Genomic DNA, 43,090 nt, shown 5'->3' on the forward strand with positions numbered 1-43,090 from the left:
GCCTCGTGTCGGCGGTGCACGTCGCCGAGTGCCGCCATCAGCGCGCGCAGGTCCAGCTCACCCTCGATCCACCAGGTCACCGGGACGACGACCTCCAGCGGCGACATCAGGCACTTCGCCACCTGCTGCGCGAGCGGAACCGGGCCGGGGCGCTGACGGGCCTGCCCGGCGGTCGAGCCGGTCTGCGTACGGCGGGGCGCGGTGGTCAGCCAGTGGGCCAGCCCCTGCGGCGTCGGCGTGCGGTGGATCTGCGAGACGGGCACGACGACGTCCGCGGCCTCGTCGATGCCCACGGCCACCGCCGCCGACTGCAGCGATGTGCCGCCCAGGTCGAAGAAGCTGTCCCGCGTGCCGACCCGGTCGATGCCGAGGACGGTCGCGAACACACCGGCCACCAGGCGTTCCTCGTTCGTCGCCGGCTCGACGAACTCGACGCCGAGGTCGGGGCGCTGCGAGCCGGGTGCGGGCAGGGCGTTCCGGTCGATCTTGCCGGTGCCGCCGACGGGGAAGCGGTCGAGGGTGACGATGACGGCGGGGACCATGTAGGAGGGAAGTACGGCGGCGGCGTGTGCGCGCAGGTCACCGGTGGCGGGGGTGCGGCCGTTGCGTCCGGTGACGTAGGCGACGAGGCGGGCGGTGCCGTGGTCTTCGCGGCGGGTGACGACGGCGGCGCCGACGTCGGGGTGCTGGGCGAGGACGGTCTCGATCTCGCCGAGTTCGATGCGGATGCCGTTGACCTTGACCTGGTGGTCCATGCGGCCGAGGATCTCGAGTGCCCCCGCGGTGTTCCAGCGTCCGAGGTCGCCGCTGCGGTAGGCGAGGCCGCCGCCGTACGGGTCGGTGACGAACCGTTCGGCGGTCAGTTCGGGGCGGTTGAGGTAGCCGTCGGCGACTCCGAAGCCGGTGATGAGGATCTCCCCGGGCACGCCCATGGGCACGAGGTCGAGGTTGGCGTCGACGACGCGGAGCTGCCGGTTCGGCATGGGCCATCCGATGGGCACGTACGCGCCGCCCCAGCCCGCCGACGCGTCGAACCACGTGCACGCCACGGCGATCTCCGCCGGCCCGTACGCGTTCACCACCCGCGTACCCGCCGTCAACCACCGCTGGGCCAGCTGCGGCGGGACGGCCTCGCCGCCGAAGATGATGCAGCGCAGGCCGGGGCAGGCGGCCGGGTCGAGCGGGGCGACGTTGGTGGCCGGTCCGAACGTGTGCGTGACGTCGTGGGTGTTGATGAGCTCGGTGAGCCGGCGCGCGTCGAGCAGGTCGTCGCGGGAGCAGACGACGACGCGACCGCCAGCGGTGAGCGTGGCGAAGACCTCCCCGAACGCGGCGTCGAAGACCGGTGCCGCGGAGTGCAGCATGCGGCTGTCGGGGCCGATGGCGCACTCGTCGGTCATCCACGCCAGGAAGTTCGTCAGCTTCTCGTGCGTCAGCACGACGCCCTTCGGCGTACCCGTCGAACCCGACGTGTAGATCACGAACGCCGGCGCGGACGCCTCGACGGCCGGCAGGTCCACCGGCTCGCACGCCTGCACCACCGGCCAGTCGTCATCCAACGCCACCACCGACACCCCGTCCCCACCGGGAACCCGGGGCGCCACCGCACCGACGGTCAACACGACCCGCGCGCCATGGTCGGCCAACAACACCCGCATCCGCTCCGCCGGCCACGACACATCCATCGGCGTGTACGCCGCACCCGTCCGCAACACACCCAGCGTCGCGACCAACGACCACAATCCGCGCTCCAACGCCAGCGACACCACGTCACCGGCGCCCACACCCGCCGAGCGCAGGTACGCCGCCAGCGCCGCCGACCGGCGATCCAACTCGCCGTACGTCAACACCTCACCGCCCGCGACACCCGCCACCGCCTCCGGTGACCGCCGCGCCCACCCCAGCACCAACTCGTGGATCGGCTCGCCCGGCACCTCGCGCGGCGCACCCCGGCCCCACTCCAACAACCGTTCCCGCTCCGCGGCCGTGAGCAACGGCAGTCCCGACAGAGCCGCACCCGGCTCCGCCGACCCGGCGCGGACCAGCGTCTCGACCTGATCCACCAGGCTCCGCACCCACTGCGCGGAGAATCCCTCCACCGCGTAGTCCACCCGCACCGCCGACCCGTCCGACGCCACACTGACGACCAGGTCGACGTCCACCGCGTCCGGCCCCACGTCGGCCACCGGAGCGCCCACCAACCCCACCGACACCGGACCCACCGGGCCCCGGCCCTCCACCACCACCGGCGCCGCCAGTGCCGAGCCCACCCGCGCCGTCAACTCCCCGAAACCCGGATCACCCGCCACGTCCACCCGCAGCACCGACGCGCCGCCACCCGAGGACAGGCCCAGCACCACCTGCTCCTGGGCCGTCCACCGGGCCAGCACCGCCACGAGGCCCGCCACCACGACGGTGCCGGCCGGCCCGTCGCCCGGCTGCCGGAAGGGCAGCACCCGGTGCACCGAGGCCGCCCGCGCCGGCCACACCGTCGGCCGCCGCAGGTCCCCCACCAGGTCCGGAGTCCCGGCGTCGACCGCACCGTCCACGGTCCGCGCACCATCGAACCCGACAGACATCAGCTCAACCTCCGATCGAAAGGGGATGACCGGAGGGCGCGGGGCCGCAGCGGCCGGTCAGCCGGAGTGCCGTACGCCGGACGGCACGGGGGGACGCGAGGCGCGGTGACGGCGTGGCACGACGCCGACCCCGCCCACGAGGAGAATGGACCGACGCGTCGCCGAAGCGGACCCGTCGCGCCGCGCACGATCCGTGGGCCGTGCTGGTGGTGGACGGCGGTTCCGGGGGCCGCGGTGCCCGATCCGGTCACCGGCACCTCCCGTCCATCCGGGGCGTTGCGCACCCACATTCGTCCCAGAACCGGTGCAGCGAAAAGGGAACGACGAACCGATGGGGCCCGACCCTACGAAGCGCCGTCCAGTGGCGTACACCCCTAGAGATACGCACGTCGACCCCTAGCGCGACGGCCGGGGATCCCGACCGGAGCTTGCCGGGGGAGACGCCCGGGGCAATGACCGGACCAGGGCCGGATCCGCCGTCGCCGCCGCCCGACGGGGCAATTTGTGCTGGTCGAAGTGGCATCGGCGCCGGAATGGCCGGTCGGGATCCCGGTCGGCTGCCGTAACCTTTCGGCGAAAGCACATGCCACTATATGTTTTCTATAGTGGATGGTTGGTGCCCTCCGGCAGGGTCGGTGCGCGATTGTCCGGGTTCGACGGTGAATGGTCCCGTGACCTTCTTTAGAAAGCATCTTTTCGGTCAGCCCGAGTTGAGGGGCCGAGTTGGAGAATCGGCGATTCCGATCGCGAAAAGGGCCGCCGGTGTTCGGCTGACCGGCCCATCCCCGGGCAATGAGGACTGACTATGCTTTCCCGATCATGACCCAGTCGGTGGCTGGCAGACCAGACACCGACTGTTGGTGTGCACCTCGCCGATCGCGGCGCTGACCACAAGCCAGCCCGCTACCTGGCCGGTCTGGCCCGAGACCGTCCGGTGGGTGCACGCGGTACGCCCGACTCTCGTGGCCGAGCGGCCTCATAAGACCCCGGGTGCGCACGCATCCGTCCACGTTCTCCGCTGTTCGTGGTCGTCGCGCACCCGGACTTCGTGCCACCCCGAGGCCCCCTGTGGGCCGGCATGTCAGGAGATCCAATGCATGGACCTATCCAGGTGCAGGTGTTCGCTCACGATGGGGTGGTCCTGGCCCGGCCACCCGACCCGGTGACGACCGCAGGCAGCCGCTATCTCGCCGGTGCGGGCGCCGCCCTGTACAACGGGCTGGACATGATCACCGGACTTCACCTGACCCTTCCGCACCAGGCGTCGGCCATCTGCAGCACCGGATCCAGCGCCGACAAGTCGCTGCGTCTGCTCAGTCGGTGTGGTCTCAAGACGCCGAGCGACCTGCGCGAGTTCCGCTCCGGCGCGCAGGCGGTGCAGTTGGCCCGGGACGCCGCCGAGCGGGGTGAGACGCTGGAGTTCCAGTTCCCCCCGCACGATCCGCGACTGCGGGCGGCGCGCGCCCGGGTCTCCCCGGACCTGCTGGCCCGCCTCAACGACAAGACGATGCTGGAGACACTGGTCGCACCCGAATACCTGCCCCGTCGGCGGGTCGCCACCCCCGCCGAGGTACGCCGGATCGTGCAGCAGGACCGTCGGCCGGCGGTGGTCAAACCGGCCGGCGTCGAGGTGTACAGCGGGATCGCGATCTTCACCAGGCGGCTGCAGGACCGGCGTCACCGGGCCCTGTTCAACCAGCTGGAGCAGGTGAGCGAGCGGTGGATCGTCGAGGAGGAGGTGCCCTTCCGGACGATCTGGGGGATCCAGTTCGGCGTGACCGAGAGCGGAGCGGTGCAGTACTTCGGTGCGTCCGTACACCTGCCGCAGCCCACGTCGACGTGGGTCGGTTGCGTGCTGGACGACGACCAGCCGCCGGCGGAGCTGGTCGAAGCGCTGACCGTAGGGGTCCGAAAGGCCAGTGCCCTCGGCTACCGGGGGTACTGCTCCTTCGACGCCGGGATCGGTCGGGACGGCGAACTGCGGGTCATCGACCCGAACTTCCGGGTCAGTGGAGCCACCACGTCGGTGCTGCACCGCAGCTCGCTGCTCGGTCGGCATCCTTGCGCCATGACCACGTTCTTCTCGCTGGCCCCCGGCGTCGACGCCGAGCCGATCCTCGCTCCGTTCATCGACCGAGGGCAGTTCGTCGCGTTCATGCACCACGACCCCGCGGAGACGGACAACGGCCCGCTGCCGGCGACCATCGTCGGCATGGTCGGCGCCTCGGACCGGTACGCCTGCGGCGTGCTGGTCGCACAGATCCAGCGGGCGCTGGGCAGTTGACGTCTCGTCCCCCGGGCCGTGCGGCCCGGGGGACGACGCGGCGACGGGCGACCGCCCCGGGCCGGTGAAAACGCGGTGCGCGGTGGCCGGCCCCGCGACCATGATGAGGATCATGAGTGTGCGCGTGGACGACCCGGTCCGGCTCGGGGAGAGCCGACTGCCCGACGGACGGGTGCTCGGCTGGGCCGAGTGGGGGCCACCGGACGGCGTCGCGGTGCTGCTGTGCCCCGGAGCGGCCACGAGCCGGCGGCTCGGCTTCGGCGCGGACGTCGTCGACGCGCTCGGTGTGCGGCTCGTCTCCGTGGACCGCCCGGGGCTCGGCAGCTCGACCCCCGCGCCCGGCCGGACGTACGCCGACTTCGCCGAGGACGTCCGCCAGCTCGTCGGGCTGCGGGGACTGGCGTCCCCGGCGGTGGTCGGCAACTCGCAGGGCGCGCCGTTCGCGCTCGCCTGCGCCGTGGCGGGTGTCGTCACGGCGGTGGCCGTCGTGTCCGGCGCGGACGAGGTCGCCGCGCCGGAGTTCGCCGAGGCGCTGCCGGCGCGGCTGCGCGGGCTCGTGGACGGGGCGGCCGCCGATCCCGCCGCGGCGGAGCAGTTCTTCGCGCGCTTCGACGCGGACGCGATGTGGGACATGGTGACGAGGGGGAGTCCCGAGGCCGATCTGGCGGTCTACCGGGACCCGGGCTTCGAGGCCGCCTACCGCCGCGCCCTGCGCGAGGGGTTCGCCCAGGGCCCGGCGGGCTACGCCCGGGACACCGTCCTGGCCATGCGGCGATGGTCCTTCGACCTCGCGCAGATCACGGTTCCGGTCGACCTCTGGTACGGCGAGCAGGACACCAGCCACTCACCCGACAACGGAGCGACGCTGGCCGCCCGGATCCCCGGTGCCGTCCGGCACCTCGTGCCGGAGATCGGTGGCGCGGTGCTGTGGACCCGCGCCGAGCCGATCCTCCGCTGCCTGGTCGGGCGACGACCCGCCTGAGCCGGGCCGCCGACCGCGGCCGGGGTGCCGCCCGCTACATGCCGGCGAGGGCGGCCCGGACGGCGGACTCGGGGACGTCGGCGACCAGTTCGGGCCCGGCCGGGCCGTCCAGGACGAAGGACAGGCCCGAGGTGGCCTTCTTGTCCCGCCGCATCAGGGCGACCAACTCGTCGGGGTCGACGCCGTCGGGCAGCGCGGTGTCGAGGCCGTAGCCCGCCACCACGTCGTGGTGCTCGGCCACCCGGTCGGCCGGGACGCGGCCGAGGGCGCCGGCCAGCCGGCCCGCGAAGACCGTGCCGACGCCGACCGCCTCGCCGTGCCGCAGGCCGAAGTCGGTGGCCCGCTCCAACGCGTGCCCCAGCGTGTGGCCGTAGTTGAGGATGTGCCGCAGGCCGGAGTCCCGCTCGTCGGCGGCCACCACCCGCGCCTTGAGCGCCACGCAGGCGGCGATCTGCTCCGCCACCGGACGGTCGCGCAGCTCGCCCGCGCCGATGAAGTGCGCCCGGGCGATCTCGCCGTACCCGTTGCGCCACTCCCGCTCCGGCAGCGTGCCCAGGTGCTCGGTGTCGCAGAGCACCGCGCGGGGCTGCCAGTACACCCCGACGAGGTTCTTGCCCTCCGGCAGGTTGACCGCGGTCTTGCCACCGACGCTCGCGTCCACCTGGGCGAGCAGCGAGGTCGGCAGGTGGATCACCGCGACGCCCCGGTGGTAGAGGCCGGCGGCCAGCCCGACCACGTCCGTGGTGGTGCCGCCGCCGCAGGAGACGACCGCGTCGGCGCGGGTCAGCCCGAACTCGGCGAACGTCCGGCAGAGCTGCTCCACCGTGGCCAGGTTCTTGTCGTGCTCGCCGTCGCGGGCCGGCACCACCCGGTGCGGCACGCCCGGGTCGGGCGTCCACTCCGGCGGCCGGGCCGAGACCACCACGACCCGCCGCGCGCCGATCCGCGCCACCTCCGCCGCCAGCCGGTGGCGCACCCCGGGGCCGATCAGCACCGGGTACGTGCGCTCCCCGAGCGCCACCTCGATCCGGGCCGGCTCGGCGGGGGCGTGCGGGTCAGGTGCGGACGCGTGCATGTGGCTGCTGCCTCCTCTGCGGGACGACGACCGGCGCGGCGACGACCGGGCGGTCCCGGACCATCGACAGGCGCAGCGCCAGCGCGGCCAGCGAGTCGACGTCCGGCCCGATGCCCCACCGGTCGTGGGTGAGCTGGGCGTGGTGCGCCAGCAGGAAGCCCGCCGGCGTCGCCGGATGGTCGCGGCCGACCACGTCGGCCACCCGGTCCAGGTAGCGCTGCCAGGCCACGGCGACCTCCCCGCCCAGCGGCAGGTCGCCGGCCGCCAGGACGATCTTCTCCGCGCCGGCGTCCGCCTGCGCGGCGAGGTCCCGCCGCTGCGCGACGGTGAGCCGCTGACCGCGCTCCTGCCAGTGCAGGAAGAGGAACGCCAGCCGGTCGGCCGCCGGCACCAGCCCCGTCAGGTACCGCAGGTGCGCCACGGCCAGCGGCAGCTCGACGCCGGCCAGCCAGGGGGCGTCGCCGCCGAGCAGGGTCAGGGCCAGGTCGCTGCCCGCGGACGCGAGCGGGCCGCCCCGGGCGGCGTCCCGCACCACGCACCGGTCGGCGGCGAAGGACACCCCCGGGTCGTACGCGAGCAGCCGCGCCCGTACCGCGTCGAGCGCGGCCGGGGCGGCGTGGAAGCCGAGGCTCACGCGCGGCCCGGGAGGGGAGCCCTCCGGGTCGAAGAACCACTCCATGCCCGGATCGGCCCGGCGGGCGGCGGCGACCAGACCGGTGAGGACGGTTCCGACCAGCTCGGTCATCCGCGTGTCCGGGCCTCCGCCGGCCGGCACGGCCGAGCGGGCGAACAACCAGCAGCGTTCCAACGACGGCACCTCGGCTGACGGGCGGGTGGAGCATGGGGACTCGACGGTCTGCGGGGGTCGCCCCATCATCGGCCTGCGGCCCGTCCCACCACCGGATCAGCGGTCCGAACTGGGGACGACTTAGGGGGTGACAGGGGTAGGACACCGGCAGGGTGCTCGGAAGACTTGGGCCGCTACGGCGAGCGGGGTCTACGCCGCGGATGAGAAGTCTCGCCGACGGACGGATGTGGTGACATGCTTCGGAGCGACCTGATCCAGCCGTTGTCCGATCTGATCGAGGCGCACGCCGCCAGGTTGGGGAACAAGGTCGCGTTCCGCGACGACCGCCGGGCGGTCGGATACGCCGACCTGGCGGCGCGCACCCGACGGCTGGCCGGTCACCTGGCGCTGTCGGGGGTCGGGCGGGGCGACCGGGTGGCCTTCTGCCTCGGCAACCGGGTGGAGACGGTGGAGACCTGGCTGGCCGTGACGCGGGCCGCCGCGGTCGGCGTACCGGTGAACCCGCACAGCACCGACGCGGAACTGGCCTACCTGCTGGACGACTCCGGCGCGGCGCTGGTGGTCACCGACCCGCGGCACCTCGACCAGCTGCTGCGGCTGCGCGCCGACCGGCCGGCCCTGCGGGTCGTGGTCACCGGGGACGGCCCGGTGCCCGCCGGGGTCACCGCGTGGCGCGACCTGGTCGACACCGAGCCGGGTGTGGCCGCCCGTGACGACCTGGGCCTCGACGAGGTCGCCTGGATGCTCTACACCTCCGGCACCACGGGCCGGCCCAAGGGCGTGCTCTCCACCCAGCGCACCTGCCTCTGGTCCGTCGCCGCCTGCTACGTGCCGATCCCCGGGCTCACCGCCGCCGACCGGGTGGTCTGGCCGCTGCCGTTGTTCCACAGCCTCTCCCACATCGGCTGCGTGCTGAGCGTGACCGCGGTGGGCGCCACGGCCCGGCTCATCGACGGCTTCTCCGCCGACGACGTGCTGCGCGCGGTCGACGAGGACGAGGCCACCGTGCTGGCCGGGGTGCCGGCCATGTACCACCACCTGGTCACCGCCGCCCGGGAGAGCGGCTTCCGCGCCCCGGCCCTGCGGGTCTGCCTGGTCGGCGGGGCGATCACCACCGGCGCGCTGCGTCGGGCGTTCGACGAGGTCTTCGACGCGCCGCTGCTCGACGCGTACGGCAGCACGGAGACCTGCGGCTCGATCGCCGTCACCCGGCCGGACCAGCCCCGCGTCGAGGGCTCCTGCGGGCGGGCGGTGCCCGGCGTCGAGGTGCGCCTGGTCAGCCCGCAGACGGGCCTGGACGTGCCGACCGGCGCCGAGGGCGAGGTCTGGGTCAGCGGGCCGAGCGTCATGCTCGGCTACCACGGCCTGCCGGAGGTCACCGCCGCCGCCCTGCGCGACGGCTGGTACCGCACCGGAGACCTGGCCCGCCGCGACGCCGACGGCAACATCTTCGTCACCGGCCGGCACCAGGAACTGATCATCCGGGGCGGCGAGAAGATCCACCCGGCCGAGGTGGAGGAGGCGCTGCGCGCCGTGCCCGGCGTCGCCGACGTGGCGGTGACCGGCCGCCCGCACGACGTGCTCGGCGAGGTGCCGGTGGCGTTCGTGGTGCCGGGGCCGGCGGGCTTCGACCCCCGGGCCGGGTACGCGGCCTGCCGGGAGAAGCTCTCCTACCACAAGGTTCCGGAAGCGCTGTACGAGATCGGGCAGGTGCCCCGCACCGCCTCCGGCAAGGTCACCCGCCGGCTCCTGCTCGACCGGCCGGCGCGGCTGCGGGCCGTCAACGGCAGCCACCACGAGGCGCTGAGCCTGTTCGCCTGGCAGCCGCTGGACCTGACCGCCGTACCGCCGGTCGAAGCGCCCGTCCCGACGGCCGCCCAGGCCGCCGCCGCCCCGGCCCGCCGCTGGGCGGTCGTCGGCGCCGGGAGCGAGGCGCTGCTGGAACCCCTGCGCGCGGCGTCGCCGGGGGACCGGTTCCGGTCCCACCCGGACCTGGCCGCCCTGCGCGAGGCCCCCGACGTGCCCGACGTGACGGTGCTGCTGGTCGAGCCGGCCGACGCCGTCGCGGCGGACCTCGCCGACCGGCTGCGTGGCTGGCTCGACGACGACCGGTTCGCCGGCACCCGGCTGGTGCTGCTGACCGGCCCGGCCGGCGACGCCGCCGCCGCGAGCGACCCGGCCACCGGGCCCGGCGGGGCCGACGCCGCCACCGGGCCCGGCGGGGCCGACGCCGCCATCGCGCCGGGCGGGGCCGGCGAGCGGTTCGAGCCCGATCCGGGGGCCGGCGCGGCCCAGGCGGTCGGCCGCAGCCTGCAGGCCGCGTACCCGGACCGGATCGTGCTGGTCGACCGCGACGCCGGACACCGCTCTGCCGCCCTGCTCCCCGCCGTCGTGGAAGCCGGCGCCGCGCAGGTCGCGCTGCGGGCCGGAGCCGCCCTGCACGCGGTCCTCGTGCCCGCCCCCGCGACCATGCCGGCACGGCCGGTCACCGTGGCCGACCCGGACCGCCCGGTCCTGGTCACCGGCGCCGAGGGGCCGACCGGCGCGGCGCTGGCCCGACACCTCGTCGCCGCCCACCGCGTCCGCCGGCTGCGGCTGCTCCACGTCGACGCCACGGCCGGGGCCGCCCTGGCGGAGCTGGTCGCCGAACTCACCGCCGCCGGTGCCGACGCCGCCGCGCTGCCCGTCGACCAGGCGGGGGACGAGCCGCTCGGCGGGGCCTTCCTCTGCCCGTCCGACGACGACCTGACCGACGACGAGTCCGTGGCCCGGCTGCTCGGCCTCGCCGGGACGCTGGACGACGCGACCCGGCTCCCGGCCGCCGCGTTCACCGTCCTGGCCCCGTCCGCCCTGCTGCTGGGCGCCGCCGGGCAGGAGCGGGCCGCCTCGGCCGTCGGCGCCCTGCACGCCCTGGCCGCCCGCCGCCGGGCCGCCGGTCTGCCGGCCCGGCTCGTCGGCACGACCGCCGCGCCGACCGCGCGCGCCGACCGGGAGTCGTCGCCCACCACCACCGGGCCGGCCGGCCCCCACCCGGGGGAGCGGACCGGCGACGCGCCGGCGGCCGTACGCGCCGACCTCGCCGCGTTCGACGTGGCCCACGACGGCGACGACCTGGTCCTGCTCGCCCGTCCGGCGGGCCACGCCGACGCCGCGCACCCCGCCTGGCGTACGCCCGTCGCGGCGGCCCGCGACGCCTCCGACGACCGGGACGCCGCCGAGCTGCGCCGCCGGCTGGCCGGGCTGACCACCGCCGAGGGGGACCGGCTCCTGCTCGACCTGGTCCGCGCCGCCACCGCCGAGGTGGCCGGCCTGTCCGGCCCGGCCGCGGTCCGCCCCGGCCGGGCCTTCAAGGAACTCGGCTTCACCTCGGTCAGCGCGGTCGCCCTGCGCGACCGGCTGGCCCGCGCCACCGGGGTACGGCTCTCCGCGACGGCCGCGTTCGACCGGCCCAGCCCGGAGGCGCTCGCCCGACACCTCGCCGCCCGGCTGCGCGGCAGCACCGGGCAGGCCGGTCCCGTGGCGGACGGGCCGACGGCCCCCTCCACCGTGGACGACCCGGTGGTCGTCGTCGCCATGGCCTGCCGGCTCCCCGGCGGTGTCGGCTCCCCCGAGGAGCTGTGGGACCTCGTCGACCAGGGCCGCGAAGGGCTCACGGAGTTCCCCACCGATCGGGGCTGGGACCTGGCGCGCCTGTTCTCCGACGACGCCGACCGTCCCGGCACCTCGTACGTCCGGGTGGGCGGCTTCCTGACCGACGCCGCCGACTTCGACGCCGCCCTGTTCGCGATCAGCCCGCGCGAGGCGCTGGCCATGGACCCGCAGCAGCGGCTGCTGCTGGAGACGTCCTGGGAGCTGTTCGAGCGGGCCGGCATCGACCCCACCTCGCTGCGCGGCAGCGCCACCGGGGTCTTCACCGGCGTCATGCACCACGACTACGCCGCGAACCTGCGCCAGGCGCCGCCCGGCACCGAGGGCTACCTCGGCGTCGGCACCGCCGGCAGCGTCGTCTCCGGCCGCGTCGCCTACGCGCTGGGGCTCGAGGGACCGGCGGTCACGGTCGACACGGCGTGCTCGTCGTCGCTGGTGGCGCTGCACCTGGCCGCCCAGGCGCTGCGTGCCGGCGACTGCTCCCTCGCCGTGGCCGGCGGCGTGGCGGTGATGGGCACCCCGCAGGCGTTCGTGGAGTTCAGCCGGCAGCGCGGGCTCGCCCCGGACGGGCGGTGCAAGGCGTTCGCCGAGGGCGCCGACGGCACCGGCTGGTCCGAGGGCGTCGCCGTGCTGCTGCTGGAACGGCTCTCCGACGCCCGCCGGCGCGGACACCCCGTCCTCGCCGTGCTGCGCGGCTCGGCAGTCAATCAGGATGGCGCGTCCAACGGGCTCACCGCCCCCAACGGGCCCGCCCAGGAGCGGGTCATCCGCCGGGCGCTGGCCGTGGCCGGACTCTCCCCCGCCGACGTGGACGTCGTCGAGGCGCACGGCACCGGCACCCGGCTGGGCGACCCGATCGAGGCGCAGGCGCTGCTCGCCACGTACGGAACGGGACGCGGCGACGCCGAGCCGCTGCGGCTGGGCTCGCTGAAGTCCAACCTCGGCCACACCCAGGCCGCGGCCGGGGCCGCCGGGGTCATCAAGATGGTGCTCGCGATGCGGCACGGGACGCTGCCCCGCACCCTGCACGTGGACGCCCCGACGTCGGAGGTGGACTGGAGCGCCGGCGCGGTCGAGGTGCTCACCGAGGCCCGCCCGTGGCCCGAGGTGCGACGGCCCCGGCGGGCCGGCGTCTCGTCGTTCGGCATCAGCGGCACCAACGCCCACGTCATCGTCGAGGCGCCCGCCGCCGACCCGCCGTCCGGGCCCGGGGTCGCGGACCGGCAGGCGTCGTCCGGGGCCGCGGACTTGCAGCCGTCGTCCGGGGCCGCGACCCGGCGACCGCCCGTACCGTGGCTGCTCGCCGCGGCCTCCGGCGAGGCGCTGCGGGACCAGGCGGCCCGCCTGCTGACCTGGCTCGACGGGCCCGGGGCGGACGCCGACCCGGCCGACGTCGGGCACGCGCTCGCCACCACCCGCGCCGCCCTCGAACACCGGGCCGTGGTGCTGGCCGGCGACCCGGCCACCGCCCGCGCGGGCCTGACCGCGCTGACCCGGGGCGAGCCGGACCCGGACGTGCCGACCGTGCTGACCGGCCGGGTCGTCGACGGCCGGCTCGGCCTGCTCTTCGGCGGGCAGGGTGGCCAGCGCGCCGGCATGGGCCGCGCACTGCACGCGGCGTACCCCGTCTTCGCCGACGCCTTCGACGCCGCCTGCGCCGAACTCGACCGCTGCCTCGCCGGCCACGCCCCGCACCCCGTCGCCGACGTCGTCTTCGCCGCCGAGGGCGGCGAACTGGCCGACCTGCTCGACCACACGCTGTACACCCAGCCGGGGCTGTTCGCCTTCGAGGTCGCGCTGTACCGCCTCCTGGAGTCCTGGGGCGTGCACCCCGACGCGGTGCTCGGCCACTCCGTCGGCGAGCTGGCCGCCGCGCATGTGGCCGGGGTGTTCGCCCTCGCCGACGCGGCGGCGCTCGTCGCCGCCCGGGCCCGGCTGATGCAGCAGCTCCCCGCCGGGGGCGCGATGGTCGCCATCGAGGCCGACGAGGCCGAGGTCGCCGCGCACCTGACCGACCGGGTGGGCCTCGCCGCCGTCAACGGCCCGACCAGCGTCGTCGTCTCCGGCGACACCGACGCGGTGCTGGCCGTCGCGGCCACCCTGCGCGCCGCCGGGCGTCGGACCAGCCGGCTGCGGGTGTCGCACGCGTTCCACTCGCCGCGCATGGAGCCGATGCTCGACGAGTTCCGCGCGGTGGCGGCCCGCCTCACCTACCGCACCCCGCACCTGCCGGTGGTGTCCAACCTGACCGGTCACCCCGTGGATCCGGCCCGGCTCTGCTCGCCCGACTACTGGGTGGCGCACGTCCGGGGCACCGTCCGCTTCCAGGACGGCGTGCGGGCCCTGCACGGGCAGGGCGTCACCACCTTCCTGGAGGTCGGTCCGGCCGGCGTGCTCACCGCGATGGCCCAGGACTGCCTCGTCGCCGAGGCCGACGAGCTGGCCTTCGTCCCCGCCGTGCGGGGCGTCGCCGACGAGCCGGAGGCGCTGCTCGCCGCCGTGGCGCGGCTGCACGTGCGGGGCGTCCCGGTGGACCGCGCCGCCCTCGCCGGCCCCGGGCCGCACCGCCGCGTCGACCTGCCCACGTACGCCTTCCAGCGCCGGCACTACTGGCTGCCCGCCTCCACCGCCGCCGGCGGCCCCGTCGGCGTCGGACTGGACGACGCCGGGCACCCGCTGCTCGGCGGCGTGCTGCCGGTCGTCGGCACCGGGCAGGTGGTCTGCACCGGCCGGGTCTCCGCGGCCACCCAGCCGTGGCTGGCCGCCCCCGCCGACGGCACCGCCGCGCTCCTGCCCGCCACCGCCCTGCTGGACATGCTCACCCACCTCGGCGCACGGCTCGGCACCCCGACCGTGGAGCGGCTGCGCGTCCCCGAGCCGGTGCCGCTGCCCGCCGAGGCGACCGTCGAGGTGCAGGTCGGCCTCTCCGCGCCGGACGAGCGCCAGCGCCGGGTGGCGCACTGCCACGTCCGGGCCGGCGACGGGCAGCCCTGGCGGGAGGTCGCCGAGGCCGTGCTCGGCCCGGTCGACCCGGAGAGCGGCCGGGGCGCCCTCGCCCCGACCTGGCCGCCCACCGGGGCCCGGCCGGTGGACCTGACCACCCCGCAGCGCCGGGCCATGGTCGGGGAACTCGCCCGGGCCGCGTGGGTCGCCGCCGACCGGCTCTTCGTCGACGTACGCCTGCCCGAGGACGCCCGGGACCCGGACGCCGAGCGGTACGGCGTGCACCCGCTGGTGCTGGAGGCGGCCCTGCGCCTGCTCCCGCTCGCCGACTTCGCGCCCGGCGACGACACCGACGCCGGGCCCGCCGCCCGGCTGCTGCCCACCGAGTGGGCGGGGGTGCGCCTGCACGCCACCGGGGCGCACGCGCTGCGCGTCTGCCTGGCCCCCGCCGGGGCGGACGCGGTCACGCTGAGCGCCGTCGACGACGCGGGTGTGCCCGTGCTCGACGTGGACCGGGTGGTGCTGCGGGCCCTGGACCTGCCGCCCGCCGACGCGCCGGCGCCGGCGCCCGCGCCCGCCGGCCTGTACGCCGTCGACTGGCTGCCCGCGGCGTTCCCGGCGACGCCGGCGCCCTCCTGGACGCTCGCCGACGGCACGCCCCCGGACGGACCGCTGCCGCCGCTGCTGGTGCTGCGGGTCGGCGACGGCGAGCCGGGCCGGTCGGTGCCCGACCGGGCGCACGCCGTCGGCCTCGCCGTGCTCGGGGTGCTCCAGAGCTGGCTGGCCGACCCCCGCGCGGAGACCACCCGCCTGGCCCTCGCCGTCCGCGACGGCGACCCCGTGCACGCCCCGGTGGCCGGGCTGGTCCGGGTCGCCCAGGCCGAGCAACCCGACCGCTTCCTCCTGCTCAGCCTCGACGCCACCGACGACGCCACCGTCCGTTCGGCGCTGGCCGTCGCCACGGACGAGCCCGAGGTCGCCGTCCGCGACGGCCGGGTCCTGCTGCCCCGGCTCCGCCCGGTCGACCAGCCCCCGGCCGGCACGCCGCTCGCGGCGCTGGCCGGCGGCACCGTGCTGGTCACCGGCGGCACCGGCGGGATCGGCCGGCACGTCGCCACCCACCTCGCCACCGTGCACGGCGTCGCCGAGCTGGTCCTGGTCAGCCGCACCGGCCAGGCCGGCGACTGGACGGCCGCGCTGACCGACGCCGGCGTCACCGTCCGGGTGGTCGCGGCCGACGTCGCCGACCGGACGGCGCTCGCCGAGGTCGTCGCCCCGCTGGCCGACCGGCTGGTCGCCGTCGTGCACGCCGCCGGGGCCACCGACGACGCCCTGCTCACCGACCTCGACCAGGACCGCTGGCGGCGGGCCCTGCGGTCGAAGGTGCACGGCGCGTGGCACCTGCACGAGCTCACCGCCGGCCTCGACCTGGCCGCGTTCGTGCTCTTCTCCTCGGCCGCCGCCACCTTCGGCAGCCCCGGGCAGGGCAACTACGCGGCCGGCAACGCGTTCCTCGACGCGCTCGCCGCCCACCGGCGCGCCCAGGGTCTCCCGGCGACCGCCCTGGCCTGGGGGCTCTGGGCCGCGCAGGACGGGATGGCCGGCCGACTCACCGCGGCGGACCTGGCCCGGCTCGCCCGGGGCGGCACCCGTCCCCTCGACACGGCCGCCGGCCTGGCGCTGTTCGACGCCGCCCTGCATGTCGACCGGCCCACGCTGGTGCCGATCGGGCTCGACCTGGCCGCCGTGCGGGGCTCCGGCGAGGTGCCCGCCCTGCTGCGGGCCCTGCTGCCCCCGCCGCCCCGGCGGGCCGTCAACGCCGACTCCGCGCCCGCCTCCGCCAAGGGCTTCGCCGACCGGCTGGCCGAGCTGGCCGAACCCGACCGCGCCGCCCTGCTGCTGGACCTCGTACGCACCCGGTGCGCCACCGTGGTCGGGCACACCGGACCCGACGACGTCGAGCCGCGCCGCCCGTTCAAGGAGCTCGGCTTCGACTCGCTGATGGCCGTCGAACTGAGCAACCGGCTCACCGCCGTCACCGGCGTCCGGCTCGCTTCGCACGCCGTGTTCAACCACCCCACCCCGGAGCTGCTCGCCGCGCACCTGCACGCCCGGCTGCTCGGCACCGCCGCCACCGAGGTCGCCGACGCGAGCACCGTCGCCCTGGACGAGCCGGTCGCCATCGTCGCGATGGCCTGCCGGTTCCCCGGCGGCATCGGCTCCCCCGAGGAGCTGTGGCGGCTGCTCGACGCGGGCGGGGACGTCATCGGCGACCTGCCCGACGACCGGGGCTGGCCGCTGGCCGACCTCTACGACCCGGTGCCCGGCACGCCCGGCCGGACGTACGTGCGGGCCGGCGGGTTCCTGACCGGGATCGCCGACTTCGACGCCGCGTTCTTCGGCATCAGCCCCCGCGAGGCCCTCGCGATGGACCCGCAGCACCGGCTGCTGCTGGAGACCTCCTGGGAGGCGCTGGAGCGCGGCGGCATCGACCCGGCCACCCTGCGGGGCAGCCGCACCGGCGTCTTCGCCGGCACCCACGGGCAGGACTACGGCGACCGGATCGCCCCCGGCGTCGTCTCCGACGACGGCGAGGTCGTCGCCGACGAGGGGCACCTGCTGACCGGCACGGCCGGCAGCGTCCTCTCCGGCCGGGTCGCGTACGCGCTCGGGCTGGAGGGGCCGGCCGTCACCGTGGACACCGCCTGCTCGGCGTCCCTGGTGGCGCTGCACCTGGCCGTCCAGGCGCTGCGTCAGGGCGACTGCGACCTGGCCCTGGCCGGCGGCGTGTCGGTGCTGTCCACCCCGGCCGGGCTGACCGGGTTCAGCCGCCAGCGCGGTCTCGCCGCCGACGGGCGGTGCAAGGCGTTCGCCGAGGACGCCGACGGCTTCGGCATGTCCGAGGGCGTCGGGATGCTGGTGGTGGAACGCCTCTCCGACGCCCGCCGCCGGGGTCACCCGGTCCTCGCCGTGGTCCGCGGCTCGGCGGTCAACCAGGACGGCGCGTCCAACGGGCTGACCGCCCCGAACGGGCCATCACAGGAACGGGTCATCCGGGCCGCCTTGGGCGCCGCCGGGCTGAGCGCCGCCGAGGTGGACGTGGTGGAGGCGCACGGCACCGGCACGTCGCTCGGCGACCCCATCGAGGCGGAGGCGATCCTCGCCACCTACGGGCAGCGCCCGGCCGACGCCCCGCCGGTGCTGCTCGGCTCGGTCAAGTCCAACCTCGGGCACACCCAGGCCGCGGCCGGCGTGGCCGGGGTGCTGAAGATGGTCCTCGCCATGCGACACGGCCGGCTGCCCCGCACCCTGCACGCCGAGCGCCGCAGCTCGCGCGTCGACTGGGACTCGGGATCGCTGGAACTGCTCACCGAGGCCCGCCCGTGGCCCCCGGCGGACCGGCCGGCGCGGGCCGGTGTCTCGTCGTTCGGCATCAGCGGCACCAACGCCCATGTGATCGTCGAGGCGGTCGCCGGGGAGGCGACCCCGGAGCCCGTCGCCGAAGCCACGCCGCCGGAGGCGCACGCGCTGCCGTGGCTGCTCTCGGCGCGTACCCCGGAGGCGCTCGTCGGTCAGGCCCGCCGGCTGCGTGAGCACCTCGCCCAGCGGCCCGAGCAGCGGCCCCTCGACGTGGCCTGGTCGCTGGCCACCAGCCGGAGCACCTTCGACTCGCGGGCGGTGCTGGTCGGCGCGTCGCCGGAGCGGGTCGCCGCCGCCCTCGACGCGCTCGCCGAGGGCCGGCCCGACCCGGCGGTGACGCGCGGCGAGGCCCGGCCCGCCGGCCGGTGCGTCTTCGTCTTCCCGGGACAGGGCTCCCAGTGGCTCGGCATGGGACTCGACCTGCTCGACCAGGCCCCGGTGTTCGCCGAGCGGATGGCGGCCTGCGACGCGGCGCTGCGGCCGCACCTGGACTGGTCGCTGCTGGACGTGCTGCGCCGGGTGCCCGGCGCGCCCGGCCTCGACGAGGTCGACGTGGTGCAGCCCGCCCTGTTCGCGATGATGGTGTCGCTGGCCGAGCTGTGGCGCTCCTACGGGGTGCAGCCGGCCGCCGTGGTCGGCCACTCGCAGGGCGAGATCGCCGCCGCCTGCGTCGCCGGGGTGCTCTCCCTGCCCGACGCCGCCCGGGTGGTGGCGCTGCGCAGCCGGGCGCTGCGGGCCCTGGCCGGGCACGGGGCGATGGCCTCCGTCGCGCTCCCCGGCGACACGGTCCGCGACCGGATCGCCCGGTTCGGCGACCGGATCTCGATCGCCGCCGTGAACGGCCCGGCCGCCGTGGTGGTGTCCGGCGAGCCGGCGGCGGTGGAGGAACTCCTCGCCGAACTGGCCGGCGAGCAGGCCCGGGTCCGGCGGATCGCCGTCGACTACGCCTCCCACTCCGCCCAGGTGGAACGCATCCGCGACGAACTGGCCGAGGTGCTGGCGGGCATCGCCCCCGGCCCGGCGGCCGTGCCGCTCTTCTCCACCACCGACCTGCGCTGGCTCGACGGGGAGGAGATGGGGCCGGACTACTGGTACCGCAACCTGCGGCAGCCGGTCGAGCTGGAACAAGCGATCCGCTCACTGGCCGCCCAGGGCCACGACACGTACGTCGAGTGCAGCCCGCACCCGGTGCTCACCGTGGGCATCGAGGAGACCCTCGCCGACCACGACGGCGAGACCGTGGTGGTCGGCTCGGTCCAACGCGACCAGGGCGACCGCGAGCGGTTCCTGCTCTCCCTGGCCCAGCTGCACGTGTGCGGGGTCGAGGTGGACTGGCGGCCCGCGCTGGCCGGCGGCCGGCGGGTCGACCTGCCCACGTACGCCTTCGCCCACCGCCGCTACTGGCCCCGGCCCGTCTCCGGCCCCGGCGATGTCGGCGCCGCCGGCCTGGACGCCGCCGGGCATCCGCTGCTCGGGGCGTCGGTCGCGCTGGCCGAGGCGCGGGGCCACCTGTTCACGGGGCGGCTGTCGACCGACGCGCAGCCGTGGCTGGCCGACCACCGGGTCACCGAGAGCGTGCTGGTGCCCGGCACCGGCCTGGTGGAGCTCTGCCTGCGCGCCGGCGACGAGATCGGCCACCCGGTCCTCGACGAGCTGGTCATCGAGGCCCCGCTGACCCTGCCCGCCGCCGGCGCGACCCAGGTGCAGGTGGTGGTCGGCGCGGGCGGCGACGACGGACGCCGCCCGGTGACCGTGCACTCCCGGCCCGCCGACGGCCCGGCCGGGGCGCCGTGGACCCGGCACGCCAGCGCCACCCTCTCCGCCGACCAGCCCGTCGCGTCGCCGCAGCTCACCGCGTGGCCGCCGCGCGACGCCCGCCCCGTCGACCTGGCCGGCTTCTACGCCGACCTGGCCGCCGACGGCTACGCGTACGGGCCGGCGTTCCAGGGGCTGCGCCAGGTGTGGACGAGCGGCGACGAGGTCTACGCCGAGGTGGAGCTGCCGGCGGCCCAGCGGGTCGACGCCGACCGCTACGGCCTGCACCCGGCCCTGTTCGACGCCGCCCTGCACGCCGCGCACTTCGGCGGTCTCGCCGAGGCCGGGGCCGGCCGGCTGCTGCTGCCGTTCGCCTGGAACGGCGTCACCCTGTACGCCACCGGCGCGACCGCCCTGCGGGTGCGGCTCACCCAGGTCGGGCCGCACGCCATCGCGCTGACCGCCGCCGATCCGACCGGCGCCCCGGTCGCCGAGGTGACCGCCCTGACGATGCGGCCGATCTCCGCCGCGGAGTTGGCCGTCACCGACGACCGCGCCACCCGCGACGCCCTGTTCCGCATGGACTGGACGCCGCTGCCGCCGGTCGACGCGGCCACCCCGGTCGACGCCGTGGCCATCGCCCCCGGCCTGGGCGGGTACCCGCTGCACGCCGGGCTGGACGCGCTCGCGGACGCCGTCGACGCGGGACTGGCCCTGCCCGGGGCCGTGCTCGTGCCGCTCGACGCGGACCCCGCACAGCCCACCCCCCGCGCGGCGCGCCACGCCGCCGTCCGCGCCCTCGACCTCGTCAGGCGCTGGCTCACCGAGCCCCGCTGGGCGGGGTCGCGGCTGCTGCTCGTGACCCGGGGCGCGGTGGCCGTGCACCATGCCGGCGAGGTGACCGACCCGGCCGCCGCGGCGGCGTGGGGGCTGGTCCGCTCCGCCCAGTCGGAGAACCCGGACCAGCTGGTCGTCGTCGACGTCGACGGCGACGGGATCGGCCCGGACCAGGTCGCCGCCCTGCTGGCGGCGGCCGAGCCGCAGGCCGCGGTCCGGGGCGGCGCGGCGTACGTGCCGCGGCTCGCGCGGGCCGGGTCGGCGGGCGAGCTGACCGCCCCGCCCGCCGCCGCGTGGCGGCTGGACGCGCCGGTGCGGGGCAGCCTGGAGAACCTCACCCTGAGCCCGACCGACGCGGCCGACGCCGCTCTCGGCCCCCGCGAGGTCCGGGTACGCGTCCGCGCCGCCGGCCTGAACTTCCGCGACGTGCTCAACGCGCTCGGCCTCTACCCGGGCGACGCGGGGCCGCTCGGCGGCGAGGGCGCCGGCGAGGTCGTCGAGGTGGGCGCCGAGGTGACCGACCTGCGCCCCGGCGACCGGGTGTTCGGGGTCTTCGTGGGCTGCTTCGGCCCCGTCGCGGTCACCGACCGCCGGTTGCTGGCCCCGATGCCCGCCGGCTGGTCGTTCGTCGAGGCCGCCTCCGTGCCGGTGGTCTTCCTGACCGCGTACCACGGCCTGGTCAACCTGGCCGGGCTCACCCGGGGCGAGTCGGTGCTGGTGCACGCGGCGGCCGGCGGCGTCGGCATGGCCGCCGTCCAGCTCGCCCGGCACCTCGGCGCCGAGGTGTACGCCACCGCCAGCCCCGCCAAGTGGGACGCCCTGCGGTCGATGGGCCTCGACGAGGACCACCTCGCCTCGTCGCGGACCCTCGACTTCGAGACCCGGTTCGCCGAGGCGACCGGCGGACGGGGCGTCGACGTGGTGCTGGACTCGCTGGCCCGCGAGTTCGTCGACGCCTCGCTGCGGCTGCTGCCGCGCGGCGGACGGTTCATCGAGATGGGCAAGACCGACATCCGCGACGCCGCCCGGGTCGCCGCCGACCACCCGGGGGTGGCCTACACCGCCTTCGACCTGACCCTGGAGGACCCCGACGAGGTGCAGCGCATGCTCGTCGTGCTGCTGGGGCTCTTCGAACGGGGAACGCTCACCCCGCTGCCCACCCAGGTATGGGACGTCCGCCAGGCGCCGGAGGCGTTCCGGCACGTCAGCCAGGCCCGGCACGTCGGCAAGGTGGTGCTCACCATGCCCCGCGCGTGGGACCCCGACGGCACCGTGCTGCTGACCGGCGGAACCGGGACCCTGGGCAGGCTGGTCGCCCGGCGACTGGTCGAGACGCACGGCGTACGGCGGCTGCTGCTGGTCAGCCGCCGCGGCGAGCGGGCGCCCGGCGCGGCCGAGGCGGTCGCCGAGCTGCGCGCCCTGGGGGCCGAGGCCACGGTGGTGGCGGCCGACGTGGCCGACCGGGACACCCTGGCCCGGGTCCTGGACGCGGTGCCGGCACGGCACCCGCTGACCGCGGTCGTGCACCTGGCCGGGGCGCTCGACGACGGGGTGGTCACCGCCCTCACCCCGCAGCGCGTCGACACGGTGTTCGCGCCGAAGCTCGACGCCGCGTGGCACCTGCACGAACTCACCCGCCACCTCGACCTGGCCGGATTCGTGCTGTTCTCCTCCGGCGCGGGCGTCTTCGGCGTACCCGGCCAGGCGAACTACGCGGCGGCCAACGCGTTCCTCGACGCGCTCGCCCTGGCGCGCCGGGCCGAGGGCCTGGCGGGCCGGTCGTTCGCCTGGGGACTGTGGGAGCAGGCCAGCGAGATGACCGCCAAGCTGGACCGCGCCGATCCCCGGATCACCGCCCGGGACGGGCAGCTGGCGATCCCGTCCGACCTGGGGATGGCCCTGTTCGACGCGGGCCTGCGGCTGGCCGAACCGGTCCTGGTGCCGACCCGGATCGACGTCGCCGCGCTCGGCGAGCGGGTCGAGCGGCCCCCGGCCCTGCTGCGTGGGCTGATGCGACGGGAACGGCCGAGCGCCCGGTCCACCGCCCCGGTCGGCGGTGGGCGCAGCCTCGCCGACGAGCTGGCGGCCCTGGCCGGACCGGACCGCCACGGCCTGGTGGTCGACCTGGTCCGCGAGCAGGCGGCCAGCGTGCTCGGGCACGGCAGCCGCGCGGCGGTCGCCCCCGGCCGGGCGTTCAGCCAGATCGGCTTCGACTCGCTGACCGCCGTCGAGCTGCGCAACCGGCTGACCACGGCGACCGGTCTGCGCCTGCCGGCCACGCTGATCTTCGACTACCCGGACCCGAACGAGCTGGCCACCTTCCTGGTCTCCCAGCTGGCGCCGGACACCGAGCCGACGGTTCCACCCGTCCTCACGGACCTGGAGAACCTGGAACGCTCGCTGACCGAGGCCAGTGTCGAACCGGAGCTGCACGCCCAGATCGGGTCCCGGTTGGAGGTGCTCATCGCCAAGTGGCGCACGATGCGCGCCGGCTCGGGCGGCGATCCCGACCTCGACCTCGAACAGGCCAGCGACGACGACCTCTTCGACCTCATCGACTCCGAACTCGGTCTCTGATGGCCGCCCGGCCGCGCCGCACGGCGCGAGTCGTCCCTGTCGACACCGTGTCCGACCGACCCGCGAGGAACCGATACCGATGCTGATGACCGACGTCCTGATCGTGGGGTACGGCCCCGTCGGTGAGATGCTCACGATCCTGCTGGCGCAGCGAGGACTCACCGTCACGGCGGTCGAGCGGTGGGCCACCCCGTACAACTTCCCGCGTGCCGTGTCGTACGACGGGGAGGCGAGCCGCATCCTGGCCGCCGCCGGCGTCGCCGACCGGCTCGGCCCCGTGGTCGAGTCGTCGGGCGAGTACACCTTCAAGAACGGCTTCGGCCGGACCCTGCTGCACGTCAAGGTGACCGGCGACGGCCCGATGGGCTGGCCCGATTCGGTCTCCTTCTACCAGCCCGGGCTGGAGGCGCTGCTCGCCGAGCGGGGAGCGGAACTGCCGGGCGTCACGGTGCTGCGCCCGTACCAGGTGACCGGCCTGGTCGAGCACGACGACCGGGTCGAGGTCACCATCGCCGGGCCGCAGGGCGAGGAGGTCCGCGCGGCCCGCTGGGTCGTCGGCTGCGACGGGGCCAACAGCTTCGTGCGGGAGCACCTGGGCAGCGGCGTCACCGACCTCGGCTTCACGTACGACTGGCTGGTCTGCGACGTGGTGCCGCACGAGGCCCGCGAGTTCAAGCCGAACAATCTCCAGGTCTGCGACCCGGCACGCCCCCGCACGGCGGTGTCGGCGGGCCCCGGGCACCGGCGGTGGGAGTTCATGCGGGTGCCGGGGGAGAGCCGGGAGGAGTTCGAGAGCGTCGAGAGCGTGTGGCGGCTGCTCGGCCTCTTCGACATCACACCGGAGAACGCCACCCTGGAGCGGTACGGCGTCTACACCACCCAGGCGTGCTCGGCCGACCGCTGGCGCTCCGGCCGGATCCTGATCGCCGGTGACGCGGCGCACGTGATGCCGCCGTTCATGGGGCAGGGGATGAGCTCGGGTTTCCGGGACGCCCTCAACCTCGCCTGGAAGCTCGACCTGGTGCACCGCGGCCTCGCCGACGAGGCGCTGCTGGACACCTACCAGGAGGAGCGCTGCGCGCACGTGCAGCACGCCATCCGGATGTCGATGGACTCGGGCACGGTGATCTGCGAGACCGACCGCACCGCCGCGGCCGGCCGGGACGCCGTCATGCTCGCCGAACTGCGCCGGCGCACCTCCCGGCCGCGCACCCGTTCCCTGCTGGAACCCCTGGTCGGCGGGGTCCTGCACGGCCGTACGGCCGAGGCCCCCGCGGCCGGCGCCGGCGTGCCGATGCCGCAGGGGCGCGTCGAGGTCGACGGTCGCGCCGGGCTCTTCGACGAGGTCGTCGGCACCGGCTTCGTCCTGCTCTGCGCCGAGGACCCCGACGGCCTGCTCGACGCGGACGCCCGGACCTTCCTGGACTCGCTCGACGCCCGGGTGGTCCGGGTCGTCCCCGCCGGCGCGCCCGCCCCCGCGCCCGGCGCCGTGCCGATCGCCTTCGACCTCGACGACGTGTACCTGTCCCACCTCAAGCGGTACGACGCCGTCGCGGTGCTCGTCCGGCCCGACTTCTACGTCTTCGGCACAGCCGCTGACCCGGCCGGTGTGCCCGCGCTCGTCGAGGACCTGCGCGAGCAGGTCCGGCGCGGCTGATCGGCATCCACCCACCGGAAGGAACCCACATGTTCGAGAACCTGAAGATCGCCGGCCGGGCGATCCGCACTGTCTTCACCGCCGACCCCATCACCCGGGTCCGGCGCTTCTACGAGATCCAGTCGCCCGACGTGGAGTTCGCGGCCCGCCGTACCCACTACATGAACGTCGGCTACTGGGAGGACGGGGTCACCGACCTCGACACGGCGGCCGAGGCGCTGGCCGACAAGCTGGCCGACGCCGCCGGGCTCAAGCCCGACGACACCGTCCTCGACGTGGGCTTCGGCTACGCCGACCAGGACTTCAAGTGGCTGCGCGAGCGCCGGGTCGCCAAGGTGTACGGGCTGAACATCACCCCGCACCACGTCGAGGCGGCGCAGCGGCGGGCCCGCGAGGAGGGCCTCGCGGACCGGACCGACTTCCGGCTGGGCAGCGCCACCGAACTGCCCTTCGAGGACAACACCTTCGACCGGGTCGTCGCCCTGGAGTCGGCCTTCCACTTCTACCCGCGCAGCGCGTTCTTCGCCGAGGCGCTGCGGGTGCTCCGCCCGGGTGGCGTGCTGGCCACGGCCGACATCATCCCGGTCAGCGGCGACGTCGTGCGGGCGGCCATCCAGTCCGGCCCGCTGAGCTTCGTCAAGTTCAGCATCCCGAAGGAGAACTGGCACGACCGGGACACGTACCGGCAGGAGCTCGTCGAGGCCGGCTTCGCCAACCCGGAGGTGCACTCCATCAAGGACCGCACCTGGGAGGGCTGGCGGGCGTACATGGCCGAACGGACCAACGACCCCGAGTTCCGCGCCGCCGTCAAGCCCGCCGTGCGCAAGAGCATGGCCGCGCACTGGAAGAACCAGAACCTCATGAAGCGCGAGCTGGCGCAGCTCGACTACGTGATCGCGGTCGGCCACAAGCGGTGACGTCCCGCACGTACGAGGGGCCCGCCGACCGGTCGTGACACCGGTGGACGGGCCCCTCGGCCGGTGGAGATCAGATGGCCGGCGTCGCGGTCAGGGCCGTCGAGATGGCCCGCAGGACCGCCGGCTGGTGCTCGGCCAGGAAGAAGTGCCCGCCGGGGTAGACCTTGAGATCGAACGGCCCGGTGGTGTGGGTCGACCAGGCCCGGGCCTCCTCGACCGTCGTCTTCGGGTCGTCGTCGCCGGTGAAGACGGTGATCGGGCAGCTCAGCGGCGGACCCGGCCGGTAGGTGTAGGTCTCCGCGGCGCGGTAGTCGCTGCGGATCGCCGGCAACGCGGCCCGCAGCATCTCCGGGTCGCCGAGGATGGCGGAGTTGGTGCCGCTCAGCTTCCGGACGTCGGCCAGCAGGCCCTCGTCGTCGAGCAGGTGCACCGTCTCGTGCCGCGCCTGGGACGGCGCCCGGCGGCCGGACGCGAACAGGTGCGCGGCGGTACCCCCGTCCTGCTCGATCAGCCGGGCGAGCTCGAACCCGACGCTGGCCCCCATGCTGTGCCCGAAGATGGCCACCGGCTCGTCCAGCCACGGCCGCAGCACGGTGTGGACCTCCCGCGCGAGCTGGTGGATGTCACCGATGCACTTTTCGTGGCGCCGGTCCTGCCGGCCCGGGTACTGGATCGACAGCACCTCGACGCCGGGGGAGAGGCTGCGGGAGACGGGGAAGTAGAAGCTGGCCGACCCGCCGGCGTGGGGCAGGCACACCAATCGCCTCGCGCCACCCGGAGCCGGGTGGAAGCGTCGCACCCACAAGCCGTTGTCGGTATCTGGCGTGGTCATCCTTGGCGGTCCTTCCGGCGACTGCGATTCCCGGCCGGATCGAGACAGACCCGGTCGAGGCGACGCTAGTGCGACGGGTGGGGACCGGACACCCCTAGCTGGTCGGTTGCCTGGTTAGGGGTTGTCCGCGCTCGCGCACACCCAATAACTTCTCCCCGCAGATGGGGATCTGCGTGGCTCTCGGCCGAGCGAGCCGAACGACAGATACAGGTGTCGCCTGAGACTTCTGCGCATTCGTACCGTCGCTTACGTCGAGTCTCCGCCGTGAATCGCGATGGGCTGGGTTGATGGACACCGAAGAGAAGCTCCGGGAGTACCTGAAGAGAGTCACCGCGGACCTGCGGCGGACCCGGCAACGGCTGCGTGACGTCGAGGCCGAGGCTCAGCAGCCGATCGCGATCGTCGGTACGGGCTGCCGGTTCCCGGGCGGGGTGCGGACGGCCGAGGAGCTGTGGGACCTCGTCGCGGCCGGCGGCGACGCCATCGCCTCCTTCCCCACCGACCGTGGCTGGGACCTGGACACGCTCTACGACCCCGAGCGCTCCCGGCCGGGCACCTCGTCGGTCCGCGAGGGCGGCTTCGTGCCCGACGCCGCCGAGTTCGACCCCCGGCTGTTCGGGGTCTCGCCGCGCGAGGCCCTCGCCATGGACCCGCAGCAGCGGCTGCTGCTGGAGACGTCCTGGGAGGCCGTCGAGTCGGCGGGCATCGACCCCACCAGCCTGAAGGGCGCCCGGGTCGGGGTCTTCGCCGGCATGACCCACAGCGGGTACGCCCACCCGCCGGAGACCCCGCCGGCAGGCGTGCAGGACTACCTGGGTCTCGGAAACGCGGGCAGCATCGCCTCGGGTCGGGTGGCGTACTCGTTCGGCTTCGAGGGGCCGGCGGTCACGGTCGACACGGCGTGCTCGTCGTCGCTGGTGGCGTTGCACCTGGCGGTGCAGGCGCTGCGGTCCGGGGAGTGTGACCTCGCTCTGGCCGGTGGTGTGACGGTGATGCCCACCCCGGCGGTGTTCGTCGACTTCACCCGGCAGGGCAACCTGTCGCCGGTGGCCCGGTGCCGGGCGTTCGCCGACGCGGCGGACGGCACGGCGCTCGCCGAGGGCGTGGGCGTGCTGCTGGTGCAGCGCCTGTCGGACGCGCAACGCGACGGGCGCCCGATCCTGGCCGTGGTGCGCGGCACGGCGGTGAACCAGGACGGTGCGTCGAACGGTTTGACGGCGCCGAACGGTCCGTCGCAGCAGCGGGTGATCCGGCAGGCCCTTGCGAGTGCGGGTCTGTCGGCGGCTGACGTGGACGTGGTGGAGGCGCACGGCACGGGCACGACGTTGGGTGACCCGATCGAGGCGCAGGCCCTGCTGGCCACGTACGGGCAGGGTCGGGACGTGCCGTTGCTGCTGGGGTCGGTCAAGTCGAACATCGGTCACACGCAGGCGGCTGCCGGGGTGGCGGGCGTCATCAAGATGATTTTGGCGATGCGGCATGGGGTGGTGCCGGCGACGTTGCACGTGGACGCGCCGTCGTCGCATGTGGACTGGTCGTCGGGTGCGGTGGAGTTGGTGACGCGGTCGCGGGCGTGGCCGGGGGTGGGTCGTCCGCGTCGGGCGGGTGTGTCGTCGTTCGGCATCTCAGGCACCAACGCGCACGTGATCCTGGAGCGGCCGGAGCCGGAGCCCGATCCCGAGGTCGAGGCGGAGCCCGTCGGGTTGCCGGTGCCGTGGGTGGTGTCGGGGCGCTCCGAGGCGGCTCTGGCGGGTCAGGCGGCGCGGTTGGCGTCGTTCGTGCGTGATCGTTCGGGTCTGTCGTCGGTGGATGTGTCGTGGTCGTTGGCGACGACGCGGGCGGCGTTGGAGCACCGTGCGGTGGTGTGGGGCGCGGACGTCGACGAGCTGGCCGCCGGTCTGGCGGCGGTGGCTGAGGGTCGGCCGGCGGTGTCGGGTGTGGTGTCGGCGGGTCGTCGGGCGGTGTTGTTCACGGGTCAGGGTTCGCAGCGCGTCGGGATGGGCCGCGAGCTGTACGAGGCGTTCCCCGTGTTCGCTTCGGCCTTCGACGAGGTGTGTGCCGAGATCGATGCGCATCTGCCGCGTGGGTTGCGGGAGGTGGTGTTCGCCGAGGCGGGTTCCGCCGAGGCGGCGCTGCTGGATCAGACCGTCTTCGCGCAGGCGGGGTTGTTCGCGGTGGAGGTGGCGTTGTGGGAGCTGCTTGCGTCGTGGGGTGTGCGGGCGGACTTCCTGGCGGGTCATTCGATTGGTGAGGTGACGGCGGCGTACGTGGCGGGGATGGTGTCCCTGGCGGATGCGTGTGTCCTGGTTTCGGCGCGGGGTCGGTTGATGCAGGCGTTGCCGTCCGGTGGGGTGATGGCGGCGATCGGTGCGTCCGAGGCGGCAGTGCGGGAGGTCATGGACGCTGCGGCTGCGGGCGTGGACATCGCGGCGGTGAACGGTCCGGCGTCGGTGGTGGTGTCGGGTGCCGCCGACGACGTCGCGTCGGTGGTGTCGGCCGCCCGTGAGCGGGGGTGGCGGGTCAAGGAACTGTCGGTCAGTCACGCGTTCCATTCGCGGTTGATGGAGCCGATGTTGGACGAGTTCGCCTCGGTGGTGGCGGGGCTGTCGTGGCAGCCGCCGAGGATTCCGATCGTGTCGAACGTGACCGGGGCGGTCGCGGACGCGCAGGAGATCACCGATCCGGGCTACTGGGTGCGGCACGTGCGGCAGCCGGTGCGCTTCGCCGACGCGGTGCGTACCCTGCACCAGCAGGACGTGACGCAGTTCCTGGAGCTGGGCCCCGACGCCGTGCTGACCGCGATGGCACAGGACTGCGTCGAGGAGGCCGGCGACGTCCGGTTCACCGCCACGCTGCGTGCCGGCCACTCCGAGGCCGCCACGCTGCGCACCGCCCTGGCCGAGTGGTACGTCACCGGCGGCCACGTCGACTGGGCCGGATACCTCACCGGCGCCGGAGCCCGCCCCCGCACGGTCGCCCTGCCCACGTACGCCTTCGACCACCAGCGCTACTGGCTCAACGCCACCACCACGGGCGGCGTGGGGGCGCCCGGACTCGGCGTCCGACCCGTCGACCACGCGCTGCTCGGCGCCGCCGTACGGGTGGCCGACGACGACGTACGGGTCTTCGGCACCGAACTCTCCGCGCGGACCCACCCGTGGCTCGCCGAACACGTCGTCTGGGACTCGGTGGTGGTGCCCGGCGCCGCCCTGGTCGAGATGGTCCTGCACGCGGGGGCGCAGGTCGGCTGCGACGCGCTGGACGAGCTAACCCTCCAGGCGCCGCTGGCGCTCGCCGGGCAGGACGCCCGGGCGGTGCAGGTCAAGCTCGGCACGGCGGACGAGGAGGGACGCCGGCCGGTCACCATCCACTCCCGGGCCGCCGCCGACCCGGACGGGGAGTGGGACCGCCACGCGACGGGCGTCCTCTCACCCGCCGCGCCGCGGCCCGACGGGCCCGAGCCGTCGCCCTGGCCGCCCACGGCCGCCGCCGTCGTCGGGGTCGACGCGATCTACACCGAGCTGTCCCGGCTGGGCGTCGAGTACGGCCCGCTCTTCCGTGGCCTGCGCGCCGTCTGGCGTACCGACGACGAGGTCTGCGCCGAGGTGGCGGTGCCCGACGGCACCGAGGTCGCCGGCTTCGGCATCCACCCCGCGCTGCTGGACGCGGCGCTGCACGTCGTCGGCCTGGTCGACGAGGACGGGGAGGCGTCCGGCGTACGCCTGCCCTTCGCCTGGACCGGCGTCACCCTCTCGGCGGTCGGCGCGACCGCGCTGCGGGTCCGTGCCCGGCGCAGCGGCGGCGGGGTCACCCTGACCCTGGCCGACCCGGCCGGCGCCCCCGTCGCCCGGATCGCCTCGCTGATCTCCCGCCCGGTGACCGCCGACCAGGTACGCGGCACCGGCACCGGCGTCGACTCGCTGTTCGACGTCGCCTGGCAGAGCGTGCCGGCCGGCGCCCCGACGACCGCCCACGCGGTGCTCCTCGGCGACGACCCGGCCGGCCTGTCCGGCCTCGCCCGGTACGGGCTCACCGAGCTGGCCGAGGCGGTCGACTCCGGTCGGCTCGACCCGGAGCTGGTGCTGCTCGCGGCGTACGCCGACGACGAGCGCGCCCCGGTCCCCGCCGCGACCCGGACCCGGCTCGGCGCCGTGCTGACCGCCGTCCAGGGTTGGCTCGCCGACGACCGGCTGGCGGACCGGCGGCTGGTCGTGCTGACCCGGGGGGCCGTCGCCGCCGGCGACACCGGCCGGACGACCGACCTGCCCGGCGCCGCGGTCTGGGGCCTGCTGCGCTCGGCCCAGGCGGAGCACCCCGACCGCTTCGTGCTCGTGGACCTCGACGAGGCGCGGCGACCGGAGCCGGGCACGGTGGACCTGGTGGCCCGCGCGGTCGCCACCGGCGAACCCCAACTGGCGGTCCGGGACGATCGGGTGCTGGCGCCCCGGCTCACGCCCGCCGTCCTCGACCCGGCGCTGGGCGCCGAACTCGACCCCGACGGGACGGTCCTGGTCACCGGGGCCACCGGGGCCCTCGGCGGCCTGCTGGCCCGGCACCTGGTCAGCGCCCACAAGGTGCGCCGTCTGCTGCTCGTCAGCCGGCGGGGCGCCGACGCCCCCGGCGCGGCGGAGCTGCTGGCCGAGCTGACCGCCCTGGGCGCGCAGGCCCGGTTGGTGGCCGGCGACGTGGCGGACCGCGACTCCCTCGCCGCCCTGCTGGCCGACGTCCCCGCCGAGCACCCGCTCACCGGCGTGGTCCACGCCGCCGGCGTCCTCGACGACGCGGTGATCTCGGCGCTGACCCCCGAACGGATGTCCGCCGTGCTCTCCGCCAAGGCCGACGCCGCCTGGCACCTGCACGAGCTGACCCGGGGGCGGAACCTGTCGATGTTCGTCCTCTTCTCGTCGGTCGCCGGCGTCCTCGGCGGCCCCGGGCAGGGCAACTACGCCGCCGCGAACGCGTTCCTGGACGGTCTCGCCCACCACCGGCGCGCCTCCGGCCTCGCCGCCACCTCCCTGGCCTGGGGACTCTGGGCCGCAGACAGCGGGATGACCGGCGCACTCGACGCCGCCCAGCGGCAACGGATGAGCCGCAACGGCCTCAGCCCGCTCGACACCGGCCAGGCGCTGCACCTCTTCGACGCCAGCCTGCGCGGCGGCCGCCCCCATCTGGTGCCGGCGCTGCTCGACCCCGCCGCGCTGCGCCGCCAGGCCGACGCCGGCCAGCTCCCGGCGCCGCTGCGCGGCCTGGTCCGGGCCCGGCGGCGCGTCGTCGACGGCGGCGGCGACGGCGGGCCGTCCTTCGCGCAACGGCTGGCCGGCACGCCCGAGGCCGAGCGCGGCCGACTGGTCGAGGATCTGGTCAAGGCGCAGGTCGTCGAGGTGCTCGGCTACCCGCCGGCCACCGTGGTTCCGTCCGGGCAGACGTTCACCGGCCTCGGCTTCGACTCGCTGACCGCGGTGGAGCTGCGCAACCGGCTGACCGCCGTCACCGGGATCCGGCTGCCGGCGAGCCTGATCTTCGACTGCCCCACGCCCGCCGCCCTCGCCGACTTCCTGCTGGCCGACGCCGCCCCGCCGGCACCCGCGTCGAGCCTGCTGGCCGAGTTGGACCGGCTGGAGGCCGCGTTCGCCGCCACCGGGCCGGAGGAGCTGGAACGACTGGCCGGCGACGACGAGACGCGTACCGCCGTGGCGGTCCGACTCCGGGCGCTGGTCACCAGGTGGAGCGACGCCACCGACCGGCCGGCCGACGTCAGCCAGGCCCTCGACGAGGCCTCGGACGACGAGCTGTTCGACTTCATCGACCAGAAGTTCGGCCGATCCTGACCACGAGTCCGCCGCTTGCCCCTTAGCGACAGGTGATCAACCCGATGGCGAACGAAGCCAAGCTCCGCGAGTACCTCAAGCGCGTCACCGCTGATCTGCACGAGACCAGCGAACGCCTGCGGGCCGTCGACGAGCAGAACCACGAGCCGATCGCGATCGTGGGGATGGGCTGCCGCTACCCGGGCGGGGTGCGGACCCCCGAGGCGCTGTGGCGGCTGGTCGAGTCCGGCGTCGACGCCGTCACGCCGTTCCCGGCGGACCGGGGCTGGGACGTGGAGAACCTCTACGACCCCGACCCGGACGCCCACGGCAAGTCGTACACCCGCGAGGGCGGCTTCCTGCACGACGCCGGGGAGTTCGACGGCGGGTTCTTCGGCATCTCCCCCCGCGAGGCGCTGGCGATGGACCCGCAGCAGCGGCTGCTGCTGGAGGTCGCCTGGGAGGCGGTGGAACGGGCCGGCATCGCCGCCGACTCGCTCAAGGGCAGCCGGACGGGTGTCTTCACCGGCGTCATGTACCACGACTACGTCTCCCGCCTCAACGGCGTGCCGGAGGAGGTCGAGGCGTTCGTCGGCACCGGCAACCACGGCAGCGTCGTCTCCGGCCGGATCGCGTACACCTTCGGGTTCGAGGGCCCGGCGGTGACCGTCGACACCGCCTGCTCGTCCTCGCTGGTGGCGCTGCACCTGGCCGTGCAGGCCCTGCGCTCCGGCGAGGTCACGCTCGCGCTGGCCGGCGGCGTCACCGTCATGTCCAGCCCCGACACGTTCATCGGCTTCAGCCGCCAGCGCGGCCTCTCCCCGGACGGGCGGTGCAAGTCCTTCGCCGCCGCCGCCGACGGCACCGGCTGGAGCGAGGGCGCCGGGCTGCTGCTGCTGGAACGGCTCTCCGACGCCCAGCGCAACGGCCACCCGGTGCTCGCCGTGGTGCGCGGCACCGCCGTCAACCAGGACGGCGCCTCGAACGGGCTCACCGCGCCGCACGGCCCGTCGCAGCAGCGGGTGATCCGCCAGGCCCTCGCGAACGCCCGGCTCTCCCCGGCCGACGTGGACGCGGTGGAGGCCCACGGCACCGGCACCCGCCTCGGCGACCCCATCGAGGCGCAGGCGCTGCTCGCCACCTACGGCCGGGACCGGGCCGAAGACCAGCCCCTCTGGCTCGGCTCGATCAAGTCCAACCTCGGGCACACCCAGGCCGCGGCCGGCGTCGCCGGCGTGATCAAGATGGTCATGGCGATGCGGCACGGCCTCCTGCCCCGGACCCTGCACGTCGACGAGCCGTCCCCGCACGTCGACTGGTCGGCCGGCGCGGTGGACCTGCTCCGCGAGCCGCGCCCGTGGCCGCGCGGGTCCCGGCCCATGCGCGCCGGCGTCTCCTCCTTCGGCGTCAGCGGCACCAACGCCCACGTCATCGTCGAGGCCGCCCCGCCCGCCCCGCAGCCGGCCACCGACACCGACGCGGTGGCCGGGCCCGACCCGCTGCCGTGGGTCGTCTCCGCCCGCAGCGCCGCCGCGCTCGGCGCCCAGGCCGACCGGCTGCGCACCTGGCTCGCCGAGCACCCCGACGTCGCGCCGGCCGCGGTGGGCCGGGCCCTGGCCACCGGACGGTCCGTCCTGGAACACCGGGCGGTGGTGCTAGGGGCCGACCGCGACGAGCTGCTCGCCGGGCTCGGCGCGCTGGCCGACGGCGTCCCGGCGGCGTCCGTGCGGCGCGGGGTCGCCAGCCCCACCCGGGTCGCCGTGCTCTGCACCGGGCAGGGCGCCCAACGGATCGGGATGGGCCGGCAGCTGTACGCCGCGTTCCCGGTCTTCGCCGCGGCGTTCGACGCCGCCTGCGCGGAACTGGACCGGCACCTCGACCGGCCCCTGCGCGACGTGCTCGACGGTCCCGCCGAGGTGCTCGACCGCACCGGGTACGCCCAGGCGGCGCTGTTCGCCGTCGAGGTGGCCGCCTACCGGCTCGTCGAGTCCTGGGGCGTCGTGCCGGACTTCGTGACCGGACACTCGGTCGGCGAGGTGGCCGCCGCGCACATCGCTGGCGTGCTGTCGCTGCCGGACGCCGCCCGCCTGGTCGCCGCCCGGGGCGCCCTGATGCAGGCGCTGCCCACCGGCGGCGCGATGGTGTCGATCCGTGCCACCGAGGCGGAGGTGCGCCAGCATCTCGACACGGCCGGCGGGGTGGCCGGCGCCGGGCTGGCCGCCGTCAACGGCCCGGAGTCCGTCGTCGTCTCCGGCGACGAGGACGCGGTGCTGGCGGTCGCCGAGCACTTCGCGGCCCTCGGCCGGAACACCAGGCGGCTGCGGGTCAGCCACGCGTTCCACTCCGCCCGGATGGACCCGATGCTCGACGCGTTCGGCGACGTGCTCGGGCGGTTGACCTTCGCCGCGCCCCGGATCCCGGTGGTCTCCACCGTGACCGGCGCGGTGCTCGACCCCGACGAGGTGCGCTCCCCGGCGTACTGGCTGCGCAACGTCCGCGACACGGTCCGCTTCGACGCGGCCGTGGCCACCCTGCGCGAGCTCGGGGTGGGCGCGTACGTCGAGGTGGGCCCGGGCGGGGTGCTCTCCGCGCTGACCCAGGAGATCGTCGGCGCGGACCAGGCGGTCTGCGGCCCGATGCTGCGCGCCGACCACGACGAGGCGGCGACCGCGCTCGCCGCCGCGGCCACCGTCTGGGCCCGGGGCGTGCCGGTGAACTGGGCGGCCCTGTTCGACGGCCCGCCCGTGCCGGTCGACCTGCCGACGTACGCGTTCCAGCGCGAGCGCTACTGGCTGCTGCCCCTGCCGCAGCCCGCCGACGTGACCGCCGCCGGGCTCACCCCGACCGGCCACCCGCTGCTCGGCGCGGTGTTCCGCTCGGCCGACGGCGACGAGGTGACGCTCACCGGCCGGCTGTCGGTGCAGAGCCAGCCCTGGCTGGCCGAGCACGCCGTACGCGACGTGGTGCTCTTCCCCGGGACCGGCTTCGTGGAGTTGGCGCTGCGGGCCGGCGCGGAGGTCGGCGCCGACCGGCTCGCCGAGCTGACCCTGGAAGCGCCGCTGGTGCTGCCGGAGACCGGCGGCGTCGACGTGCAGGTCGCCGCCGAACGCACTGGCGGCGAGGCGTGGCAGTTGACGGTCCACGCCCGGCGGTCCGGCACCGACGACCTCTGGGTCCGGCACGCCACCGGCCTGCTCGCCCCGGCATCCGGGGACGGCGGGGCCACGCTGGCGGACTGGCCGCCGACCGGCGCCACCGCCCTGGACGTGTCGGAGCTGACCGGGCGGGCGGCGCAGGCCGGGTTCGCGTACGGCCCGGCCTTCCAGGGGCTGCGCGCCGCCTGGCGGGTCGGTGCCGACGTGTACGCCGAGGTGGCACTGCCCGAGCCGGCGGCCGACGAGGCCGGCGGGTACGGGCTGCACCCGGCCCTGCTCGACGCCGCAGTGCAGGCGGTCGGGCTCGGCATCGTCGACCCCGGCGAGGCCCGGCTGCCGTTCTCCTGGTCGGACGTGACGCTGTCCGCCCACGGCGCCGACACGCTGCGGGTACGGCTGACCCCCACCGGACCAGACACGGTGGCCATGCTGGTCGCGGACGCCGCCGGTGAGGCCGTCGCCCGGGTCGGGTCCCTGGTGCTGCGGCCCCTGCCGGCCGGGGAACTCACCTCCGGCGGATCACCGTGGCGTCGCTCGCTGTTCCGCCTGGACTGGTCCCGGCACGCCGGCGGCGTGGGCGCGCCCGACGGCACGACCTGGGCGGTGCTCGGCGACCGCCCCGCGCCGCTGCCGGCCGGCGTGACCGCCGCCCGGCATGCCGACCTCGACGCGCTCTGCGACGCCGGTGTGCCCGACGTCGTGCTGTTCCCGGTGGCCGGTGCCGCCGCGACCGACCCCGGCCCGGTCCACGACCTGGTCGCCGGGGTCCTCGCCGTGCTCCAGGGCTGGCTCGCCGCCGAGCGCCACACCGGGGGGTCCCGGCTGGTGGTCCTCACCAGCGGCGCCGTCGCCACGGACGACGACGCGGACGTCACCGACCTGGCCGGCGCCGCCGTGTGGGGCCTGCTCCGGTCGGCGCAGGCCGAGCACCCCGGCCGGTTCCTGGTCGTCGACGTCGACGACCGGGAGAACTCCGCGTCCGCCCTCGCCGGCCTGCTGGGGGCCGACGAGCCGCAGGCGGCGGTGCGCGACGGCGTGGTCCGGGTGCCCCGGCTCGTCGCCGCCCCGGAACCCGACGCGCCGGCGCCGGCGCTGGACCCGGACGGCACGGTCCTGGTCACCGGCGGCACCGGCGCCCTCGGCGCGCTCCTGGCCCGCCACCTGGTCACCCGGCACGGGGTCCGCCACCTGGTGCTGACCAACCGGCGCGGGACCGACGCGGACGGCGCCGCCGACCTGCTCGCCGACCTCGCCGGGTTCGGCGCCACCGCGACGGTCGAAGCGTGCGACGCCGCCGACCCCGACGCCCTCGCCGCGCTGCTGGGCCGGATCGACCCCGCGCACCCGCTGACCGGCGTGGTGCACACCGCCGGCGTGCTGGCCGACCGCACCCTGACCTCCCTCACCGCCGAGTCCCTCGACGAGGTGCTCCGGCCGAAGGTGGACGCCGCCGCGCACCTGCACGAGCTGACCGCCGCCCACGGCCTCGCGCTCTTCGTCACCTACTCCTCGGCGGCGGGCGTGACGGGCAGCCCCGGCCAGGCCAACTACGCGGCGGCCAACGCCTTCCTGGACGCGCTCGCCCACCGGCGACGGGCCGCGGGACTCCCGGCGCTCTCCCTGGCCTGGGGGCCGTGGGTCGAGTCGGGCGGCGGCATGACCGCCGGCCTCGACCGGGCCGACACCGACCGGCTGGCCCGCGCGGGCGTCCGCCCGATCCCTGAGGCGGACGGCCTCGCCCTCTTCGACGCCGCCCTGCTGACCGGTCTGCCCGCGACGGTGCCCATGGTGCTGGACGGCCCGGCGCTGCGCGCCCAGGCCGAGACGGGCACCCTGCCGTCGGTCCTGCGTGGCCTGGTCCGCGCGCCCCGGCGCCGCGCCGCGCGGTCCGGGCCGGCGGAGACCGCCGCCCTGACCGAACGGCTCGCCGGGCTCGACCGCGAGGAGCGCGCCGCGGCCCTGCTGCGGCTCGTCCTCGACCAGGTCGCGGCGGTGCTGGGGTACGCCGACGCCGCCGCCGTCGAGGCCGGACGCCCGTTCACCGAGCTGGGCTTCGACTCGCTGACCGCCGTCGAGCTGCGCAACCGGCTGGGCGCGGTGACCGGCCTGCGCCTGCCGGCGACCCTGGTCTTCGACCACCCGACCCCGCTCGCCCTGGCCGACCACCTGGACGCCGAGACCGGCACCGACGCCGGTCCGCTGCCGGCCCCGGTCGCCGCCGTCGCGGCGCTCGACGAGCCGATCGCGATCGTCGGCATGAGCTGCCGCTACCCCGGCGGCGTACGCTCCCCGGAGCAGCTGTGGGACCTCCTCGTGTCCGGCGGGGACGGCATCACGGGCTTCCCCGCCGACCGGGGGTGGGACGTCGACGACCTGTACGACCCGTCCGGCGCGCGCAGGGGCAGCAGCTACGCCCGCGAGGGCGGCTTCCTGACCGACGCCGGCGACTTCGACGCCACCCTGTTCAAGATCTCGCCGCACGAGGCCCTCGCCATGGACCCGCAGCAACGACTGCTGCTGGAGACCTCGTGGGAGGCGATCGAGGACGCCCGGATCGACCCGCTGGCGCTGCGGGGCCGCCCGGTCGGCGTGTTCGCCGGCATGATGTACCACAACCACGCCGCCGGGCTGTCCGACGTTCCGGAGGCCCTCGACGGCTACCTCGGCGTCGGCACGGCCAGCAGCGTGTTGTCGGGTCGGGTGGCGTACTCGTTCGGCTTCGAGGGGCCGGCGGTGACGGTGGACACGGCGTGTTCGTCGTCGCTGGTGGCGTTGCACCTGGCGGTGCAGGCGCTGCGGTCCGGGGAGTGTGACCTCGCGCTGGCCGGTGGCGTCACCGTGATGGCGACGCCCGAGACGTTCATCGACTTCTCCCGCCAGCGGGGCATGGCCCCCGACGGCCGGTGCAAGTCCTTCTCCGACACGGCGGACGGCACCGGCTGGTCCGAGGGCGTCGGCGTGCTGCTGGTGCAGCGGTTGTCGGATGCCCGGCGCGACGGGCGCCGGATTCTGGCGGTGGTGCGTGGCAGCGCCGTGAACCAGGACGGCGCGTCGAACGGTTTGACGGCGCCGAACGGTCCGTCGCAGCAGCGGGTGATCCGGCAGGCCCTCGCGAACGCCCGGCTGGGTGTCGGGGACGTCGACGTGGTGGAGGCGCACGGCACGGGCACGACGTTGGGTGACCCGATCGAGGCGCAGGCGCTGCTGGCGACGTACGGGCAGGACCGCGACGAGCGTGACGCGCTGCTGCTGGGATCGGTGAAGTCGAACATCGGTCACACGCAGGCGGCCGCCGGGGTGGCGGGCGTCATCAAGATGATCTTGGCGATGCGGGCGGGCGTGGTCCCGGCGTCGTTGCACGTGGACGCGCCGTCGTCGCATGTGGACTGGTCGTCGGGTGCGGTGGAGTTGGTGACGCGGTCGCGGGCGTGGCCGGGGGTGGGTCGTCCGCGTCGGGCGGGTGTGTCGTCGTTCGGCATCTCCGGCACCAACGCCCACGTGATCATCGAGCAGGGCGAGCCGGAGCCCGCCCCGACGCCCGTCGCGCCGGTCGGGTTGCCGGTGCCGTGGGTGGTGTCGGGGCGCTCCGAGGCGGCTCTGGCGGGTCAGGCGGCGCGGTTGGCGTCGTTCGTGTCGGGTCGGTCGGTGTCGCCGGTGGATGTGTCGTGGTCGTTGGCGACGACGCGGGCGGCGTTGGAGCACCGTGCGGTGGTGTGGGGTGGCTCGGTCGAGGAGTTGACGGCGGGTCTGTCGGCGGTGGCCGAGGGCCGGTCGGCGGGTGTGGTGTCGGCGGGTCGTCGGGCGGTGTTGTTCACGGGTCAGGGTTCGCAGCGCGCCGGGATGGGCCGGGAGCTGTACGAGGCGTTCCCAGTCTTCGCTTCGGCGTTCGACGAGGTGTGTGCGCGGTTCGACGGCTTGTTGCCGCGTCCGTTGCGGGAGGTGGTGTTCGCCGAGGCGGGCAGTGCCGACGCCGGGTTGGTGGATCAGACCGTCTTCGCGCAGGCCGGTCTCTTCGCGGTCGAGGTGGCGTTGTGGGAGCTGCTGTCGTCCTGGGGTGTGCGGGCCGACTACCTGGCGGGTCACTCGATCGGTGAGGTGACCGCGGCGCACGTGGCGGGGATGCTGTCCCTGGCCGATGCGTGTGTGTTGGTGGCGGCTCGGGGCAGGTTGATGCAGGCGCTGCCCGCCAGTGGCGTGATGGCGGCGGTCGGTGCCGCCGAGGTCGACGTGCGGGAGGTCATCGGGGCGTCGGGTGCGGCGGTGGACATCGCGGCGGTGAACGGTCCGGCGTCGGTGGTGGTGTCGGGTGCCGCCGACGAGGTCGCCTCGGTGGTGTCGGCCGCCCGTGAGCGGGGGTGGCGGGTCAAGGAGTTGTCGGTCAGTCACGCGTTCCACTCGCGGTTGATGGAGCCGATGTTGGACGAGTTCGCGTCGGTGGTGGCGGGGCTGTCGTGGCAGCCGCCGCGGGTTCCGATCGTGTCGAACGTGACCGGGGCGGTCGCGGACGTGCAGGAGATCACCGATCCGGGCTACTGGGTGCGGCACGTGCGGCAGCCGGTGCGCTTCGCCGACGGGGTGGCGGCGTTGCGGGAGCAGGGGGTCGACACGTTCCTGGAGGTCGGCCCGGACGCGACGTTGACGGCGATGGTGGCGGAGGTCGTCGCGGATGGTGCGGTGCGGCGGGTTCCGGCAGTGCGGCGCGACCAGTCGGAGGTCGCCGCGCTGACCTCGGCGCTGGGGCAGTTGTGGGTGGCGGGCGTGGCTGTCGACTGGGCGGCGTACCACGCTCAGGCCGGGGCCCGGCCGCGCGTGGTGGGCCTGCCGACGTACGCCTTCGACCATCGACGTTACTGGATCAATGCCGCGACGCGCTCCTACCGTCCCCCCGCCGCCGGGCGTAGCGCGGCCGACGACGACTTCTGGCGGACGATCGAGGCGGAGGACCTGACGACCCTCGCCGAGAGCCTGGCCGTCGACGCCGACGCCCCGCTCGCGGAGGTGCTGCCGGCGCTGTCCACCTGGCGACGCCGCCGGGACGCCGAGGCCACCCTCGACTCCTGGCGCTACCGAGTGGCCTGGCAGCCACTCACCGACGACCCCGCCCGCGCCGAGGCGACCGACTTCCTGCTCGTCGTGCCGGCCGACGCCGACGCGGCCGTGGCGGACTGGGCGGCTGCCCTCGGCGCCGCCGGTGGGCGGATCGTCGAGGTCGACGCCGCGTGCGACCGGAAGCGGCTCGCCCGCGACCTCGTCGAGGCGTCGGCCGGCCGCGACGCGGACGCCCTGCCCGTGCTCTCCCTGCTCGCGTTCGACACCCGGCCGTACGCCGGGGCCGACTCCGTGCCGACGGGCCTCGCCGGCACGGTCGCGCTCGCGCAGGCCCTCGGGGACGCCGGGCTCACCGCCCGGCTCTGGATCGCCACCCGTGGCGCGGTATCCGTCGGCTCCCGCGACCGGCACGTCGACCCCGTGCAGGCGATGGCGTGGGGCTTCGGGAGCGTGCTGCGCGCCGAGCACCCGCACCGTTGGGGCGGGCTCGTCGACGTTCCCGGGCAGCCCGACCAGAACGTCGTGCGCATGCTCCGGACGCTGATCGCCGGCACCGGCCGGGAGGACGAGGTCGCCCTGCGTCAGAACGGCGCCCACGCCCGCAGGCTCGTCCGTGCGACGTACGGGGACACCGGTCCGCGCCGTTCCTGGACGCCTCGCGGCACTGTGCTGATCACCGGCGGCACCGGGGCCCTCGGCGGACACGTCGCACGCGCGTTGGCCGCCGAGGGCGCCGAGCATCTCCTGCTGGTCAGCCGGCGGGGTGGCGAGGCGCCGGGCGCGAGCGCCCTCGCCGAGGAACTCGCCGGGCTCGGCAGCCGGGTCACCCTGGCCTCCTGCGACGTGGCCGACCGGGCCGCGCTCGCGGCGCTGCTCGGCGCGATCCCCGACGAGCTGCCGCTGAGCGCGGTCGTGCACACCGCTGCCGCCCTCGACGACAACGTGGTCGACGCGGTGAGCGTCGGCCAGTTGGCCACCGCCCTGCGGGCGAAGGCCGACGCCGCGCGCAACCTGGACGAGCTGACCCGGGGGGCGGACCTCTCCGCCTTCGTCCTCTTCTCCTCCCTCGCCGGTCTCATGGGCGCCGCCGGGCAGACCACCTACGCGCCGGGCAACGCCTTCCTCGACGCGCTGGCGCAGCGGCGCCGCGCCGAAGGGCTCCCGGGGACCTCGCTCGCCTGGGGCCTGTGGGCCGACGGCGGGGTGAGCGCCGGGGAGTTCGAGCAGCGGCTGAGGCGCACCGGCTTCGGCGCGATGGCGCCGGAGACGGCCGTACGCGCCCTCACCCGGGCGCTGGACCGCGACGAGACGTACCTCGTGGTGGCCGACATCGACTGGGCCCGGGTGGCCGCCACCGGCGGTCGGCGCCCCCACCCGCTGGTCGGAGACCTCCTGGCTGAGGCCGGCCCGGCGGGAGCCGCTGACGCCCCCGTGCCGGCGGCCGACCTGCGCCTCCGCCTGTCGGGAATGTCCGGTGCGGAGCAGCTGCGCGCTCTCGGCGAGCTCGTCCGTGCCGAGGTCGCCGCCGTGCTGGGCCACGAGTCCGCCGAGCGGGTCGCACCGGACCGGGCGTTCCAGGACCTCGGCTTCACCTCGCTCGCGGCGGTCGAGCTGCGCAACCGGCTCGACGCGGCGACCGGCCTCGCCTTGCCGAGCACGCTCGCCTTCGACTACCCGAACTCGGCGGCCCTGGCCGGACACATCCACGCCGAGCTGCTCGGCGGGCAGGCCCTTCCCGTCCCCGCCGCCGTCACCGGCACCGTGGTGGGCGACGACCCGATCGTCATCGTCGGCATGGGCTGCCGTTTCCCCGCCGGAGCCGAGTCCCCGGAAGGGCTCTGGGAGCTGCTGACCGCCGGTGCCGACGCGATGTCGGACTTCCCGACCAACCGGCACTGGGACCTGGAGTCGCTGGCCGGATCCGACTCCTACGTCTCCCGGGGGGCGTTCCTGGCCGACGCGGGTGGCTTCGACGCGGAGTTCTTCGGCATCTCGCCGCGTGAGGCGCTGGCGATGGACCCGCAGCAGCGGCTGCTGCTGGAGGTCGCCTGGGAGGCGTTCGAGGACGCCCGGGTCGAGCCCCTCGCGCTGCGCGGCAGCCGGGTCGGGGTGTTCGCCGGCACCAACGGTCAGGACTACGAGACCGTCGTGCGGCAGGCCGGGGAGTCGCTCGCCGGGTTCGGCGCGACCGGTGCCTCGGCGAGCGTGTTGTCGGGCCGGGTGGCGTACTCGTTCGGCTTCGAGGGGCCGGCGGTGACGGTGGACACGGCGTGTTCGTCGTCGTTGGTGGCGTTGCACCTGGCGGCGCAGGCGCTGCGGTCCGGCGAGTGCGACCTGGCCCTGGCGGGTGGCGTCACCGTGATGGCGACCCCGGGTGCCTTCATCGAGTTCTCCCGCCAGGGCGGGCTGTCGGCGGACGGCCGCTGCAAGGCCTTCGCCGAATCGGCGGACGGCACCGCGTGGGGCGAGGGCGTGGGTGTGCTGGTGGTGCAGCGGTTGTCGGACGCGCGGCGTGACGGGCGTCGGGTCCTGGCGGTGGTGCGGGGTTCGGCGGTGAATCAGGACGGTGCGTCGAACGGGTTGACGGCGCCGAACGGTCCGTCGCAGCAGCGGGTGATCCGGCAGGCGTTGGCGTCCGCGGGTCTGTCGGCGGCTGACGTGGACGTGGTGGAGGCGCACGGTACGGGCACGACGTTGGGTGATCCGATCGAGGCGCAGGCGTTGTTGGCGACGTATGGGCAGGGTCGGGATGTGCCGTTGTTGTT

General features: G+C 75.6%; 11 protein-coding genes. 7 read left to right on the forward strand and 4 right to left on the reverse strand.

Annotated features, from left to right (window positions below; translation table 11 throughout):
- Positions 1–2,579: non-ribosomal peptide synthetase (locus ACSNN9_RS12360; protein ID WP_436673189.1), on the reverse strand; the 2,579-nt coding region annotated here is incomplete at its 3' end.
- 1,117 nt (positions 2,580–3,696) lie between these two features.
- Here ACSNN9_RS12360 and ACSNN9_RS12365 point away from each other — a divergent pair.
- Together ACSNN9_RS12365 and ACSNN9_RS12370 are read left to right on the forward strand one after the other, a co-directional pair.
- On the forward strand, positions 3,697–4,863 hold the full coding sequence (locus tag ACSNN9_RS12365; RefSeq protein WP_436673190.1) for an ATP-grasp domain-containing protein: 1,167 nt from the start codon (positions 3,697–3,699) through the stop codon (positions 4,861–4,863).
- Positions 4,864–5,077: 214 nt separating this feature from the next.
- The gene (locus ACSNN9_RS12370) at positions 5,078–5,845 is read left to right on the forward strand and encodes an alpha/beta fold hydrolase (RefSeq protein WP_436673199.1); all 768 of its coding nucleotides are present in this window, start codon (positions 5,078–5,080) and stop codon (positions 5,843–5,845) included.
- A gap of 34 nt (positions 5,846–5,879) precedes the next feature.
- Here the strand turns inward: ACSNN9_RS12370 and ACSNN9_RS12375 are convergent, their stop codons facing one another.
- Both ACSNN9_RS12375 and ACSNN9_RS12380 read right to left on the reverse strand, forming a co-directional pair.
- On the reverse strand, positions 5,880–6,920 hold the full coding sequence (locus tag ACSNN9_RS12375; RefSeq protein WP_436673191.1) for a 3-dehydroquinate synthase family protein: 1,041 nt from the start codon (positions 6,918–6,920) through the stop codon (positions 5,880–5,882).
- The gene (locus ACSNN9_RS12380) at positions 6,901–7,665 is read right to left on the reverse strand and encodes a hypothetical protein (RefSeq protein ID WP_436673192.1); all 765 of its coding nucleotides are present in this window, start codon (positions 7,663–7,665) and stop codon (positions 6,901–6,903) included. Before ACSNN9_RS12380 ends, ACSNN9_RS12375 begins: the two co-directional genes overlap by 20 nt.
- A 297-nt stretch (positions 7,666–7,962) precedes the next feature.
- Here ACSNN9_RS12380 and ACSNN9_RS12385 point away from each other — a divergent pair, with 297 nt between their 5' ends.
- From ACSNN9_RS12385 to ACSNN9_RS12395, 3 genes are all read left to right on the forward strand, one after another.
- Complete coding sequence (locus ACSNN9_RS12385; RefSeq protein WP_436673193.1) at positions 7,963–22,908, forward strand: SDR family NAD(P)-dependent oxidoreductase; 14,946 nt, start codon at positions 7,963–7,965, stop codon at positions 22,906–22,908.
- 85 nt (positions 22,909–22,993) lie between these two features.
- Positions 22,994–24,565: a bifunctional 3-(3-hydroxy-phenyl)propionate/3-hydroxycinnamic acid hydroxylase gene (locus tag ACSNN9_RS12390; protein WP_436673194.1), complete on the forward strand. Its 1,572-nt coding sequence runs from the start codon at positions 22,994–22,996 to the stop codon at positions 24,563–24,565.
- Positions 24,566–24,594: 29 nt separating this feature from the next.
- Complete coding sequence (locus ACSNN9_RS12395) at positions 24,595–25,482, forward strand: SAM-dependent methyltransferase (protein WP_436673195.1); 888 nt, start codon at positions 24,595–24,597, stop codon at positions 25,480–25,482.
- A 70-nt stretch (positions 25,483–25,552) separates the two neighbouring features.
- Here the strand turns inward: ACSNN9_RS12395 and ACSNN9_RS12400 are convergent, their stop codons facing one another.
- Positions 25,553–26,314, reverse strand: coding sequence for a thioesterase II family protein (locus ACSNN9_RS12400; RefSeq protein ID WP_436673196.1), 762 nt, complete (start codon positions 26,312–26,314; stop codon positions 25,553–25,555).
- 287 nt (positions 26,315–26,601) lie between these two features.
- Between ACSNN9_RS12400 and ACSNN9_RS12405 the strand changes: the two genes are divergently transcribed.
- Positions 26,602–32,142, forward strand: a complete 5,541-nt coding sequence (locus ACSNN9_RS12405; protein WP_436673197.1) for an SDR family NAD(P)-dependent oxidoreductase — start codon at positions 26,602–26,604, stop codon at positions 32,140–32,142.
- Positions 32,143–32,174: 32 nt separating this feature from the next.
- Positions 32,175–43,090, forward strand: a 10,916-nt coding sequence (locus tag ACSNN9_RS12410; protein WP_436673198.1) for a type I polyketide synthase, incomplete at its 3' end; no start/stop codon positions are given.

This window comes from Micromonospora sp. URMC 107 (assembly GCF_051386315.1).
In the GTDB taxonomy this organism is placed as follows: Bacteria; Actinomycetota; Actinomycetes; order Mycobacteriales; family Micromonosporaceae; genus Micromonospora.

Bases quoted from the DNA above. Each gene is read 5' to 3' on its own strand.
- ACSNN9_RS12375 (WP_436673191.1), bottom strand. From the start codon at position 6,920: ATGCACGCGTCCGCACCTGACCCGCACGCCCCCGCCGAGCCGGCCCGG.
- ACSNN9_RS12380 (WP_436673192.1), bottom strand. From the start codon at position 7,665: ATGACCGAGCTGGTCGGAACCGTCCTCACCGGTCTGGTCGCCGCCGCC.
- ACSNN9_RS12385 (WP_436673193.1), top strand. From the start codon at position 7,963: ATGCTTCGGAGCGACCTGATCCAGCCGTTGTCCGATCTGATCGAGGCG.
- ACSNN9_RS12390 (WP_436673194.1), top strand. From the start codon at position 22,994: ATGACCGACGTCCTGATCGTGGGGTACGGCCCCGTCGGTGAGATGCTC.
- ACSNN9_RS12395 (WP_436673195.1), top strand. From the start codon at position 24,595: ATGTTCGAGAACCTGAAGATCGCCGGCCGGGCGATCCGCACTGTCTTC.
- ACSNN9_RS12400 (WP_436673196.1), bottom strand. From the start codon at position 26,314: ATGACCACGCCAGATACCGACAACGGCTTGTGGGTGCGACGCTTCCAC.
- ACSNN9_RS12405 (WP_436673197.1), top strand. From the start codon at position 26,602: ATGGACACCGAAGAGAAGCTCCGGGAGTACCTGAAGAGAGTCACCGCG.